Source organism: Methylomicrobium album BG8 (assembly GCF_000214275.2).
Taxonomy (GTDB): domain Bacteria; phylum Pseudomonadota; class Gammaproteobacteria; order Methylococcales; family Methylomonadaceae; genus Methylomicrobium; species Methylomicrobium agile.
This window is the reverse complement of sequence record NZ_CM001475.1, coordinates 3,226,879-3,282,780: the sequence shown is the minus strand read 5'-3', so window position 1 is coordinate 3,282,780 and position 55,902 is coordinate 3,226,879. Positions and strand designations below refer to the sequence as shown.

At 57.0% G+C, this 55,902-nt stretch carries 60 protein-coding genes, 2 tRNA genes and 4 pseudogenes (2 of these 66 cut by a window edge); 49 read left to right on the top strand and 17 right to left on the bottom strand.

All coding sequences use genetic code 11. The features are described from left to right. From hflC to galU, 4 genes are all read left to right on the top strand, one after another. Window positions 1-595, top strand: partial view of a protease modulator HflC gene (gene hflC, locus METAL_RS14110; RefSeq protein ID WP_005373292.1) — the 3' portion only. The gene continues 266 nt to the left of window position 1, outside the view; only the last 595 of its 861 coding nucleotides appear in the window; its start codon lies beyond the left edge, outside the window; the stop codon is at window positions 593-595. Between the two features lie 89 nt (window positions 596-684). After that, window positions 685-1,875: an ATP phosphoribosyltransferase regulatory subunit gene (locus tag METAL_RS14105; RefSeq protein WP_005373291.1), complete on the top strand. Its 1,191-nt coding sequence runs from the start codon at window positions 685-687 to the stop codon at window positions 1,873-1,875. A 10-nt stretch (window positions 1,876-1,885) separates the two neighbouring features. Further along, window positions 1,886-3,178, top strand: coding sequence for an adenylosuccinate synthase (locus METAL_RS14100; RefSeq protein ID WP_005373290.1), 1,293 nt, complete (start codon window positions 1,886-1,888; stop codon window positions 3,176-3,178). 147 nt (window positions 3,179-3,325) lie between these two features. Then, window positions 3,326-4,210, top strand: coding sequence for a UTP--glucose-1-phosphate uridylyltransferase GalU (galU, locus tag METAL_RS14095; RefSeq protein ID WP_005373289.1), 885 nt, complete (start codon window positions 3,326-3,328; stop codon window positions 4,208-4,210). Window positions 4,211-4,354: 144 nt separating this feature from the next. Here the strand turns inward: galU and METAL_RS14090 are convergent, their stop codons facing one another. Then, a complete protein-coding gene (locus METAL_RS14090) occupies window positions 4,355-4,603 on the bottom strand; it encodes a ComEA family DNA-binding protein (RefSeq protein WP_005373287.1) in 249 nt (82 codons plus the stop codon). 410 nt (window positions 4,604-5,013) lie between these two features. Between METAL_RS14090 and METAL_RS14085 the strand changes: the two genes are divergently transcribed. Then, on the top strand, window positions 5,014-6,354 hold the full coding sequence (locus tag METAL_RS14085; RefSeq protein ID WP_005373286.1) for an MFS transporter: 1,341 nt from the start codon (window positions 5,014-5,016) through the stop codon (window positions 6,352-6,354). On the opposite strand, the gene lplT is transcribed toward METAL_RS14085, so the two are convergent. From lplT to METAL_RS22005, 4 genes and pseudogenes are all read right to left on the bottom strand, one after another. After that, window positions 6,323-7,516: a lysophospholipid transporter LplT gene (gene lplT, locus METAL_RS14080; RefSeq protein WP_005373284.1), complete on the bottom strand. Its 1,194-nt coding sequence runs from the start codon at window positions 7,514-7,516 to the stop codon at window positions 6,323-6,325. The two genes, METAL_RS14085 and lplT, sit on opposite strands and share 32 nt — an antisense overlap. Window positions 7,517-7,607: 91 nt before the next feature. Then, on the bottom strand, window positions 7,608-7,802 hold the full coding sequence (locus METAL_RS22015; protein WP_342633147.1) for a hypothetical protein: 195 nt from the start codon (window positions 7,800-7,802) through the stop codon (window positions 7,608-7,610). Window positions 7,803-8,108: 306 nt separating this feature from the next. Continuing rightward, window positions 8,109-8,306, bottom strand: a pseudogene (locus tag METAL_RS22010) (AMP-binding protein); the annotation flags it as partial. A 79-nt stretch (window positions 8,307-8,385) separates the two neighbouring features. After that, window positions 8,386-9,708, bottom strand: a pseudogene (locus tag METAL_RS22005) (AMP-binding protein); the annotation flags it as partial. Between the two features lie 351 nt (window positions 9,709-10,059). On the opposite strand from METAL_RS22005, the gene METAL_RS14070 reads away from it, so the two are divergent. The 5 genes from METAL_RS14070 (at window position 10,060) to METAL_RS21075 (ending at window position 15,397) form a co-directional block, all read left to right on the top strand. Continuing rightward, window positions 10,060-11,955, top strand: a complete 1,896-nt coding sequence (locus tag METAL_RS14070) for a transketolase C-terminal domain-containing protein (protein ID WP_031429552.1) — start codon at window positions 10,060-10,062, stop codon at window positions 11,953-11,955. A 501-nt stretch (window positions 11,956-12,456) separates the two neighbouring features. Next, window positions 12,457-12,546, top strand: a tRNA-Ser gene (locus METAL_RS14065). Window positions 12,547-12,566: 20 nt separating this feature from the next. After that, complete coding sequence (locus tag METAL_RS22195; RefSeq protein ID WP_425357672.1) at window positions 12,567-12,722, top strand: DUF6538 domain-containing protein; 156 nt, start codon at window positions 12,567-12,569, stop codon at window positions 12,720-12,722. A 153-nt stretch (window positions 12,723-12,875) separates the two neighbouring features. Beyond that, entirely contained in the window at window positions 12,876-15,248 is a 2,373-nt protein-coding gene (locus METAL_RS20095) for a PBECR3 domain-containing polyvalent protein (protein WP_157203349.1), read from the top strand. Next, window positions 15,245-15,397 carry a hypothetical protein gene (locus tag METAL_RS21075; RefSeq protein WP_005373276.1) on the top strand — a complete coding sequence of 51 codons (153 nt, stop codon included), beginning with the start codon at window positions 15,245-15,247 and terminating at the stop codon, window positions 15,395-15,397. The genes METAL_RS20095 and METAL_RS21075 overlap by 4 nt, the downstream gene beginning before the upstream one ends. Before the next feature lie 202 nt (window positions 15,398-15,599). Here the strand turns inward: METAL_RS21075 and METAL_RS14055 are convergent, their stop codons facing one another. Beyond that, a complete protein-coding gene (locus tag METAL_RS14055) occupies window positions 15,600-15,896 on the bottom strand; it encodes a hypothetical protein (protein WP_005373274.1) in 297 nt (98 codons plus the stop codon). A gap of 193 nt (window positions 15,897-16,089) precedes the next feature. Between METAL_RS14055 and METAL_RS14050 the strand changes: the two are divergent. The 26 genes and pseudogenes from METAL_RS14050 (at window position 16,090) to METAL_RS13930 (ending at window position 31,339) form a co-directional block, all read left to right on the top strand. Beyond that, window positions 16,090-17,229 (top strand): annotated as a pseudogene (locus tag METAL_RS14050) (IS630 family transposase). A 383-nt stretch (window positions 17,230-17,612) separates the two neighbouring features. Next, complete coding sequence (locus METAL_RS21650) at window positions 17,613-17,765, top strand: hypothetical protein (RefSeq protein WP_245549383.1); 153 nt, start codon at window positions 17,613-17,615, stop codon at window positions 17,763-17,765. 238 nt (window positions 17,766-18,003) lie between these two features. Beyond that, window positions 18,004-18,147, top strand: a complete 144-nt coding sequence (locus tag METAL_RS21645) for a hypothetical protein (protein WP_245549382.1) — start codon at window positions 18,004-18,006, stop codon at window positions 18,145-18,147. Beyond that, window positions 18,144-18,374: a DUF433 domain-containing protein gene (locus METAL_RS14040; RefSeq protein WP_005373269.1), complete on the top strand. Its 231-nt coding sequence runs from the start codon at window positions 18,144-18,146 to the stop codon at window positions 18,372-18,374. The genes METAL_RS21645 and METAL_RS14040 overlap by 4 nt, the downstream gene beginning before the upstream one ends. Further along, window positions 18,371-18,617: pseudogene (locus METAL_RS14035) on the top strand (DUF5615 family PIN-like protein). Before METAL_RS14040 ends, METAL_RS14035 begins: the two are co-directional and overlap by 4 nt. Window positions 18,618-18,864: 247 nt before the next feature. Next, on the top strand, window positions 18,865-20,076 hold the full coding sequence (locus METAL_RS14030; protein ID WP_005373268.1) for a tyrosine-type recombinase/integrase: 1,212 nt from the start codon (window positions 18,865-18,867) through the stop codon (window positions 20,074-20,076). After that, entirely contained in the window at window positions 20,076-20,303 is a 228-nt protein-coding gene (locus METAL_RS14025; protein ID WP_245549380.1) for a hypothetical protein, read from the top strand. Before METAL_RS14030 ends, METAL_RS14025 begins: the two co-directional genes overlap by 1 nt. Further along, window positions 20,290-20,643, top strand: a complete 354-nt coding sequence (locus METAL_RS14020) for a type II toxin-antitoxin system VapC family toxin (RefSeq protein WP_005373263.1) — start codon at window positions 20,290-20,292, stop codon at window positions 20,641-20,643. The genes METAL_RS14025 and METAL_RS14020 overlap by 14 nt, the downstream gene beginning before the upstream one ends. A 103-nt stretch (window positions 20,644-20,746) precedes the next feature. Continuing rightward, complete coding sequence (locus tag METAL_RS14015; protein ID WP_005373262.1) at window positions 20,747-21,346, top strand: hypothetical protein; 600 nt, start codon at window positions 20,747-20,749, stop codon at window positions 21,344-21,346. 9 nt (window positions 21,347-21,355) lie between these two features. Continuing rightward, window positions 21,356-22,312, top strand: coding sequence for an IS5 family transposase (locus METAL_RS14010; protein WP_005369238.1), 957 nt, complete (start codon window positions 21,356-21,358; stop codon window positions 22,310-22,312). Window positions 22,313-22,471: 159 nt separating this feature from the next. Beyond that, window positions 22,472-22,711, top strand: a complete 240-nt coding sequence (locus tag METAL_RS14005; RefSeq protein ID WP_040578359.1) for a hypothetical protein — start codon at window positions 22,472-22,474, stop codon at window positions 22,709-22,711. A gap of 36 nt (window positions 22,712-22,747) precedes the next feature. Then, a complete protein-coding gene (locus METAL_RS14000) occupies window positions 22,748-22,945 on the top strand; it encodes a helix-turn-helix domain-containing protein (protein ID WP_005373260.1) in 198 nt (65 codons plus the stop codon). 4 nt (window positions 22,946-22,949) lie between these two features. Continuing rightward, window positions 22,950-23,357, top strand: coding sequence for a hypothetical protein (locus METAL_RS13995; protein ID WP_005373257.1), 408 nt, complete (start codon window positions 22,950-22,952; stop codon window positions 23,355-23,357). Beyond that, on the top strand, window positions 23,354-24,382 hold the full coding sequence (locus METAL_RS13990) for an AAA family ATPase (protein ID WP_005373255.1): 1,029 nt from the start codon (window positions 23,354-23,356) through the stop codon (window positions 24,380-24,382). The genes METAL_RS13995 and METAL_RS13990 overlap by 4 nt, the downstream gene beginning before the upstream one ends. Continuing rightward, window positions 24,372-25,031, top strand: a complete 660-nt coding sequence (locus METAL_RS13985) for a hypothetical protein (RefSeq protein ID WP_157203347.1) — start codon at window positions 24,372-24,374, stop codon at window positions 25,029-25,031. The genes METAL_RS13990 and METAL_RS13985 overlap by 11 nt, the downstream gene beginning before the upstream one ends. Beyond that, window positions 25,024-25,419, top strand: a complete 396-nt coding sequence (locus METAL_RS13980; RefSeq protein WP_005373252.1) for a single-stranded DNA-binding protein — start codon at window positions 25,024-25,026, stop codon at window positions 25,417-25,419. Before METAL_RS13985 ends, METAL_RS13980 begins: the two co-directional genes overlap by 8 nt. Window positions 25,420-25,936: 517 nt before the next feature. Beyond that, the gene (locus METAL_RS13975) at window positions 25,937-26,491 is read left to right on the top strand and encodes a hypothetical protein (RefSeq protein ID WP_005373250.1); all 555 of its coding nucleotides are present in this window, start codon (window positions 25,937-25,939) and stop codon (window positions 26,489-26,491) included. An 11-nt stretch (window positions 26,492-26,502) separates the two neighbouring features. Continuing rightward, complete coding sequence (locus tag METAL_RS13970) at window positions 26,503-27,060, top strand: helix-turn-helix domain-containing protein (RefSeq protein WP_005373248.1); 558 nt, start codon at window positions 26,503-26,505, stop codon at window positions 27,058-27,060. After that, window positions 27,051-27,809: a helix-turn-helix domain-containing protein gene (locus METAL_RS13965; protein ID WP_031429543.1), complete on the top strand. Its 759-nt coding sequence runs from the start codon at window positions 27,051-27,053 to the stop codon at window positions 27,807-27,809. The genes METAL_RS13970 and METAL_RS13965 overlap by 10 nt, the downstream gene beginning before the upstream one ends. Next, complete coding sequence (locus METAL_RS20090; protein WP_005373244.1) at window positions 27,806-28,204, top strand: hypothetical protein; 399 nt, start codon at window positions 27,806-27,808, stop codon at window positions 28,202-28,204. The genes METAL_RS13965 and METAL_RS20090 overlap by 4 nt, the downstream gene beginning before the upstream one ends. A 1-nt stretch (window position 28,205) precedes the next feature. Continuing rightward, entirely contained in the window at window positions 28,206-28,502 is a 297-nt protein-coding gene (locus tag METAL_RS20085) for a hypothetical protein (protein ID WP_005373243.1), read from the top strand. Between the two features lie 7 nt (window positions 28,503-28,509). Further along, window positions 28,510-28,896, top strand: a complete 387-nt coding sequence (locus METAL_RS13950) for a hypothetical protein (RefSeq protein WP_005373241.1) — start codon at window positions 28,510-28,512, stop codon at window positions 28,894-28,896. A 12-nt stretch (window positions 28,897-28,908) separates the two neighbouring features. Next, window positions 28,909-29,097: a hypothetical protein gene (locus tag METAL_RS13945; RefSeq protein WP_005373240.1), complete on the top strand. Its 189-nt coding sequence runs from the start codon at window positions 28,909-28,911 to the stop codon at window positions 29,095-29,097. Between the two features lie 229 nt (window positions 29,098-29,326). Beyond that, window positions 29,327-30,514, top strand: a complete 1,188-nt coding sequence (locus tag METAL_RS20080; protein WP_005373239.1) for a VgrG-related protein — start codon at window positions 29,327-29,329, stop codon at window positions 30,512-30,514. A 101-nt stretch (window positions 30,515-30,615) separates the two neighbouring features. Beyond that, window positions 30,616-30,918 (top strand): type II toxin-antitoxin system MqsR family toxin, encoded by a 303-nt coding sequence (locus METAL_RS13935; RefSeq protein ID WP_005373238.1) that lies wholly within the window; start codon window positions 30,616-30,618, stop codon window positions 30,916-30,918. Between the two features lies 1 nt (window position 30,919). Further along, entirely contained in the window at window positions 30,920-31,339 is a 420-nt protein-coding gene (locus METAL_RS13930; RefSeq protein ID WP_005373237.1) for a type II toxin-antitoxin system MqsA family antitoxin, read from the top strand. A 7-nt stretch (window positions 31,340-31,346) separates the two neighbouring features. On the opposite strand, the gene METAL_RS20075 is transcribed toward METAL_RS13930, so the two are convergent. Continuing rightward, on the bottom strand, window positions 31,347-32,072 hold the full coding sequence (locus tag METAL_RS20075) for a hypothetical protein (RefSeq protein ID WP_005373236.1): 726 nt from the start codon (window positions 32,070-32,072) through the stop codon (window positions 31,347-31,349). A gap of 137 nt (window positions 32,073-32,209) precedes the next feature. On the opposite strand from METAL_RS20075, the gene METAL_RS21070 reads away from it, so the two are divergent. The 7 genes from METAL_RS21070 to METAL_RS21065 all read left to right on the top strand — a co-directional run bounded on the left by METAL_RS21070 (window position 32,210) and on the right by METAL_RS21065 (window position 36,087). Further along, window positions 32,210-32,413 carry a helix-turn-helix transcriptional regulator gene (locus METAL_RS21070; RefSeq protein WP_005373235.1) on the top strand — a complete coding sequence of 68 codons (204 nt, stop codon included), beginning with the start codon at window positions 32,210-32,212 and terminating at the stop codon, window positions 32,411-32,413. Next, window positions 32,410-33,162 carry a KilA-N domain-containing protein gene (locus tag METAL_RS20070; RefSeq protein ID WP_005373234.1) on the top strand — a complete coding sequence of 251 codons (753 nt, stop codon included), beginning with the start codon at window positions 32,410-32,412 and terminating at the stop codon, window positions 33,160-33,162. The genes METAL_RS21070 and METAL_RS20070 overlap by 4 nt, the downstream gene beginning before the upstream one ends. Beyond that, complete coding sequence (locus tag METAL_RS13910) at window positions 33,159-33,458, top strand: hypothetical protein (protein WP_005373233.1); 300 nt, start codon at window positions 33,159-33,161, stop codon at window positions 33,456-33,458. Before METAL_RS20070 ends, METAL_RS13910 begins: the two co-directional genes overlap by 4 nt. A 3-nt stretch (window positions 33,459-33,461) precedes the next feature. Next, window positions 33,462-34,481: a hypothetical protein gene (locus tag METAL_RS13905; protein WP_005373231.1), complete on the top strand. Its 1,020-nt coding sequence runs from the start codon at window positions 33,462-33,464 to the stop codon at window positions 34,479-34,481. 29 nt (window positions 34,482-34,510) lie between these two features. Then, complete coding sequence (locus METAL_RS13900) at window positions 34,511-34,879, top strand: hypothetical protein (RefSeq protein WP_005373230.1); 369 nt, start codon at window positions 34,511-34,513, stop codon at window positions 34,877-34,879. 576 nt (window positions 34,880-35,455) lie between these two features. Next, window positions 35,456-35,932: a LexA family transcriptional regulator gene (locus METAL_RS13895; protein WP_005373228.1), complete on the top strand. Its 477-nt coding sequence runs from the start codon at window positions 35,456-35,458 to the stop codon at window positions 35,930-35,932. Next, window positions 35,929-36,087, top strand: coding sequence for a hypothetical protein (locus METAL_RS21065; RefSeq protein WP_005373227.1), 159 nt, complete (start codon window positions 35,929-35,931; stop codon window positions 36,085-36,087). The genes METAL_RS13895 and METAL_RS21065 overlap by 4 nt, the downstream gene beginning before the upstream one ends. A gap of 785 nt (window positions 36,088-36,872) precedes the next feature. On the opposite strand, the gene METAL_RS13890 is transcribed toward METAL_RS21065, so the two are convergent. After that, window positions 36,873-36,948, bottom strand: a tRNA-Thr gene (locus METAL_RS13890). 54 nt (window positions 36,949-37,002) lie between these two features. Further along, a complete protein-coding gene (locus tag METAL_RS13885) occupies window positions 37,003-38,016 on the bottom strand; it encodes a hydrolase (RefSeq protein ID WP_005373225.1) in 1,014 nt (337 codons plus the stop codon). A gap of 149 nt (window positions 38,017-38,165) precedes the next feature. On the opposite strand from METAL_RS13885, the gene METAL_RS13880 reads away from it, so the two are divergent. The 4 genes from METAL_RS13880 to METAL_RS20065 all read left to right on the top strand — a co-directional run bounded on the left by METAL_RS13880 (window position 38,166) and on the right by METAL_RS20065 (window position 43,889). After that, entirely contained in the window at window positions 38,166-38,483 is a 318-nt protein-coding gene (locus tag METAL_RS13880) for a hypothetical protein (protein ID WP_245549379.1), read from the top strand. Further along, on the top strand, window positions 38,480-38,680 hold the full coding sequence (locus tag METAL_RS13875) for a hypothetical protein (protein ID WP_005373221.1): 201 nt from the start codon (window positions 38,480-38,482) through the stop codon (window positions 38,678-38,680). Before METAL_RS13880 ends, METAL_RS13875 begins: the two co-directional genes overlap by 4 nt. A 6-nt stretch (window positions 38,681-38,686) precedes the next feature. Next, window positions 38,687-42,325, top strand: coding sequence for a hydantoinase B/oxoprolinase family protein (locus METAL_RS13870; protein WP_005373219.1), 3,639 nt, complete (start codon window positions 38,687-38,689; stop codon window positions 42,323-42,325). Window positions 42,326-42,644: 319 nt separating this feature from the next. Then, window positions 42,645-43,889: a hypothetical protein gene (locus tag METAL_RS20065; RefSeq protein WP_157203344.1), complete on the top strand. Its 1,245-nt coding sequence runs from the start codon at window positions 42,645-42,647 to the stop codon at window positions 43,887-43,889. 89 nt (window positions 43,890-43,978) lie between these two features. On the opposite strand, the gene gloB is transcribed toward METAL_RS20065, so the two are convergent. Genes gloB through METAL_RS13825 form a run of 8 tightly spaced genes read right to left on the bottom strand, consistent with a single transcriptional unit; the run spans window position 43,979 to window position 53,920 of the window. Next, complete coding sequence (gene gloB, locus METAL_RS13860) at window positions 43,979-44,743, bottom strand: hydroxyacylglutathione hydrolase (protein ID WP_005373216.1); 765 nt, start codon at window positions 44,741-44,743, stop codon at window positions 43,979-43,981. A gap of 9 nt (window positions 44,744-44,752) precedes the next feature. Beyond that, window positions 44,753-46,615 (bottom strand): 1-deoxy-D-xylulose-5-phosphate synthase, encoded by a 1,863-nt coding sequence (gene dxs / locus METAL_RS13855; RefSeq protein WP_005373214.1) that lies wholly within the window; start codon window positions 46,613-46,615, stop codon window positions 44,753-44,755. A gap of 1 nt (window position 46,616) precedes the next feature. Next, window positions 46,617-48,272 carry a copper resistance D family protein gene (locus METAL_RS13850; RefSeq protein ID WP_005373212.1) on the bottom strand — a complete coding sequence of 552 codons (1,656 nt, stop codon included), beginning with the start codon at window positions 48,270-48,272 and terminating at the stop codon, window positions 46,617-46,619. A gap of 12 nt (window positions 48,273-48,284) precedes the next feature. Then, entirely contained in the window at window positions 48,285-48,641 is a 357-nt protein-coding gene (locus tag METAL_RS13845) for a copper resistance CopC family protein (RefSeq protein WP_005373210.1), read from the bottom strand. 13 nt (window positions 48,642-48,654) lie between these two features. Further along, entirely contained in the window at window positions 48,655-50,046 is a 1,392-nt protein-coding gene (locus tag METAL_RS13840) for an aspartate aminotransferase family protein (protein ID WP_005373208.1), read from the bottom strand. Between the two features lie 56 nt (window positions 50,047-50,102). Continuing rightward, a complete protein-coding gene (locus METAL_RS13835) occupies window positions 50,103-50,858 on the bottom strand; it encodes a phosphorylase family protein (protein ID WP_005373206.1) in 756 nt (251 codons plus the stop codon). Next, the gene (shc, locus tag METAL_RS13830; RefSeq protein ID WP_005373204.1) at window positions 50,855-52,810 is read right to left on the bottom strand and encodes a squalene--hopene cyclase; all 1,956 of its coding nucleotides are present in this window, start codon (window positions 52,808-52,810) and stop codon (window positions 50,855-50,857) included. Before shc ends, METAL_RS13835 begins: the two co-directional genes overlap by 4 nt. 9 nt (window positions 52,811-52,819) lie before the next feature. After that, window positions 52,820-53,920, bottom strand: coding sequence for a phytoene/squalene synthase family protein (locus tag METAL_RS13825; RefSeq protein ID WP_005373203.1), 1,101 nt, complete (start codon window positions 53,918-53,920; stop codon window positions 52,820-52,822). A 464-nt stretch (window positions 53,921-54,384) separates the two neighbouring features. Between METAL_RS13825 and hpnH the strand changes: the two genes are divergently transcribed. Both hpnH and METAL_RS13815 read left to right on the top strand, forming a co-directional pair. Next, window positions 54,385-55,491 (top strand): adenosyl-hopene transferase HpnH, encoded by a 1,107-nt coding sequence (hpnH, locus tag METAL_RS13820; RefSeq protein ID WP_005373201.1) that lies wholly within the window; start codon window positions 54,385-54,387, stop codon window positions 55,489-55,491. A gap of 176 nt (window positions 55,492-55,667) precedes the next feature. After that, window positions 55,668-55,902, top strand: the beginning of a protein-coding gene (locus METAL_RS13815; RefSeq protein WP_005373199.1) for an ABC transporter substrate-binding protein. It continues 383 nt past the right edge of the window; 235 of the gene's 618 nt are visible here — the first part of the coding sequence; the start codon lies at window positions 55,668-55,670; its stop codon lies off the right edge, out of view.

Here is a 55,902-nt window from a genome sequence, read left to right as displayed (position 1 = left end):
CGTCAAATGGAAGGTGGATGACGTCAGCAGTTTTTATCAGCGGGTGGGCGGCAACATCTTTCAGGCCAATTCGCGGCTGGATCCGATCATCAAGGACGCGTTTCGCGGCGAGTTCGCAAGACGTGATATCCGCCAGTTGGTTTCGACCGACCGGAAGGTGATCCGCGATATCCTGATCAACAACTCGAAGCAGGCGGCCAAAAGCCTGGGACTGAGAATTATCGACATCCAGGTCATGCGCATCGACTTGCCGCCGGAAGTCAGCAGTTCGGTATTCCGGCGCATGGAAGCCGAACGTGACCGGATTGCGCGCGAATTCCGCTCGCAGGGCTCGGAAGCAGCGGAAAGGATTCGTGCGGATGCGGACCGGCAAAGTGTGGTCACGAAGGCGAATGCGTTCAAGGAAGCCGAAAAGCTGCGCGGCGAAGGCGATGCGAAATCGGCCGAAGTCTATGCGAAAGCGTTTGGTGCGGATCCCGAGTTTTTCACTTTTTACCGCAGCCTGAATGCGTACAAGAAGACCTTCAACAAATCTTCAACGCTGGTGCTGGATGCGGATTCCGATTTCTTCCGGTATTTTTCGCAACAGAAATAGCGGGTCGGATTCTCGAATTACAGCGCCGACAATTGTGACGAACGCCTCGCCCGTGCGGGGCGTTTTGTTTGAGTGGACTTAGAAAATACATGCAACAAAAAGACTCCTGGCTATTGCCGGACGGGATCGAAGAGATTCTGCCGGCCGATGCCAAACATCTGGAAAGCCTGAGACGCAGACTGCTCGACATGTTCGCCTGTTGGGGTTACGAGCTGGTCATCCCGCCGTTTATCGACTTTCTCGACTCGTTATTGACCGGTTCCGGGCACGACCTCGACCCGCAAACCTTCAAGCTGACCGACCAGCTCAGCGGCGAAATGCTCGGCGTCCGGGCCGACATGACGCCGCAAGTGGCCCGGATCGATGCGCACCATTTGAAGCACGAATGGCCGACCCGGTTGTGTTATTACGGCACGGTATTGCATACTCGCGGCGATCCGCTGGAAAAGACTCGCAGTCCGCTGCAGATCGGCGCCGAGTTGTACGGCCACGCGGGGATCGACAGCGACATCGAAGTGATCCGGCTGATGCTGGAAATGCTCGCGTTGACAGGGGTTCTGAACGTGCATCTCGACCTGGGGCATGTCGGCATTTACCGTTCCTTGTCCCGCCAGGCCGGCTTGAGTCCGGCGCAGGAAGGCGAACTGTTCGACGTGCTGCAGCGCAAGGCCCGGCCGGAGCTGGCCGAATGGATCGCCAGCTATGCGCTCGACAGCGATCTGCAAGCGATGTTCCTGGCGTTGCCGCTGTTGAACGGCGGTGCGGAGGTCATCGGCAAGGCCCGCCAGGTGTTTGCCCAGGCGGATGCCGACCTGAAACAGGCGTTGGCCGATCTCGAGACGATTGCCGGAAGGCTTGCCCGGCTGTTTCCGTCGCTGCCGGTCAGTTTCGATTTGGCGGAATTACGCGGTTATCATTACCATACCGGCGTCGTTTTCGCTGCCTTTACGCCTTCCGTGGGCCGCGAGATTGCGCGCGGCGGCCGTTACGACAATATCGGCGGCGTCTTCGGGCGGGCCCGGCCGGCGACCGGTTTCAGCGCCGATCTGAAATTACTGGCGGGGCTCGACAGCGTAAAAGGGCATGGCGAGCCGGAAAACAAAATCTTCGCGCCCTGCCTCGACGATACTGCGCTGGCGGAAAAAATTCGCGACTTGCGCGCGGTCGGGAATACGGTAATTCAGCAATTGCCGGGGCAGGCCGGCGACGGCGCGGCAATGGGTTGTACCGCGGTGCTTGTACAAGAGAATCAAAACTGGTTCATTAAAAATTTAGCTTAGTGGAATAGAAATGGGAAAAAATGTCGTAGTCATCGGCACGCAATGGGGCGATGAAGGTAAAGGCAAGCTGGTCGATCTCTTGACCGAACAAGCGGAAGCCGTGGTGCGTTTTCAAGGCGGCCACAATGCGGGGCATACGCTGGTCATCCGGGGTGAAAAGACCGTCCTGCACCTGATTCCCTCGGGCATCCTCAGAGAGAATGTGCAATGCATGATCGGCAATGGCGTGGTGTTGTCGCTGAACGCGCTGATCGAGGAAATCGAATTGCTCGAAAAAGTCGCTATTCCGGTGCGCAGCCGCCTCCTGATCAGCGAATCCTGTGCCCTGATTCTGCCGGTGCATGTGGCGATCGACCAGGCGCGCGAGAAAGCGCGCGGCGCCAAAGCGATCGGCACGACCGGGCGCGGCATCGGTCCCGCTTACGAAGACAAGGCCGGCCGCCGGGGACTGCGCGCGGGCGACTTGTTGAGTCCGGCCGATTTTGCGGACAAGTTGAGGGAATTGCTGGATTACCATAACTTCATGCTGGCCAATTATTATCATGCCGACACGGTCGATTTCCAAAAGACCCTGGATGAAGCACTGGCGCTCGGCGAACAGATCAAGCCGATGCTGACCGACGTCAGCGAAGTGTTGTACCATTACCAGGACCAGGGCAAGAACCTGCTGTTCGAAGGCGCGCAGGGCGCGCTGCTCGACCTCGATCACGGCACCTTCCCGTATGTGACCTCGTCCAGTACGACCGCCGGGGGCGCCGCGACCGGTTCGGGCGTCGGCCCGCTCGATCTGGATTATGTGCTCGGGATTACCAAGGCCTATGCGACCCGGGTCGGCAACGGCCCGTTCCCGACCGAACTCAACGACAGCTACGGTGAGCACTTGGGCACGGTCGGCCGCGAATTCGGCGCCACCACCGGCCGCAAGCGGCGCACCGGTTGGTTCGATGCGGTCGCGATGCGGAAGTCGGTCCGGCTGAACAGCATCAGCGGCATCTGTCTGACCAAACTGGACGTGCTCGACGGGCTGGATAAGGTCGGTATTTGCACGGCCTACCGCCTGAACGGCAAGGTCACCGAGACGGCTCCGCTGGGTGCGGATCAGTACCAGCAGTGCGAAGCGGTGATCGAGGAAATGCCGGGCTGGTCCGAAACGACGGCCGGCGTGACCGACTATGCGAAACTGCCGGAAAACGTGAAGACCTATATTAAACGTCTGGAAGAACTGGTCGGCGTGAAGGTCACTATCCTTTCGACCGGTCCCGATCGCGACGAAACGATCGTTCTGGAACATCCGTTCTCTTGATAGTCCAGGGCCATACCTTTGTGAAAATCGGGATGGCCCCGATAGGAAAACTGCCAGAGCGACGATATCGTGCGTCTCGGTGATTTGTACGGGCGCAGCCGAGTGATGCCATAATCCTTTCCGTTTATTCTACCTGTAAGGAATATCATGAATCAAAAGATCACCAAAGCCGTATTTCCCGTAGCCGGATTGGGTACGCGTTTCCTGCCGGCGACCAAGTCGACCGCGAAGGAAATGCTGCCGGTCGTGGACAAGCCGCTCGTGCAGTATGCCGTGGAGGAAGCGGTTGCGGCCGGTATCGATACGATGATCTTCGTGACCGGACGCACCAAGAATTCGATCATGGATCACTTCGACAAGGCTTACGAACTCGAAAAAGAACTCGAAGCCAGAAACAAGACCGAAATCCTGAAGTCTCTGCGCGGCATGCTGCCGTCCCATGTGTCCTGTGTATTCATTCGCCAGTCCGAAGCCTTGGGGCTCGGCCATGCGGTGCATTGCGCCAAGCCGGTGATCGGCGACGAGCCGTTCGCGGTGATTCTGCCGGACGATCTGATCGAAGACGGCAGGCGCGGATGCATGACGCAGATGGTCGAACTGTTCAACCAAAAACAGACTTCGATTCTGGGCGTCGAGCGCGTGCATCCTTCGGAAACCGGCAGTTACGGGATCGTTAAGACCGGGGAGGCGTCCGGTACGTCCAGCCCGATCGAACTGATCGTCGAAAAACCGAAGCCGGAAGATGCGCCGTCCAATCTGGCCGTGGTCGGCCGCTATATCCTGACGTCGGCGATTTTCCGTAAACTCGAAACGATCGGCCGCGGCGCGGGCGGCGAAATTCAGTTGACCGACGGCATCGCGGCCCTGATGGCCGACGAGCAGGTTTTGGCTTACGAGTTTGAAGGCAAGCGTTACGATTGCGGCTCCAAGCTCGGTTTTTTGATTGCGACGGTCGAATACGGCTTGTTGCACCCGGAGTTGAAAGGCGGATTTCTGGAATATTTGAAGGATCTTTCGAGAAATTTGCAATGAATGCGCAGAGAGACGGTTCTTCGGCTTAAAGAGACGCCCGGCTACAGCGAGACCGGATCCTGAAAGAACGGTGCCATTCTGCATCTAAACTCAGCCGCTGAATGGCGCCGTTTAAGGCCGAAAGGGATTTGTCCGGAATTAAAGCTATTGCAGCAAAATATCCTTTTTGTTTTTTTCGACCGTCTTGTTGCCGATGCCGGCTACATTGGTTAACTCTTCGACCGTTTTAAAAGGTCCTTTTTCCGTCCGGTATTTCACGATCGCTTCCGCCTTTTTAAGGCCGATATGGGTCAATGACTCTGATATGGTCTTTGCGTCGGCCGTATTGATATTCACGGGCGCTGCCATCACATTGAAGGATACGGCGGCCATCAAAACGAGTATTTTTTTCATAACAATCTCCATTACAGTGAAAAAATAAGTGAGAGTGGCTAAACGACTCCAAACCCATTTTGTAAAGCCACTCATAGGAAAGTGTAGAAATGAATTCTGGAATTGCAAATGAGTTGTTTTTATAAACTAGAACTGCATCACATTTTTTATAATTTTCCAGGGTGCGGCTAAAGAAGGTCGTTGCGGAATTCGGCCAATTTTTTCTACTGGCAATGGGCATTCGGTATGGTTACGACGCTGTCGCATCACATCCGCCAATTTTGCTGGCCGCTGACGGTCACACAGGGTAGGAACAGTCGGTCAGCCGCCTGCCGGAGCCACAGGACGGCGAAGACAGGTATTTTTTAAAATCGAGATATATAAGCGGATAATATCCCGGTCAAAACTTTATTTATCGGAGGATCGGCGCCATGCCTGAACAATTCATAGCAGAAGAGAGTCGCTCGATCGGGCATGCGGGTCGCAGGGAATTGATCGCCTGGGCGTTTTACGATTTTGCCAACTCGGGTTATACGACGGTCGTGCAGACGACCCTCTTCAATACCTATTTCGTCGGCGTGGTGGCCGGCGGCGTCGGGGGCGTTTCGCCCGGTCTGGCGACGTTGCTCTGGTCGCTGTCGGTCGGTTTCGCAAACTTTGTCGTGATGTTCAGCGCGCCGGTGATCGGCGCGATTGCGGATATCAAAGCCTGCAAGAAACGCTTTTTGCTGTGGTCTTCGATAGGCTGCATCGTCTCGACCGCGCTTCTGGCACAGGTCGGCCCTGGCGATTACAAACTCGGTATGGTGCTGGTCACCGTGTCGGTCATCATGTTCGCGTACGGAGAAAACCTCATCGCGGCGTTCTTGCCAGAACTGGTACCCGAGGAGCAGATGGGCCGGTTGTCCGGTTACGGTTGGGGACTCGGGTATGTGGGCGGACTTTTGACTCTGCTGCTCTGTCTCGGCTATCTTCATTGGGCAATGCAGCAGGGTATGGGCGAAGCCGAGGCGGTGCCTGTCACGTTACTGATTACGGCTGTTACCTTTGCGTTAACCGCCGCACCCACTTTTATCTGGCTGCGGGAGCGCGCCAGGCCGCTGCCGGAGGTTTCGGGAGAGCGTATCCTCGCGGCCAGTTTCGGACGCCTGCGGCATACCTTTCGGGAAGCCCGCCGCTTCCGGGATTTGATCCGGTTTCTGATGACGTTGGCCGTCTACCAATCCGGCGTGAGTACCGTGATCGTGCTGGCGGCGGTCTATGCGCAGCAGGTGATGGGATTCGACACGCAATCGCTGATCGTGCTGATCATGGTGATCAATGTGACCGCCGCGGTCGGCGCGCTGATTTGTGGCCACTTGCAGGACCGCATCGGTTCGGTGCCGACGCTGGCGATTACGCTGGCGATCTGGATTGCCGCGCTGCTTGCGGCTTATTTCGCCGAAGAACGGAGTCAGATGTGGATCGTCGGAAATATGATCGGAATCGCGATGGGCGCGAGCCAGGCAGTCGGTCGCGCGCTGGTCAGCAAGTTTTCGCCGGCCGAGCGGGCCGGCGAGTTTCTGGGCTTGTGGGGACTGGTCAACCGTCTGTCGGTGATCGTCGGTCCGCTCAGCTACGGTCTGATCAATTACTGGAGCGGCGGCAATCACCGTTTGTCGCTGTTGTCGACGCTGGCCTTTTTCGCGCTCGGTCTGCTGCTGTTGTCCAAAGTGGATGAAGCGCGGGGCAGGGCGGCGGCTAATAATTTTTTAGCTTGCGGCGATTCCTGAATGGATTGAGCTGATTATCGGGCAGATGCCACGAGACCAGGAAGGCCGCTACAAAGACCAGGCCTCCGAGCGTCAGCATCGTTAGGATCGGGTCGGCATTTTGCGAAGCGGCGACGGTATAGCCGCCGACCGCGAGCAGCATTGCCAGATTCTGAAAAAATCCCTGCAAGGCGACCGCCGCGCCGCTGCCGATGCTGAGTTGCCCAAGCTCCTGCAGCGCCGCATTGACCGGCACGATGAACATGCCTCCCATCATTCCGACAAAAAACAGCATGCCGCGCGCCGGCCACAGGCTGCCGGTGCAACCGAGGCCGATAATGAACAATCCCATCAAGTAAGCCGGCAGGCGGGCCCGGCGCAGATGTTCGAGCGGAATCAGGCGCGGCACCAGCGCAGACCCTGCGATGATCCCGACCGCGAGAAACAGCGTCAGTTCCGCGATCTCGGTCGCGCTGTCGAGCGCCAGCACAACCGGCGCCCAGGCTACGATCAATACGCGCAGGGTGGCCGCTGTCGCCCAGAACAAAGAAGCGCCGAGCATCGAAAAACGCGACCGCGGCGTCGAGAAAAATTGCCGCATTTGCCGGCCGAATTCGAGTATTTTCGAGCCGGCTTCAGGTGGCGTTGACGTCTTGGCCGGCAGCAGCAGCGTAACCAGCGCCGAGACGATGAACAACGCGATCGTGCCCGCCAGCGCGATGTCGATCGAATGGTCGGCCACCTTCGCGCCGATCTGCATGCCCATCAATATGGCCAGAATCGTCGAGCCTTCGACCAAACTGTTCGCCTTGACCAGAAACTGGTGTCCGGCCAGTTCGGGCAGAATTCCATATTTGGCGGGACCGTAAATCGCCGCGCCGGCGGCGCCGATGCAATAGGCCAACAGCGGTTCGACATGCATGAACAACAGCGCGGCGCCCAGGGCCTTGATCAGGTTCGCGGCGATCAACACCCGCGACTTGGCATGATGGTCGGCGAAGCCGCCGGCCCAGGGCGCCAGCAACACGAACGCAACCAGAAACGAGCTCTGCAGCGCCGGAACGTACCATTTTGCCGCTTGGCCGTCATGCATCACGATCGCAATCACGGTAAACAGGATCGCGTTATCGGCGAACGCGGACAAGAACTGCGCGATCAGTAGCGGATAGATTTGTTTGTTCATGGCGGAAATGCGGGTTGAAGAGTGAAGGAGGGGAGACGGGGCGTTGCCCGCGCGGCCATTACGGCGTGGCGGGTGACAAGCCCTTAATCCCTCAGGCCTGCTCGGCCTCCTCGATCCGTTTCGCCGCAAGCGAAGTGGCCTCGATATAATTGGTCTTGCCGGTCGCCAGCACGGGGAGTACATCAACCACGAAAATCTTTCTTGGCAGGCTGATCTGGGCGACGCCGACCGCCGACCGGGTCAAATCGTGCAGCGTGGCACCCTTATGCGTGGTGAGCAGAATCACCTGTTCGCCTTTTTTCGGGTCGGGCAGGCTGACCGCGGCATGGTGCCCTTCCGGCCAGGCTTCGATCGCGTACTGTTCGACCGCGGTCAGCGACACCATTTCGCCGCTGACCTTGGCAAAGCGCTTGCTCCGGCCCTTGATCGTAATATAGCCTTCCCCGTCGACCGAGACGATGTCGCCGGTGTCGTACCAGCCTTTGCCGTATTTCGACTCGGGCGGCACCCGTTTGCCGGGGTTCGCCGCCAGCAGATAGCCCTGCATGATGTTCGGCCCGCTGACGTGCAACTGGCCGCCGTCGTGAATGCCGGGGACCGGCTCCAGTTGATATTTCATGCCCGGCATGAAGCGGCCGACCGTGCCGGCCTTGTAGTTCATCGGGGTGTTGACCGAGGTGATCGGCGTGGTTTCGGTGGCGCCGTAGCCTTCGAGGATCCGGATACCGAATTTGTCGGCCCAGAGCGCGCGGGTATTTTCCTGCAGTTTTTCCGCACCGGCGACCAACATAGCGCATCCGGAAAAAATCGTAAGGATTGGCCTTCTTGCCGTAGGCCGCCAGGAAGGTGTTCGTGCCGAACATCACCGTCGCCTTGATTTCGTAGGCGATTTCGGGGATTACCGCATAATGCAGCGGCGTCGGGTAAAAGAACGCCTGCATGCCGTTCAGTACCGGCAGCATGGAGCCGACCGTGAAGCCGAACGAGTGGAACATCGGCAGGAAGTTCAGCACCACGTCCTGCGGATTGAAATTGATCACCGATTCGAGTTGTTTCAGGTTGCCCAGGATATTCGCATACGATAGCACCACGCCCTTCGGCGTGCCTTCGGAGCCGGACGTGAACAGCACGACGGCCGGATGCTCGGGGTCGATGTGATCGGATTTGTACCAGAGGCCGGTGGTATGGCTGAGCAGCAGGGCCTTCAGTTTGGCGGCCAGGTTCACTTGGGCGGCCAGGTCTTCCAGATAGATCAGGTTGGCGTGTTCGGCAAGGTGCGCCGCTTCCTCGTCCAGTTTGGCTTTGTCAATGAATTGGCGTGAAGTGAGTACTGTTTTGACCTCGGCCGTTTTGCAGGCCGATATCATGCTGGCTGAGCCCGTCGAAAAGTTCAGCATCGCCGGAATGCGCTGATGCAATTGTAGGCCCAGCACCACGCAGAGCGTATTGACCGAGTTCGGCAGCATCACGCCGACATGTTCGCCCGCTTCGGTGACCGAAGCGAAAAGATTTCCCAGCGCAATCGTACGGGCGATCAGCGTATTGTAGGAAACCGGTTTGCGGGCCAGATCGTCGGCGATCGCAAACTTGCCGCCGTGAATCCGCCGCGCCTCCAGCAGCGCGGAAAAAATCGTGCGCCGATAATGGCTGGTTTTAAACATCATGTCGGTCATGATATCCGTCAGGATATGACCGCAGTATTGCCGGCGGGCCTTGCCCCGCAAATGCTCGGGCGCGCGCATTTGAGTCGGCGGCAAAATGCTGATTGTGATTTTGGGAAACCAGCGCAGTCGCACCACGTTTTGCAGGCGCGAGAAATGCGTATATTTGGCGCCTTCGATCCGGACCGGCAGCACCACGGCATGTGATTTGTCGGCCACCATCCCGGTGCCGTCGTAAATCTTCATCAGCGTGCCGGTCACCGTAATCCGGCCTTCCGGAAAAATCACCGTTTTGGTGTCGTGCTGCAAATGGTGGGTCAGGTCTTTCAATGATAAAGGATGGGTCGGGTCCATCCGGAATACTTTGGACAAGCCAAGAAACGGCTTCAGCCACCAGCGCTCGGAGATATGGGTATTGATCGCGAAAGTGATATCGTCCGGCAGAAAGATCCAGAGCAGCATCGGATCGAGGAATGAGGTGTGGTTGGCGACGATCAGTACCCGTTTGCCGGCGGCATCGTAATTTTCCATGCCGTGAATCTCGACCCGGAACAGCAGTTTAAGAATCAGTTTTACCGTAAAGCGCAACAGTGGTCTCAGCATATCCATCCTCCTTATTTCATCTTATCAAACTATCGAAATGGTCGTGATGAAGAATACTATAGCCTTTAATTAAACAATGTTCAATTAACTGCGTCATACCCCGTCCGAAAGCGGCGGGCCTACGTTTCGGAAAGGCAAATCAACCGCGTCTATTTCGGGCGAAATTAAGCTGCGGCATGATTTTTTTTTAGGTTAAAATAGCCCGAGGCACACGAAATGCGCAGGGATTGGCGCTTAAAAGTTAATAACAAAAACACTGTAATTTTGGAGAAAACCACTATGGCACAATTCCCCATCGATCTAGGCGCCTACCGCCGCGTCTCGCTGGCTGCCGGCAACCCGACCTTGTCGCCGGACCAAAAAGCCGCGCTCAAGGCGAACATTCAGCTCTGCCGCGACGCGATCGTCTTCTTTACTGCCACCGGCGCGGCGCGCGGCGTCGGCGGCCATACCGGCGGTCCGTACGACACCGTTCCGGAAGTGATGATTCTGGACGCATTGTTTCGCGGCTCGAACGGCTTCGTACCGATCTTTTTCGACGAAGCGGGACACCGCGTGGCGACCCAATACCTGATGTCGGTATTGAACGGCGACATGCCGGCCGAAAAACTGATGCTGTACCGCGAAGCCCATTCGCATCTGCCGGGCCACCCCGAACTGGGCTTCACTCCCGGCGTCAAATTCAGTTCCGGCCGTCTCGGCCACATGTGGCCGTATGTGAACGGCGTGGCGATGGCGAATCCAGGCAAGACCGTCTTCTGTCTGGGTTCCGACGGCTCGCAGCAGGAAGGCGACGACGCCGAAGCGGCACGTTTATCCGTGGCGCAGGGACTGAATGTCAAACTGCTGATCGACGACAATGATGTCACCATCGCGGGCCATCCGTCGCATTACCTGAAAGGCTGTTCGACCGCGCAAACTTTGCGCGGTCACGGCGTGACCGTGTTCGAAGGCGACGGTGAAGACCTCGACGGGCTGTATGAGCGGATCATTCAGGCGATCAATACCGAAGGTCCGGTCGCGGTGATCAACCACCGGAAGATGTGCCCCGGCATTCCGGGTATCGAAGGCTCGAACCACGGCCACGACGTGATTTCGGTCAAACACGCGATCGAATACCTCGAAGCGCGCGGCTACACCGACGCCATCGAGTTACTGAAAAGCGCGTCGCCGGCCAAGCAGAACTATACCTTCAAGGGCTCCAGCGACAAGTGGGACGCGAATCGCAACGTGTTCGGCGACGCCTGTGTTTCGGTGCTCGGCAAAATGAGCGAAGCCGACCGCATCGCGAAAGTCCGCGTGATCGACAGCGACCTGGAAGGCTCCTGCGGCCTGAAGAAAATCCACGACGCGCATCCGGAAGTCTTCATCGCGTCCGGCATCATGGAGCGCGGCAACTTCTCCGCGGCGGCCGGTTTCGGGATGGAAAAAGGCAAGCAGGGCATTTTCGGCACGTTCAGCGCATTCCTCGAAATGAACATTTCCGAAATCACGATGGCGCGCCTGAACCACTCGAACGTGCTCAGCCATTACTCGCATTCCGGCATCGACGACATGGCCGACAACACCTGCCATTTCGGTCTGAACAACCTATTCGCGGACAACGGCCTGGACGATGCGTATCCGACCAACCTGTATTTCCCGGCCGATCCGAACCAGATGCGCGCCTGCGTCGAAAGCGTATTCCACGATGAGGGATTGCGCTTCATCTTCTCGACCCGTTCGAAAGTGCCTTTGATCCTGGACGAGAACGGCAACGAACGTTTCGGCGGCGATTACAAATTCGTTTCCGGCAAGGACGAAGTGATCCGCGAAGGCACGCAAGGCTATATCGTCGCTTTCGGCGAAGCGTTGTACCGGGCGCTGGATGCGGTCGAGCGTCTGAAGGAAGAGGGCATCGACATCGGCCTGATCAACAAGCCGACCTTGAACGCGATCGACGAAGACATGCTGGCCAAAGTCGGCAAGTCGCCGCTGGTGCTGGTCGTCGAATCGTTCAACCGCAAGACCGGCCTCGGCAGCCGCTACGGCACTTGGTTGCTGGAGCGCGGCTTCACGCCGAAATTCGCGCATCTCGGCACCCACCAGGAAGGCTGCGGCGGTCTGTGGGAACAATTCCCGCACCAGGGCCTCGATCCGGTCGGCATCATCGCGAAAGTCAAATCGATGCGGTAAAAGTCGTCGAGCGACAAAAAAAGGGCGCGGCATGCGCCCTTTTTTTGCCCGGTATTTCAATGTGGGTCGTTCAAAAAGGTATGGAGGATGGGGTGAAGGAAGAGGCTGTCGAAAAATCCAAGGTATGTTCAACAACCGAACGGATGCGCCGGGTTTATCGGCTTACGATGAATTATGCGATTTGGACGCGCGCGGAATGAGCTTGCGTCGATCGATCTAAACAGCCCGAGTTGGTGAACGAAGCGGGTCTTAGTGAGTATGTCGCCAGGTTTGAAGAAACAAAAAATATCAAGGAGCGGCATTGCAGGCGATCAATGATTGGCTGCAATGCCTGACTTTAAGTAACGAAGCGAGGGCCGTGGGTTAGTTTGGCTTTCGGTATAGGGTTAAGAGAGGTAAATTGCGTCCGGTGTATTGATCGTTGAAGAAGTAAAAAAAGAATTCTGCGATTTTTCCCTGCTGTCGAGCGGCTGAGGGTATGTTATAATAGTTGTTCATTGCGGAGAGGTGGCAGAGTGGTCGAATGCGCCGGACTCGAAATCCGGTTGACTCTTAGGAGTCACGAGGGTTCAAATCCCTCCCTCTTCGCCATAAATTAAGTTGTTGATTTAATAGATAAAATCCCTCAAGCCCAATTAGTAAGGCGAAAAAACGTCTTTTATTTTCGTCTTGTCGTCCCAGCCGAACTTTGCGAATCGGCTCAAGTTTGCGAGTTTACCCAAAGCCTTAAAACCGATGCCGGAAAGAGGCAACTCTTCACGCGTTAAAACTTGCCGCGCATTCGCGCATTACAAAGCGGCTTCGCACGATCTGAAGGCCGGCAACCCGTAAGGCGAAACCGGCTCTGCCGGGTTCCACCGAAGGATAACGGATCGCTGAATGTGATGGAGGATTGCTTCCTCCCGCATCCATGTAGAGTCGTGCCGGCTCCGCCCCACGCGCTTGGCGGCCTGGCGCTCTCCCATGTGCCGCGCACGCTCGACAGGCTACTCGACTCCGGCGATACGTTTTCGGATTTGTGGATGGGCAATGTCGTCGAACCGGCCGTCCAGCGGCGCCGGGATGCCGTTCCCAATCCCTACACGGTCGGCGCGGCAGGACAAATCGCGCACGGCTTCGCCACTATTCTGCCGGAAGTCATGGCGCTCGGACCGGTCGGCGCCGGCGTGCTGGAAGGGGTGGCGGAAACGGCCGGCCGGATCGACGAAGGCAAGCCGCTCGGCACGGCGGCCGCGCTCGGCGCGATTCACGCCGCCGGGGTCGGCCTGGGCGCCGCGATGCCCGCCGCCGCGCCGGTGCTGGAGTCCATCCCGTTATCGCCGCTGGCGCAGCGGATCGCCTCCGGCGCGGCCGGCAATCTCTGGCTGGGCGCCGCCGATCGCGCCTTGCGCGGCCAAGCCTTGGAGGCTGCCGGCTACCACGAAGAAGCCGCGCAATGGCGGGCATTCGACCCGACCTATGCGCTGACGGACCTGATTATGGGAGCAGGCTTCGGCGGGCTGGCGCACCTCCAGGCGAAACCGTCCGATGTCGATGCGGCGCTGACGCTGAACGCGCAGCGCAACCTCGACAACCAGGCGCCCGGACTGCCGAAAGACGCGCTCGCCGCGCAGGCGCACCAAAACGCGATGCGCTCCGCCTTGAATGCGCTCGATAACGGCGAAGAGGTCGCGGCGCGGGTGGAGGCGGACCGGTTCATTCCCGATCCCGTGCGCGAACAGCAGCCGGGCGATGATGCCGTGGCCCGCGAGATGTTTGGGGAATTGGACCGCATGGCCCAACAGGAACCCCGGGATGTCTCGCGGCAGGAGGAAAACGTCGCACCGGGGGAAACGGTCGATCCTTACTTGAGAGCGCGGCAAGAAGCGGCCGACGCCACCGGGGAGCTGATCTATCGCGACGTGGCGCGTCAGCTCGAAGCCGCCGGCGTTCGCGATGCGGATCAAACATCAGCCTTTGCCCGGTTGATGCAGCAAGTCATGGTGACCCAGGCAAAAAATGCCAGCATGGGTCCGCATGCGTTTTACCGGCAATTTGGCCCTCGGATCATGGCGGGCGCCCGTGAGGGAGGCGATGGCCAGTTTGCTCAAATATTGCCGGACTTTCTACCCAGCAATATGGAAATTGGCGATGGCGCCAGAGCGGCCGCCATATATCGCGGGGATGATTCCGCACAGGCCATTCTGTTCGGTCAGGCTGGGCCAAAACTCGCATCGGATGCTCCGCGTTATGCGAATTTCTCACATTCGATTGATCGGTCTGGCATTAACCATATCAAGAAGAAGCACGGCAGTTCAGCGACTGAGACCCCAAGAGGACAAATTGCAATTACCGATTCCGACATTGCCCGTATTCCCGACATTGTCTCAAGCTATGATGGGCTGAGAACCGATCTTCTCGATTCTTACGGTAGACCGACGGTAGCTTATGCGAAAGCTTTCGATGATGGCGTGCTGTTGTATATCGAGAGCGTTAGGAATAAACGCAAGGATTTGGCGGCACTCTCGATGCGGAAGTATCCCGCCACGACCGATGCTCAGCGCGTTCTTGAGCGCGCTGCCGACGGCCTCAACGTCCGAAACGATGGCGGGCATGCCGATACTATAGACAATGCGCCGGAGCGATTCAACCCATTAGAGCAAAGCGGCAGAGGTTTTTACGATCCTGATAGCCGTACCGTATCTTTATTCCAGGCAGCCGACGCCTCGACATTCCTGCACGAATCCGGGCATTACTTCCTGGATTTGTACGGCCGCATGCTCGACGCCGGCGTCGCGCCGGAAGGCGTGCGCCGGGACATGCAAGCCTTGATGGATTGGTTTGGCGTCAAATCGTTCGACGACTGGCGGCGGATGTCGATCGACGAACAGCGCCCTTATCACGAACAGTTTGCCCAAGGTTTTGAAACGTATCTGGCCGAAGGCAAAGCCCCCAGCGAACCCTTGCGCGGGATCTTCGAGCAGTTCAAGGCTTGGTTGAAGCAGGTTTACAATGACGTGCAGGGGGCGCTCGGCGCGCGGCTGAGCGATGACGTGCGCGGGGTTATGGCGCGCATCATCGACGCGCCGGAAGTGCGGCCGGACGACACCTCCGAACTCGCCGCCGCGCGGCAATTGCTGGACGCCCGCGGCGACGAGACGTTTTCCTTTTATGATGACGACGGCAACGAGGTCTCGGGCACGCTGCGCCAGTTGCTCGACGAGGTCGATCAGGACGCCGCCGATCTGAAAAACATCGATGCCGCCACCCAGGCGGCGATTACCTGCTTTTTGCGGTTTGGAGATAACCCATGAGACAAGACTGCATCAACGCCGTATCGCGGGCGCTGGGCCGGGCGCTGAAAACCGGCGAGGCCCAACGCATCGAGCAGCGTATCCGCGAGCAGAAGATCCTGCTGGCCAACCGGAACCGCGCCAAATACCTGCAAATGTCCGAACCCTGAGCGGGATGGGGTTTATAACCTCGTTACCCACGATTGAAGACCTACCGCCAACATAAAATCATTGTTTGTGTGCGCGCGATTCCAAACGTTACGGACAGGATCAATATCCCGTGCGGCCCCGGTATCTTACGGGTTGTAGGGTACGCTGTGCGTACCTTGCGACATTGAGGGTACGCACAGCGTACCCTATGGGGCTGCTCAGTCAACACTTAACGTCCAGCTTGAGGGCTTGTGCAATTCTAATCCAAATACTCTTGCTGAACAGTTTGATGTTCTGATCCAGCATATTTAAAGTGGCGTCATCGAAGGCAGCGTTGGGTAGCTTTTTCTTGGTTACCGCTTTAATCGCGCGCTCCAATACCGGATTTCCGGGCGTATCGGCGCCCAATCCCGCATCCACGAATCGCTGCCCGAAATAACGCAACGGATCGGCGTTATCCGTGCCCGGATAAACAGTATCGCCCTTTGCGCTTAATAGGTGAATACGGGCCTTTTTCATCCCGGCTGTTGACCAGCGCCATCAGCTTGGTGTTGAAGCGGCGGCTCAGCTCGGTGCCTTGTCGAGCCAAGCTGGGATCTTTCTTTACGAACTGGGCATAGGTCAAGCTTTCTATTAGATCGTTCCATCAATAAATTTACAGATTGGTCTAAAATACCCCTGATACTTATCCCCCTAATTGCCGGAGGAGAAGATGGCGGGAAAGACGAAACGTGCAGCACTGATATTGACGGAAAACCAAAAGGCAATGCTCAATGAGCTCTGCCGATCACGAACGGCGCCGATGAGGGAGGTTGAGCGGGCCAAGGTTTTGATAGGTTATGCCGATGGCATCACGATTACCGAACTCAATCGGCAGCTTGGCGTCAGTCGGCCCATGATCTACAAATGCATCGATAAAGCCTTGGCTGCGGGCGCACCGATGAGGTTAAAGGACAGGTATCCCCGTCCGCACGAACCGGAAATTAGTGATGAAGCTCGTGCTTAGGTGGCAAGCATCGCTTGCACAAAGCCTACGGAACATAACTTGGCAGCAGAATTGTGGACTCTCTCCGGTCTGGCAAAATTTGTATCCCAAAGCGCCGAAACGGTGGGATTTTCCCGTCTAGCGCACGCGGGTAAAAGTACTATATGGCGTATCCTCAACGAAAACGACATCAAGCCTCATAAGATACGATACGACTTGGAGAAAAGGGATCCGGAATTTGATCGTAACATGCAGGAAGTGCTGCTGGTTTATCAGGAGGTGTCGATTTACACCGACGGAGCCGCTCATCATGGACAACCCCATGCTATCTATACGGTTAGCATTGATGAAAAACCGGGGGTTCAGGCCATTGGCCTCACGGCGCCCGATTGACCGCCAGTTCCGGGCAAGCGGCCTACTATTGGGCGAGACTATGAATATAGTCGGCTCGGCACCGTGTCAATGCTGGCTGGAATCGATCTACACTCGGGGCATATCATGGCTAATGTAGAGGATCGGCATCGTAGTTGGGAGTTTATTGCGTTACTCAAGCGATTCGATGAGTACTATCCGCCAGAGGCTGTTATCCGGGTAGTTCTGGACAATCACTCGGCCCACATTTCAAAAGAGACCCTGGCCTATCTTGCAAGCCGACCAGGGCGCTTTGAGTATGTGCATACGCCAAAACACGGCTCTTGGCTCAACCTGACCGAGTGTGCATTCTCTAAAATGGCTAGAACGTTCTTGCGGCACATGAGAGTGAAATCGGTCGACGAACTGAAGGCGCGAATCCTAAAAGGGATCGACGAATTTAATGCTTCACCTGTCGTATTCCGCTGGAATAAATTCGACCTTGGGGTGGCTTAATTTGTAATTGTTTTACTGGAACTCACTACTAGAGCATCATTTTGAGTCGGATCCAGCTACCGAATTTAAAGTTGAACCGTAGACGCATCGTTAAGCCGACGCGTATCCCGGACTTTCAGTCCGTAACCCAAACCCACCGGCTTTTAGCCGGTGGTTGTTTAGAGTAATCATGGCAGCGGTTGTAATATTATCGGCTCATCGAAAGAACTGGCGTTTGAAGTTGAAAAGCTGCATCTGATCATTGAGCATAAAGATGCGATCATTCAGCAGTTGGAACAACAAATCGCCGATTTGAAAGAGATTAATGAATTGCTTAAGAACCTATCGCGATAAAAACTTCCGAGTTGTAGGGCGGATTCGCCGCCAGGCAATCCGCCGTTATTTTGAAGCCTTGGCGTTTTGCTGATGGCGTTGCTGATCGGGGTGCGGCGGTCGATGTTCTGGAAATGGCGTGGAGCCAGATCAATCTGGACCGGGCCGAATGGCGAATCCCGACCACCAAGAACGGCGAACCGCAGACTGTCATATCACCCTGACTCCGGAGGCCGTCGAAATCCTACGCAATCGGCAAGGCTATCATGCTATCTGGGTTTTCCCCGGCAGCGGTGCAACCGGCCACATCGTCGAACCGAAGAAGGCATGGGCGCGGGTCCTGGCTCGGGCTGGGCTTGATAGCCTACGGATCCACGACTTACGCCGTACGGCTGGGATCGTGGCAGGCCAAACTGGCGCCTCTCTGGCGATTGTTGGTAAGCGCCTGAATCCAAATCGCCATTGACGACGGCCATCTATGTCCGGCTGGACCTCGATCCGGTTCGGGAATCGGTCGAACGGGTTATCGGCGCGATGTTGGCGGCCGGCGGCTTGAAAGCGACGGGCGAAATCATCTCCATGACCCAAAGGAAACAAGCAAAATGAGCATCGACTATCACGACATTATCACCATCGAACCGGGAAAGCGCAGTGGCAAGCCTTGCATCCGTGGCTTACGGATTACCGTTGACGACATCCTCGATTGTTTTGCGGCCGGCATGACCGAAGAGGAAGTGCTGGACGATTACGACTATTTGACCTGCGACGACATTCGGGCTTGTTTCGCGTATGCGGCCGACCGCGAACGCCATACGCGGGTAATCAAGGGATGAGGCTGCTTTTTGACGAAAACCTGTCCTTCAGGATGGTGGCCGGATTAAGCGACGTTTTTCCCGGTTCCGTTCATGTGGATCGGCTTGGGTGGCGGTTCCGATGATGAAGTATGGCGCCATGCCAAAGAAAATGATTTTGTGATTATCAGCAAAGACGCCGACTTTTACGAACGAAGCATGTTGCACGGGCATCCGCCCAAGGGGATATGGATACGCCGCGGCAACTGCACCAACCGACAATAAAACTAAATAAGGGCTTGGGTTGTTGGATAACTTATTGTTATGGAGCCAATGGCGGGATTCGAACCCGCGACCTACTGATTACGAATTCTAAAGCCCGCTATTTTCTACTGATTGCTTAACCTTAATAAACCTTTACAAGCCAATATGTTCGGCCTATCATAGCCTTAACGGTGCTACACCAAATTTACCGAAATTTGACCAAGAGCGTAGCACCAGCGTAGCACCAGAAATCGACGCAAAGGCAGCCATGACAACGCATTTCGACTTCACCAAGCCAAAACTCGAAGCACTGAGAGAGCCAAAACCCGGCGAACGGATCATTTATCACGATACCCACAAGAACGCAGCCGGGTTACAGCTTCGGCATTCAGGCAATACGAAGACGTTCTTCATTCAAAAGCGCGTAGACGGTAAACCGGAGCGCGTCACTATCGGCAAGTTCCCCGATATGTCCATCGAGAACGCCAGAAAGGAAGCGGCGCGGCTGAGTGCGTTAATCGCGCAGAAGATCAACCCCAATACCGACGCCAGAGCCTTAAAGACCGAGACCACCCTGCAAGAGCTGTTTGACGAATTCCTGAAGCATCGGCGCAATAAGCGCGGCGCGTTCCTGTCCGAAGTAACCAAGCGCAGCTACCGTTACGACTTCGGCTTGTACCTGGAAAAATGGGGCAAGCGCAAACTGTCGCAATTCAAGGACACCGACTTCAGCAAACTGCACGCTGAGATCGGCAAGGAGCACCCCACGACGGCGAACCGCGTGATTGCGATGGCGTCGAGCCTGTTCGGCTATGCCGCCGAGCGCAAGTTGTTCAAAGGCGCGAATCCGGCGCACGGAATCAAGAAGTTTCCCGAAACCAAGCGCGACCGCTTCCTGCAATCGGACGAGCTGCCCGCGTTTTTCAAGGCCCTGGCCGAGGAACCGAACGACATCTTGCGCGATTACTTTTTGATGGCGCTGCTGACCGGAGCGCGGCGCTCCAATGTTCTGGAAATGGAGTGGACCCAGATCAATCTGGCGCGGGCCGAATGGCGCATCCCGACCACTAAGAACGGCGAGCCTCAGACCGTCACCCTATCCCCGGAAGCCGTGGAAATCCTGCGTAATCGGCAAGGCTGTCATGCAGTTTGGGTGTTCCCCGGCACCGGCGCAACCGGGCATATCGTCGAACCCAAGAAGGCATGGCGGCGCGTGCTGGATCGGGCGGGCATTGATAATCTACGGATCCACGACTTGCGGCGCACGCTGGGGAGTTGGCAAGCTAAAACCGGCGCATCCCTGGCGATTGTCGGCAAGAGTCTTAACCACAAGTCGCCATCGACCACGGCCATTTATGCGCGGCTGGACCTTGATCCGGTCCGGGAGTCGGTCGAACGAGCTACCGGCGCAATGCTGGCGGCTGGCGGCTTGAAAGAATCGGGCGAGATCATTCCCATTAATAAAAGGAAACAAGCATGATGACTTTAGAGTTAGACGACGAAACCGCCACACTCTTGGCGCGACTGGCCGAGCAGGAACATATCGGCGCGGTGCAATTGGTTAAGAAAGCCTTGGTAGAGCATGCAAACGTCATGCGTGACAAGGGCGAGCTGATAACTGATTTTGCCGGCGTATTGGCGAATTCCCCTTCATTTCAAGGCGACCCGCTCGAAATTCAAAAGGCGATACGCGATGAGTGGGATTAAGTATTTGCCGGATACGAATGTTGTTATCGGTCTGTTGAAAGGCAGGGAGCCGGCCGTCAATGCGCTCAAGGGAATCAACATAACCGATTGCGGGTACAGCGCCGTAACCCGAATGGAATTACTGGGCTTTCCCGGCATTACGCCCGAGGAAGAACGCGCCATTCACAATATGCTAGAGCGGATGACCTATTTGAGCCTGACGCCAATGATCGAGGATTTGACGATTCAAATTAGACGGCAACACCGCTTAAAGCTGCCCGACGCGATTATTGCCGCGACCGCTAAAGCGCATAGCCTGGCATTGCTGACGCTGGACAAGGAACTGGCGGCCAAGGCGTAACCCTTATTAACCGGATAGGCCGACGGGCCGACAAGGCGGATTCATCACCCGCTTTCCGGTTAATCCCTTCGTGATGATTGCGCTTTGATGGAGTGTGTACACAATGAAAAAACCTGTCGCGCGCGGCGGTATTCCAAGCGTCGTGGTGGCACATTACAAGCTGCTCATGGAAGGGACGCGGCGCGAGCAGAACGGCGCGACAATCCGGGAAGGTGGGCGGGAAGGCTTCACAAAGCACGTTCTTGACACCATGGATAGGCTGCTTGCCATGCAGCAAGCGAACGCTTGGATAAAGCTTGAGAATGACGTGGGCAGTGAATGGCTGCCGCATGTCTTTGACGCCCTATGGATGGCTAACCTGGATTGGGAAAAAATCCGAAGCCGCCGGTCTTTGGTCAAGGACAAGGCTGCGCAAATAGTCTCGACATCTGAAAAGTTGATCGGCCTGCTAGATGAATTCCATAGCCTGACCGCCCATGCTGGCGGCGGTCCGAGCGTTACGCAGTGGATTCACGACGAACATGGCGAGAGTCTGTGCGTGGAATACCCGGAAAGGATACAGCTTCGGCTAACGTTGCTTGAGCTGATCGAAAACGCCCGCCTTTACGACGAAACCCAGCAATCGGCGGAAAGTTACGTTAAGGAAACTCTGAATAAGTCCTACGCCTGGGATAAAATATCCGCAGCTTGCCATTTTCGATAGGTGCCCGCCATGAAGCAACTCGGACTCAGTGCCCCACTGTTTGTGAAGAAACCGAAACAGACTCGGCGGCAGCAATTTCTCCAAGAGATGGAGCAGGTAGTGCCTTGGAGTTTGTGGACGAGCCGGATAGCGCCGCACTACCCGACAGCGGGCCGAGGCCGCCGCCCCTTTCCCTTGGCGACGATGTTGCGCATTCACCTGATGCAGCAGTGGTTCGGCTATTCCGATCCGGCGATGGAGGAAGTATTGCACGACATGCCGCTGCTGCGCGAGTTTGCCGGGCTCGATGCGGGCGAGGACGCCCTGCCGGATGAAACCACGATCCTCAAGTTCCGGCATCTGCTGGAACGCCATCAGTTGGCACAAACCCTATTTGATGAAACGGCGGCGCTGTTGGCCGAAAAAGGCCTGTTGCTACGGCAAGGCACGATCGTCGATGCGACATTAATCGCTGCCCCGCCGTCCACCAAGAACCGGGCGCGCAAACGGGATGCCGAGATGAGTTCGACCAAGAAAGGGAACAATTACCACTTTGGGATGAAGGCGCACATTGGGGTCGATGCCGAGTCGGGGTTAGTGCATACTGTGGAGATGACCACCGCCAAGGTGGCGGATGGGGTCATGACGGAGGCGTTGCTGCACGGCGAGGAACGGGTCGTGCTGGGCGATCGGGCCTATACCCGCAAGGACCGGAATCTGGCGGCGGATCGCCTGGAAGGTGAGCCGGTTTGGGCCTTTCCGTTCAAGCGGGGGAAGGGTGAGGAGTTGCCGGTAGAGCAAGCCCTTCACAACCACATGCTGGCGCCGTTACGCGCCATGGTCGAACATCCGTTCCGGATCGTCAAGCGCCAGTTCGGCTATACCAAAGTGCGTTACCGGGGGCTGTTCAAGAATGCCCAACAACTCTACTTGCTGTTTGCCCTGGGCAATCTTTATCACGTTCGGCAGGCGCTGCAGCCGACCTAGGGAGACCTTTGTCCTTCGCCCTGGAAAACCGAGAACACTGAGTGAAATCACCCCGATAGCGGGCGCTGCCGGGAAGGATTTGCCCATTTTCGGCGAGGTGCCACGGATGTCGCACGGTGTCGCTTATAAAAACCACTTATTCAGAGCTTCCTTAATGCCGTGCTTACGCTGCGCCAAAAAGGACGCGAGTACCTGCACGCACTGGCGGAATTGTTGGACAAAAGGGGCTTTCCGCTTAACGGTAAAGGGATGCTGTCCGACGCGCTAATCGGTTTGGCCGATGCGGCTGCCGGCGGTAATGGCGCAGTGGACTACAAAGCTTTTTATGATGTTTTCCTACTCGCAAGAAAAAAAATCTTCCGAGTAGGAATTACAGGAGCTCCAAAATATAAAAAATAGCAACATGTTTAGTGGAGCCATACGGAGGCTTATTACATGCTGCAACCCAACACAGACCTTTTGAACACGCAACAGGCCGCCGAATATCTCGGCGTCACCGTCTCGACGCTTGAAGTTTGGCGCTGCACAAAGCGCTACAACATCCCCTTCATCAAAGTTGGCCGTCTGGTCAAGTACCGAAAAGCCGCGCTTGATGCCTTCCTGGAGTCGCGTACTGTCGGCGGGGAGTTATAAGCCGATGACCCCAAACGCAAAAAAGCCACCAGAGCGGGGCGGCGCTGGCGGCTTTCGAAATAATTCCGAGCAGCGCCATTTTATCAAAACGCCGCCTTACGGCAAACAGCTTAATCTGAACGGGCAAAACTTGATTGTTTGCACCGGCTCCGGAGCCTGGGAACGGGCAAAGTCACCAACGTGGTTTCCTGGCTGCAAGGTCGCGCTGCCGTTCGGCGACGACCCGACCGCCTACGCCTGGAGCGTAGCGGCTGGGCATGATGTGCTGATTGTCGGCTTCGGAGACCTGGAGCCGGTCGCGGTCATTGCGAAGCTTGCCGGGCTGTTGCTGGCGGCTGGCGCGGGGCTGGTGCTCTATGCCCCGAAGCGCGGCCCCATGATGCGGATCGACCGGCGCAAGGGGGCGGCATGAATTACGAAGTAATCGAGCCGGGCAGGATGGCGGTTGATGTGCCGAATTTGCCAAGCGTCACGCGAAAGCGGCCGATAGAGCCGGTCAGCCTGGAAACATTGCTGGCCCATACGTTTCCAACTCGGGAATTGATTCTGGCGCCCGTGTTTACCTTGGGCAGCCTGAACATGATCTTTGCCCGCCGGGGCATCGGCAAGACGCACGCCAGCCTTGGCATTGCCTATGCCGCAGCGTCTGGCGGGTCGCTTTGGGGATGGACGGCGGCGCGGCCCTACAAGGTCTTGTTGATCGACGGCGAAATGCCCGGAGAATCGTTACAGGCACGGCTTGCCGCGATCGTGGCGGCATCCAATACCGCGCCTGATCCCGAGTTTCTGCAAATTATCACCATCGACCTGCAAGGCGGCATCATGCCGGACCTGTCAACGGTCGAAGGTCAGGACGCAATCGATAGCGCTTGCCAAGCGGCGGAACTCGTCATCGTCGATAACCTGTCCTGCTTGTGCCGCTCCGGCCGCGAAAACGAGGCTGAATCGTGGGTAACACTCTCTGAATGGGCGCTAAGGATGCGCAGCGCGGGCAAGTGCGTTATTTTCGTTCACCATGCGGGCAAGGACGGCCAGCAGCGCGGCACCTCGAAGCGGGAGGATATTCTGGATGTGGTCGTCGAACTCAAGCGGCCGGCCGATTACAACCCCGAGCAAGGCGCGCGCTTTATCGTCAATTTCACCAAGGCCCGGCACTTGGCCGGATCGGACGCGCAGCCGTTCGAGGCGTGGTTACAGGCGGACGAATCCGGGCGGCAGGCATGGACCACGAAGACCGCGACCGAATCCACGTTTGAGCAGGTCGTCGAACTGGCGAACCTGGGCTTGTCTCAGGGCGACATTGCGGTGGAACTGGGCATCAATAAATCGAGCGTTTGCCGCCATATTCAGAAAGCAAAAGGGGACGGTTTGATTGTCGAGCGGCCGAAAAAACCCGCCAATTCCACCCGAGCGCGGAGGGCCGATATTGATGATTAACCCGCCAAAAAACGAAAAAGTTGCATGTTGCACCCCTATAGCGGTGCAACGCGCAACTTTTGACGATTCCGGCGCAACAAACAGCGCAACGGCAAACGCAACGAACAGCCTAAAAGCCTTGGCTGGCGCGGTTTTGGAGCGCAACGCCCAACGCAACGCCACTGCAACGGTAGCCGAAAAACAGTGCAACTTTTGCAACGAAAAAACGGGCGAAAAGTTGCGTTCATTTTCACCCGAGTTGCGGCCAGAAATTGGCGAGTTGCACCACTGCCGCGAGCGCCGTCATTTGAGCAGTTCGGGCTATTGCATCCAGCAACGCTTCCGACCGGTTGACGACATCCCGAGGCGCTGCGAAGACTTCAGCGGCTACCCGGCATCGATGTCGGCAAGGGTTGCAGCACCCGGCGGTCAACCGATCGAGCGGAACGCCAGCACCAAGCCCCATACTGGGCTCAGTGTCGAGCGTAGCACAAGCGAAGCCGCCCACAACGCCCACGGCCGGTTCTTCAAATTCCTGGCGACCCGGCCGGACGGCAGACAGTGTTACCTGTGCCAGATGCCGAGACAGACCCTTGAGGAAATGCAAACCCAATACCCAGACGCAACCCATATTCAGCCCGTAGAGGGCGAGGACTACCCCCATGATTGACGCCCTGATTACCGGCAAGCTGCTTCGCGACCCCGTCTTGAAGACCGGGCCGAGCGGCAAGCCGTACTGCAGTTTCCTGTTATCGGTTCCGACCGGCGACGGCGAACCCGTGATTGTGTCCGGCATTGCCTTTGCCGACGTGGCCGAGCGGATCGGCAAGCTTGCCAAAGGCGACGCCGCGAGCGTGGCCGGCAGCCTGAAGCCGTCCGAGTGGACCGACAAGACCACCGGCGAACTGAAGCACGGCCTGAATGTCACCGTATCGGCGGCGCTGACCGCTTACGACATCAAGAAACGGCGCGGCAATGGCGAGAGCGGTTCGAACAGCTCGGCACCGCCGCATCGAGGTACGTATGACGACCGGGCACGCTCAAAGCCCTGGCGCTGATCGGCGAAGCGGCGCAATGTCTGTATGCGGCTTGCATCAATCTGGAGTTGATCGAGCCGCGACCCGACCCCGAAGACCACTGATGAACCACCCAGCCCGGCACGTCCGGGCTTTTTTGTGCCTGGCGTTTTCGTGACTGCCACCGCGCCGACGCCCGCAGCCCGCGCCCGCACTGGGCTTGCCCAGATCGAGGGCAAACGGTATCAGCTACTATTAGGAAACAACGCCTATATCAAGAATCGTGCCGATCTGTAATACACGGATGACGTGTATTTCAAAGAGTTGGCACGGAATCCTGCTAGGGGTTTCATTGTTTCCCAATAAGAAACACTACCGCATGCCGTCAAAGCCGCCAACGCCAGTTCCGGCGTGGGTTTCGGCCCGCTTGTGTGCGCCAGCAAGAAAACGCGCCTAAAAGGTGTTTCTAAAAGGCAAACGAAAAGCCGGAAAACGGCGCAAAAAACCCGGTTAATCGCGGTTAGGCTATACCCGAACTTAACTTTGAGGCATAGCCATCATGCAAACATCCGTTTCCCCCTTCGAATTCCAAGCCGCCCATCACGCAATCGCCAAAATCACCCCGGCATTCAGCGCCCTGAAGTCCATTGACAAGCAAGCACTGGGCAACGATGAGGCGGCTTGGGCGGAAACCCAAGAATTCATGGCGTTGCTCGACCAGATCCAAGCGAAACACCAGCGTGTGATCGATTGCGGCAATGCCCAATATCAGAACCGGCCGGTCGATTTGATCAACCGGGCAGCCAGACGCCAGCCCGAGATTCCCTCCTTGATCGAACGCGAACAAAAAGCCCTGCAGCACAAGCATTCGGCACGAGACTTTCAAGTTGCCGAACTGCAAAAAAAGAATTTCACGGCGGCCCAGATTGATCACATCGCCCCGCCGGTTCCGCAAAGCGAAATTGACGCCTCGCAGGCAGTCGTGGCCGGCTTGAAAGCCGAAGCGGTGGCAATCCAGAAGTTTTTGGCGGATGCCCCGCGGTACGATGTGGCGCTTCTTCTCGAAACCACCCTGTACCCGGACCATGATCCGATAGCGGAGGCCGCGGCTTAATCGAGGCAGCGATGGTCGACAAAAACGAGGTGGCAATCGTTAAACTCGTCGGCGGCCGGATGCGCGAGGCGCGCGAGCTTTGCAAGCTCACCGTCTACGAGGCTGCCGACCGGCTAGGCATTCCCAAACCGCTGCTCGAAAAGCTCGAAGTCGGCTTCGACGTGCCGAGCCTGCCGCTGAAATGGGTCCGGCAGGCTTCGCGGGTGTATGACGTGAGCCTCGATTACCTGTTCGGCTATTCCGATGATTGGGAGGTGGCCGAAGAAACCAAGCAGGGCCGTGAGATCGGTGCCTGGATTCATCAGCAGCAATCCAACTTGTTCAGCCGGTGGGCGGTCCGACAACTTCAGCTTGAACGCCAGGTGGAAGCGATGACGAAGGCAGTCGGCGTGCTGCCGGACGAGATCGAAGCCATTGTCGAGGCCTTGAATACCTTCAGGGGGATGAACCCCGATTTCGACAAGCTGCCGGCCGGGTCCATGCTGCAGCATCGAATCAAGCGGGCCAACGAAAAGGCCCAAGCGGCGCGCCGTGCGCTGATTCGTCATCCGGTGCCTGCATGCAAATGAGGTCCCGGCGTAGCGAGTATGAACAGGTGGTCAAAACCCTGGGCGAGCGGATGAAGGTCGCACGCGAGCTTTGCGGATTCTCGCAGCTAAAGGCCGCCAAATTACTCGGCTATGCCAATTCGTCCAAGCTGGCCAAGATCGAAGGGGCGACTGATACCAATTCAGTGCCGTTATGGCTGATCCCCAAGGCGGCCGATGTGTACGAAGTGTCCGTCGACTTTCTGTTTGGGGTTTCTGATGACTGGGAGCGCGATCCGGTAGCCGCTCAGCAACAGCAGGTCGGCCAATGGTTGGAAGACCGCTGGCAAGAGGTCCGAGACGCGCAAGACCAGGCGTTTAAGACGCTGCATGCCAAACAAGTCGAACTGTCAGAGTCGATTGACCGCACGCTGCGCCGCTCGAAAGAAAACTTCGAATGCCTCGAACAGGTACGCCGGAACAACAGAGCCTTCGACGACCTGCGCGGCGGTGCCAAGCTGCTCAGGCTGTTGGCCGAGACGGCCGAAGACGCGATGGGCTTGGGATTCGAATTGGAAAAACTGCGGACGCTGAACGAAGCCGAGCGGTTGATGGGCGACATCTTAGAAAGTCCGCGCCATCCGGTCAATGATTGGAAACACCCGGCGCATGAACAGGCGAAACAGGCCTTTGATGAACTGAAATCAAACATCGACGAAAGACGCGTCCGGCTTAGCGTTGAGCAGGTTATTGCGTTTGAAAAAATAGAGAAAAATATCAAATCGGCATGAAATCAAACCCCCTCAAAAAACCGGGTCAGCGCGGCGGCAAGCGGCCGGGCAGTGGACGAAAAAAGGGCACGCCGAACAAAGCCACCTTTGAGCTGAAACAGGCCGCTGCCGAACACGGACAAGAGGTTTTGGACGCCCTCATTCGGATTATCCGCGATCAAGAGACGCCTGCCAATACGATTGTTGCCGCCTGCCGGGAATTGCTTGATCGAGGCTACGGCAAACCCACTCAGCATGTAGTGGAAGAAAACGTCACCGCCGGTATGACGCCGGACATGCTGAAGCGGCTGGAAACCGACATGATTGAGCGTATGACCAAGGCCCGTGAGCAGCAGCGGTTAGTTTTGATTGAGCGCGGCTTTATTGATGAGGATGGCAACAAATTGAGAGATTGAAATGACCCAAGAACAACGCGAAGCAATTCTGAAAGATGCCGAGGTGGCCGAGGCTTTGTACAAGCTGGCGACCGAAGGCTTCAACTTCACCGAAACCAAGGAACTGAAGGACGAAAACGGCAACGTTTTTCAAGTCGAGACACTGACCAGGCATGTACCGCCCAGCGTCGAGGCCCAGATTTTTTGGCTGTGCAACCGCTGCCCGGACCAATGGAAAGTGGACGAGTCGCTGCTGGCCTTCCTGTTTGGACAGGTGCAGGAACAGGTCGATGACTTTCTGTGGCGCAAACCGCACTGATTGAATCATGCGAAAACCATCGAAACCCACGCGCGGCGGCAAACGGCCGGGCAGCGGCCGCAAGCCGGGCGCCAAGAATAAATCGACCTTGGCGTTGAAGGAGTATGCCGGGCAATACAGCGAAGAAGCCGTACAGGTGCTGGTCGAGGCGATGCGCGATAGCGAAGCCCCGCCAGCGGTCCGGATTCAAGCCGCCGATAAGTTGCTCGATCGCAGCCACGGCAAGCCGGCCGTCCACCTGGAACCGGTCGAGGTGAATATCAGCCCGATCCCGTGGGAGGAACTGCGGGAAATCAGCCGGAAATCCATCGAAGCATCGCAGAGACGGCATCAAGAATTCATCGAAGGCCGCTATGAACGGCTCGGCATTCCGCGCGACTATCACTCGGATTAACAGGTAAACAGTATGCAAACAGTAATCAAGAAAAACCCACCGCCGGCACCGGGACCCGGCCGCCAAAAGGGCTATAAAACCCCGGCCACCGTTCGCAAGCTGGCCGTTAAACTGCTGCAGGAAACGCTGCTGGATGAAGGCGCACCGCTGCGGCTGCGCGTGCAGGCCGCCTGCAAACTGGTTGATGAGGTCAAGCCATGAGCGCCGATATCCAATCGGATTGGGGCGGTCTGTCTCCGCCCCTGGCCGACGCCGCGCTTGAAACCAGTCCGACGCTCAGGCAGCTCAGTGTGTTGTCGCGGGTGAACCCGTTCGATGTCGACGATCCCGTCCAGGTGGAGCGGGCGCTGGCGGCGGCATTACTGCGCTTGATCGAAGCGCTTGACCGGAACGGCATTCAATTCGAAGACCGCGAAGACCAGCACGCCTTGTGGCAGTTGCTGTTCGTCAGTTACCAGCTTTTAACCCAACCGCGGCCAGCCTCGCCGGTTTCTTCACGGATCTGTGGGAGCCGATCAGCAAGTTCTTGGAGGATAAGTTCGGCATTGTCAAAGAGGCGGCGAACCAGGCCAATGATTTCGTCAAGGAGAAGACCGGCATCGACGTGAAGGCCGGCGTGACGACAACCGCCCAAAAAGCGGCGGAATTGGCGGAGAAAGGCATTGAAGAAGCCAAAAAACTTCCCGAAAAGGCGAAGGAAAAGCTAAACCAAGGCGTTGAATGGGCTAAAGAGAATACTACGGTTGGCAAAGGACTATCCAAATTTAAAGACTGGACATTAGGGCAAACCAGCAAGTTTTTCGAATCCGGAAAAGGTGGGGCCGGCACCGTCTCCAGTGGTAAAGGCGACTTAGGCGGCGCTTCCTATGGCACCTATCAGCTTTCCTCGAAGCAAGGCACGCTACAGAAGTTTTTGAAATCAAGCAGCTACGGCGCCCAATTTGAAGGACTAACGCCAGGCACGAAAGAGTTTAATCAGCGCTGGAAGGAAGTTGCCCAACAAGATCCGACTTTCGGTTCCGCGCAGCACGATTTCATCAAACAAACCCACTATGACCCCGCTCTGGCCGGCCTGAAAAAAGCCGGCATCGATCTGTCAGGACGGGGTGCGGCCGTGCAGGATTCGCTGTGGTCGACATCGGTGCAATTTGGTGCCGGTAATGAGAAAAAGGGCGCTGTCCGCCTCTTCCAGAAGGCGCTCGCTGGCAAAGACGTTGCCAAGATGGCCGATCAGGAGATTGTCTCGGCAGTGCAGGACTACAAAATTGCGAACAATGAACGGTTATTTTCGCGCTCTTCCGATCAAGTCAGGGCTGGCACGCTGAACCGCGCTCAACACGAAAAAGACCAATTGCTGAACCTGGCATCAACGGAAAGCCTAAGCCCAGCCCTGCAAATGCAGGCGACGCCGGTGGTGGCCATGCCTCCCGCGCCACCCAGTATTCCGCCGCTCCAGGCCGCCCCCACGGTGAGCGATGCACCGCCGCAGCAAATCACGCCTTACCCGGTCGAATCGGCCCGGAAAAACCTGAACGTCAGCATCGACCGCGGCGACGTGGGGCGGGATTTGTCGGAACGGCGACTGGCGCATATTGTGACCGGCGGGCTGAGCAGTTAAGAGATTCGAGGCTCTGGGGACGAAGTATCAATACTCAACAGTTCTTACGGATTCCACAAATGATTATTGACTTTTATTTATGGAATCCGTAAAATTTTGACATGGAAAAACGTACACCTCACTACTCGCTCGATAGCATTAAGACTCAGGTTGCCGCCCTAGGCATTCGCGCCTTTACCCGTACGGCTCAAGTCGGACTGACGCAAATGGGCTTATCCGAAGCGGAAGCGGTGGGTGTCGTGCTTGGCTTAACGCGGGGCATGCTGTACAAAAGCATGACTACCCATGCCGACCATCGGGTATGGCAGGATGTGTATCACGCGCCCTGTCCCAACGGGAAAACGGCTTACATCAAATTTACGCTGCGCGAAGGCGCGGTCGTTATCCAGTTTAAGGAGAAGTGAAATGAGCGAACCACGGTACTGTTTGCAGTGCGATGATGGCACTGTGTTGGTTTATGAGACAAAAGACATCAGCGGACTCATCGACGGTGCGTCGTATGAGGTTCCTGCCGTAGCAGGATGGCATTGTCCGGTATGCGGCGAGGTCGAGTTCGACGCGGCGACAGATTCGGCTGAGCGCCATAGCGCCGCGCTCGCCGCTGCCCGTAAGTCTGCTATCACCCGCCGCAGCGCTGAATTGCGCGCCATCCGCAAGCGCCTTGGTCTGAACCAGGCAGAAGCGGGGCGTTTGTTCGGCGGCGGCGTTTCAGCGTTTTCCGAGTATGAGTGCGGTAAAACGCAGCCGCATAAATCTACCCTGCTGCTGCTGCGCCTGCTTAATAAGCATCCAGAATTGCTGAATGAAGTGCGGCGCGAGACGTAAAAAAGTCTTACTTGCCTAATAACGCCCCGACATTGAGCATGCTTGGAATGATTCGATTGCTGTTCTTTTTTAAATTATCACGGGCCGTCTGTTTTTCTTCTTCAGATATTTTGGCTTTATCCATGTTGTCGTTTATACGCTTAAAGGCGGCATCCGATTGATAATTTGGAACAGGTAAGCGACCTTTCTTCATCGCCCATGCTCTCTCGATATACACGCCGGTAATTGTCATCGCCATGCACCGCTCCGCATCGGTGGCGTTACTAATTGATTCCCAGCATTCATTTTCCGCCTTGAGCATAGCGTAGGCGCCGTTGCCATACGCAAGGTAAGGGGCGTTCATGGCGTTCACGGCTTCATCATAGTCAACCTTAGAGTTTTCGTTCTTCTGAACGGATGTATATGTTCCGTCCATTGACCCAACGGCGGAAATTCCACAGTATCCCTCGCAAGACTTCGTGGTTACTTTAATTGCGGTTTCCGATTGGAAATCAAATAGAACAACACAAAGATCGCTTTTATCGATAGGCGTAAATGCAGCTCTGTGGTCATCCACTATTTCTGCGGTTCCCTCTATGCCGCACACATCTTGCTCGACAGATGAATTTATGGAGAATCCAATGCCTCGTGGTGCGTTTTTTATCTCTAGTGTGCCGTTGTCTTTTTCAAGACTTGCATCTGCATAAGCCGGCAAAGTTATAAGAGAAATGATTAATGCAGCATATTTTTTCATAAAACCTCTCCGTTAATAAACGCCCGGCATTGTAGCACCAATCCCACGCCGCACTATGCGTGCAAACCCGGAAAACAGCGTAAAAACGCACTTTTCACGGCTTTATAGTGACCTCTCCTAAAAAACAAGAGGTCCAGATGAGACGAATTATCAAGCGCAAAGACGCCGCCGCAATGGTCGGCGTATCCATCAAAACGATCCCATTGCTCATCAAAGAAAACGGCTTTCCCAAGCCGGTGTCGGTTGGAAAATCCGACGGGTGGATCGATACCGAAATTCAGGAATGGATTGAGAAGAAAATTGCCGAACGGGATACATCTCTGGCCGGAGGTGCACAATGAGTGATTTGATTATTTCAGAAGTTTTGGTGCGTATTGATGGGGACGGTAGATATTGCCTGAATGATCTGCATAAGGCCGCTGGCGGCGAATCCAGGCATCAGCCGGCAAAATGGCTGATAACTCAACAAGCTATTGATTTGATAGAGCTTCTCAAATCTGAGAAGCGCGATACCGGAATTCTGGTATCGAAACAAAATCAACCACTTAAAGTTTATAAGGGCGGGAGTAGTTGGCAAGGAACTTTCGTTGCAAAAGATTTAGTTTACGCATACGCCATGTGGATTAGCGCAGCATTTCATCTGAAGGTGATTCGAGCCTATGACGCCTTGGTCACTGGTTCCATTCGACCCATGACGCAATTGGAGTTTGCCAGAGCTCAAGTCAGATTGCTTGAACAGCTTGAAGAAACCCAAAATCAACTTCAGATAGCAATTGACACTAAAGCCGAAATCGGCAGTCGGCGTGAAGCGACCGCGATGAACACCGCCTCGCAGGAAAGGAAGCGGGCCAATCGACTTGAAGCCGAGCTGGATCGCTCGAAGCAGTATTGCACGGTCAAGCGCATGGAAATGTTGCAGCACGGACAAAAATTCAATTGGCGTTTGCTCAAGTCAACGGGGATTGCGATGGGCATCGAGCCGATCGACGTATTTGACGCTAATTACGGGACCGTCAAAGCCTACCGTGCCGACGTGTGGCTGGAAGCCTACGCGATCAATCTGGCGGACCTCGTGGAAGGTGCCGCATGAGTATTGACACGAATAACCGCTACGCCGCGCTGGCGCTCGCCGGTATTTGCTCATCTTGCAGTCAGCCCATGCCGCCCCTTTCGCAAGAGGAAATCCAGGAACGGCTGGAAGAATGCGAAGACGATCAGTTCGAGTGCGATCGCTGCACCATTGATACACTTATCATGGCCGGGTGGGAGGTCGAAACCTTCGAAGAGTGCCTGTCTGATTATCTGCAGAGCCCTCTGAAGGATTACCTTCTCGCCGCCTTCGAACGCCGTAGCGCCAAAACCGAAACTCAACCGGTGGAGGCGTAACCCATGTTGCCCCAAAAACCGAAATTCAGCATCTACGGCGCCAAGAAAGAGCTCAAGGCGAACCGGGAATTCGATCAGAACCGCCGCGACCATGCCAACAACATCCTCAATCCGGACCAGATTCAAGGGAAGGCCTGGCGGGTGACCAAGGCTTTAAAGACAACGCTGGGCCTTGAGTCCGGAGAAGCCGCACGGCCCATCACCAAGCAGGACCTGCTGGTATTTAACCGCAATATCCAAGCCCTGCAAGGCAAGGTCGAGAAAGGCGTGACGGCCGTGGAAGTCATCAGTATGAGCACCGAAGCCGATAAGAAGCGGTGCAAGGAGCAAATCCATATGGCGGTGCCGGGCTTTATGAAAGCGGGCGACGTGCACTTCATCACTAACGCCGGTCCAAAATCCAAGGCAGATCGGAAGCGTCACAATGTTCACATCATCCTATCTGACTACGAAAAAGGGTTAGCCAAAGGAACGCCATTACAAGCGGCCAAGGAAATCGCCCGCGGCAATATCAAGCTCGATTGCGACTGCGAGCATCATACCTTCACTTTTCGGTATATCGCCACCTTGATGGGCGCCAACGCCGGCCGGGCCGAGACCGGTTTCCCCAAGCAGCGGAATCCTTCCCTGGAAGGCATTGCCTGCAAGCACGTGTTGCGGGTGATGATTGAATTGAGCACCTCGATCTTCATCTGGAAGAAAATCGCCGCGATGATCGAGGCCGACCGCCAGAAAAACGCTTCCAAAGCGACGAGATCCCGCCAGAAATCGGTCCAGTTGACGCCATCCGAAGTCACCGAACTAGCCGGCAAGCAAGACAAGAATCGCCGCGCCATCAAGCCTATAGAGGATCGCGCGGCGGCCAAGGCACGGGCGGAAATGACCGAAAAGATAAAGAACGCGCCGCCGCCGAAGAAGATTAAACCGGCTTCCAAATCCATCGAGAAAGCAGCGCAATTGCTGGCGCGTGAGTTCAACATGACGCCAGAGCAAGTGCTTGCTGGGCTCAAAGACAGACAATAACCCAACTTTTCACCTCAGGAGTCAATCCCATGAAACAACCGTACCCCGATTTTAAACATCGCGCCATGCCAGACGGCGGCGACTACGCAGACTTTTTGCCGTTCGACCTCTTCGCCTACGTGAGCGACAAGACGGCCGTCATTACCGATGAGCTTTATACGGTGATCGACCAATTCAAGTTCCCGGACGACCCGCGCCGGTTAGACGAGAGCAATATCAATACGCTGGAGTCGGCTCGACATAACGTGCTCGACGTGCTGACGATGGTCGAGTGGTTCCTGGCGAATTTCGAGATGGTCAGGCATGAAGGCGAGCCGCACCCGGAAGAGGGCTTGCCGTTGCCGACGGATCCCTTGAACGACACAAAGCCGATCCTGGAATTGGTGAAAAGCGAATAGAGGAGATCGGCACAGATTTGAGCCAATCATTTACGGTTTAAAAGATGGTGGAAATTTCCACCATGAGAGAATTCAAGGGTTTATCTCAGCTACAAACCGGCTGAGCACGGTTAAGGCAGCGCTGGATTCCAGCGCCGCCCTGCTGCCAGCATCGATCCCGGATCACAAATCCGGGGTTGCTGGCGGTGAAAATAATGCCACGCTCGATGCGGCAGGTCAAGAAGGCGGCACGCGCATGGTCAACTAGACAAATTGCCCACAGTGCGGCTCGACCGATAAATTTCTGTGCCTTCCGGCTTGACATCCATCCGCTGACGGCGTTATTCTTTTGCCGCGGTCGACATTGACCGCCGGGATTACCACCCCGCTTTAACCACAAAGATGCCGGCGCATCTAGCGCCTTTTTTATGCCTATCAGTTTTACGGTACGGGAACCCTGTATCGTTTGCGTTATGACGGGCTGGCTTGGGCCGCCTTCGGGCGGGCCGCTTCTTTGTGGGCGGTTGTGGTAACCCGAGTCAGTCCGTCACCTATACCACAGGGCGGCGGTCTCTTCATCACACAAAGGAGACTCTCATGTCCGAAAACACCCGCGACTTAGCCAATACTCACCAGCATCACAAAGATAACCCCCGGAACGATGTCATTCGGGTTCCAAAATCGCTGAATCCCGGAATCAATTCCTACGCCGCAAAGATACACGATGATTGTTTAGCCCCATTTTTCCATGATGGAGACATTCTAGTTTTCGATCCCGATCAAGAGCCCCAAGTAGATGAGTTTGCCGCCATCTGGTGGAAAGACGGCGATCGGCCGCCGAGCGTCTTTCGTCTTGTTCTTGGGCTTTTGCCCGCTGAACTTCAGTCGCTGAAGGCATGCAATGCAGAGTTCGCAATTCTGTGCGAGCAACTGAATCCGCATAAACAATTCTCCATTCCCTGGTCGGCAGTCGAAGCCGTGCATAAGGTGCTTGGCAAAGTATCAGCATCTCCCGCGCAATGTAATGGCGATGAAAGCCTCCCAGAGGAAGAAGCTAACGAGGCAGGCGCATGAGTCCCGAAACCCCAAGACTGGCGGCGTGGCTTAAGGCGCTGGACCCTGAAAACCTGCTGAAGTGGTTTGCCCAAACCGCTGAAGAGTCGATGGGAATCGATTATGAGCTGAGCCAGCTTCGTTCGCAGGACACAACAACGGAAGATATTGAATGAACGCAAAAACCCGTAAGCCCGGCCGTCGTTGACGGGCGATCCTGAAGAAACCGGCTTGCCGCAGGGCAGCCGGTTTTTTTGTGCCTGCTGACGGGTAGCAAACCGAAACTGCGAGTTTCGGTTTAAGAAGCCCGCAGCCCGCGCCAGCGCTGACCTTGCGGAGTTCAAAAGCGCCATAGATGGCGTATTTGTCGTCCAGCAAAGTCCTTAAATCGGAATTCTCACTTCCGACTTCACCACCGCCACCGCGACGATGCCCGCACACCGCGCCCGCGCTGACCTTGCCGCATCATTAAATTGTTCATCCTGCATTGCAGGCCGCAGCCCGCGGCCGCGCTGACCTTGCCCGGATCCGAGGGCAAACGGCATCCGCTACTCTTGGGAAACAATACCTATATCAAAAATCGTGCCTATCTGTAACGCACGGTTGACGTGTATTTCCAAGAGTTGGCACGGAATCATGCTAGGGAATTTATTATGCTCAATCTGGGAAACAATCAATCGGACCACCACGCCGCCACCCGAAGCCGCGTTGCCCGTGCACGCGTGGGGTTGACGCGGCATAGTGGGGTTTTGGCTAGGGTTGAGCCGCGTTGCCCATGTTTTGCCAAGGGTTACACGCTGGCAATGGCAAGGTTTAGACAAGGGTATTCGTTCTGGCGGATTAGGATCGGGGGAGGCTGAATCCGGATCAGTCAAAAGGCTTTGCTTGACCAAGACCGTAGCACCAGCGTAGCACGAACAAGTCTTTATGAATTTTGTTTGTCTATAACTTATTGATTTTATGGAGCCAATGGCGGGATTCGAACCCGCGACCTACTGATTACGAATCAGTTGCTCTACCGACTGAGCTACATCGGCCTGGTGAAGGGGCTTTTGAAGAGCTGCATATTAAACCATAGATAGCGCTTTATTTTAAGCCCTTCCTGCAAGATTTTTATCGAGATGCAGCGCCAAAAATTCCGGGATCCTTTGTTCCAGCCAGTAGCGTGGCCGGAAAGGGTAGGCGCCGGTGACGAAGCCGACATGGCCGCCGTTTCGGGCGATTTCCAGGTGGACGCTGGGTGACAGTTCACGTTCCTCAGGCAGCACTTCGAGGGTCATGAAGGGATCGTCGGCGGCCTGGATGACTAAGGTCGGCACTACGATCGACTTGAGAAACTGGCGGGAGCTGGACCGCTGGTAGTAGTCGTGAACGTCGCGGTAGCCGTGCAGTCTTGCGACGACGATATCGTCGTATTGCCAGAACGAGTCGATTTCGGCGAGGTTGCCGAGCTGTCTGATTTTTTCGGCTTCCGCCTCGATCCCGAGCGTTTCCAGATGTTGCAGTTTCAAGCGGACGTACCGCTTTAGTTCGCCCAGCAGATTTCCACGGTAGATTTTCGAAAACCCGCGGTCGAGTTTGCTTGCGCAGACGCTCAGCACCAGCGGCACCGAAACCGCAACCGCGGCGAACAGGTCGAGACGGTTGCCTTGTTCGCCGAGCCATTTCAGCAGCACATTCCCGCCTAGCGAAAACCCAATTGCGGCCATCGGCGTTTCCGGCTCGCGCTCGCGCAGGATCCGGTAAAGAAAATGGATGTCTTCGGTTTCGCCGGAGTGATAGCAGCGCGCCAGCCGGTTCGATTCGCCGCTGCAGCCGCGGAAGTTCAGCGCGACGGTGCGCAGGCCCATTTTCGCCAGCGCGTGCTGCAAGCCTTTGATGTAGCCGGACTCCGAGCTGCCGGTCAGCCCGTGCAGCAGGATCACGATCGGCTGGCCGGTTTCGCCGCAGTGGTCGATATCGAGAAAATCGTTATCCGGCGTGGTTAAGCGTTCCCGGCGCAGCGCGCGGGGCGGTTTGGTCGTCCGGAAAAAAGCCGGGAAGATTGTCTGCAGATGGGCATTTTTCAGCCACCAGGCCGGTTTGAAGGAACTGTGAATGATCATTCGAGGGAGTTATAAAGCTGATGGGATAGTTGGACAGGCCGATGCGGAAACCGGGAGGATTTGAACGGTAGGCCTTTACACATTTTTTTGCGCCAAGCCCGCTTTAGACCTCTTTCCAAACCTGCCGCCAATTTCCGCATCCTATCGGCTTGACTTGGCGGCAGCCGTTTCGTTTCTTTGCAAAATTGTCGCACGGCCTTTGCATTGAGGATAAACTTTGCCGACAACATGCCCTCAAGCCGATAAGGAGGCGATATATGATGATGAATATGCCCAATATTTTCCAGGTTTTTATTCTGGGGCTCTTTCTTTTCCTGCCGGTTTGCCTGATCTATCGCAAGGCCGGTTTTCATCCTGCCTGGGCCGCGTTGGTGTTTTTGCCGGTTTTCGGCATGCTGCTGGTTTTTCTCCAGCTGGCGTTTTTGCCGTGGCCCAATCGCCGCAGCGAGCTGGAGCGTAAATTATGACCTTGCTATTTTATATTCTGTTGCCGGTCTATGTTGGATTTTGTCTGTGGCTGGGTTTCCGGATCATCCGGAAAGCCGGTTTCGACGGTTGGTGGACTTTGGTGTTGTTGCTTCCGGTCGTCAATATCGTAATGATCTGGGTCTTCGCCTTCATGCGCTGGCCGACTTTAAGAGAAGATGTCAAACAGGACTTGTAAAGCGGGATGAGACGCTGGCAATTCTGGATAGACCGGGGCGGCACGTTTACCGATCTGGTTGCCTTGAGTCCGGAAGGGCATATCGTGACCCGCAAACTGCTGTCGGAAAATCCCGAACGTTACCGGGATGCGGCGTTGCAGGGCATCCGGGAGATCTTGCGGTTGTCTGCAGGGGCGTCTCTGGCGGCGTTCGTCGACTGCGTCAAAATAGGCACCACGGTCGGCACCAATGCCTTGCTCGAACGCAAAGGGGCGAGGGCGGCTTTGGCGATCACGCGCGGCTTGAAGGATTGTTTGAGAATCGGCTATCAGAACCGGCCGGATCTTTTCGCGCTGAACATCCGGCTGCCGGAGCAGTTGTATGAAACGGCTATCGAGATCGATGCGCGGGTGACCGGGCGTGGCGAAGTTTTGCAGGCGCTGGATACCGAGCAGGCTGTCCGGCAGCTGCAGGCCTTGTACGGTCAGGGTTACCGTGCGCTGGCGATCGTGTTGATGCACGCCTGGCGCTATCCCGAACACGAACGGCAACTCGCCGATATCGCCCGCCGGATCGGTTTTGCGCAGGTATCGGTTTCGCATGAAGTCAGCCCGTTGATGAAGATCGTCAGCCGGGGCGATACGACGGTGGTCGACGCGTATCTGTCGCCGTTGCTCGGGCATTATGTCGCGCAGGTCGCCGAAGGCCTGGGCAATCCGAAGTCTGTGGAGAGAGATAGGGAGTCTGTTGCAAATTCGCCGGCGGAGAGAGGCGGCCAGCCGCGGCTGATGTTCATGCAGTCGAACGGCGGTCTGACCGAGGCACATGCGTTTCAAGGCAAGGACTGCATTCTCTCGGGGCCGGCCGGCGGGATCGTCGGAGCGTCGGCGGTGGCCGAACGGGCCGGTTTCGGCAAGATCATCGCCTTCGACATGGGCGGTACCTCGACCGATGTTGCGCATTATGCCGGTGAGCTGGAACGCAGTTTTGAAACCGAGGTGGCCGGGGTCCGTATGCGCGCGCCGATGATGGCGATCCATACCGTCGCGGCGGGAGGCGGTTCGATTCTGCATTTCGACGGGATACGCTATCGCGTCGGGCCGGAATCGGCGGGCGCGAACCCCGGCCCGGCCTGTTACCGGCGGGGCGGGCCGTTGACGGTAACCGACGCGAATCTGCTGCTCGGCAAGCTGCCTTTGTTCCCGAACGTGTTCGGCCCGAACGGCGATTTGCCGCCGGATGCCGAAAGGGTCCGGGAACTGTTCGGCGATCTGACCGGACGTATCAAGGCACAAACCGGCGATACGCGAAGCCCCGAGCAAGTCGCCGAAGGCTTTCTGGACATCGCGGTCGAGAATATGGCGACAGCCATCAAAAAAATCTCGGTGCAGAGAGGCTACAATGTCGCCGAATACACCCTGTGCTGCTACGGCGCGGCGGGCGGACAACATGCCTGCAAGATTGCGGATCGCCTCGGCATGCGCACCGTGCTGCTGCACCCTCTGGCCGGAGTATTGTCGGCTTACGGAATGGGGCTGGCCGATTTTCGGGTACTGAAGGAGCAGGCGCTGGAATTGCCCTGGGATGAGGCTTCGGGGGCTATTTTGCATGCCCGGCTGCAGGGGCTTGAAGAACAGGGCAGACAGGCGCTGAACGCGCAGGGCGTGGGCAGCCTGCAGGTGCGAACCGTACGGCGTCTGCTGCTGCGTTTCCAGGGCACCGATACGAGTTTGCCGGTCGATGTTGCCGATAAGGCGGTGATGCTTGAGGATTTCAAACGGCAATACCGCCAGCGTTTCGGGTTCTGTTATGAAGACCGCCCCTTGCTGGTCGAAACTGCGTTGGTCGAGTGTATCGGCAGCGAGGCATATGCGCTTGGCGCCGATGCCGTTCAGGCCGGAGGCAGTGGCCTCCCCGAGTTATTTACTTCGATGTTCAGCCACGGTCAATGGCATCGGACGCCGGTTTTTCACAGGGATAGTCTGCGGATTTCCGAATCTATCGACGGTCCTGCGATCATCGTCGAGCCGACCTCGACGATCGTAATTGAACCAGGCTGGCGAGGTGAACTGCGGCAAGACGGCAACCTTCTGCTGAGCCGCGTGCAGCCGATTACGCGAGCCTATGCGGCAGGTACGCGCGCCGACCCGGTGCTGCTCGAAATCTTCAATAAACTGTTCATGTCGATCGCCGAGCAGATGGGGTTCGTGCTGCAAAACACCGCGCATTCGGTCAATATCAAGGAACGCCTGGATTTTTCCTGCGCGCTGTTCGACGTGGAGGGGCAGTTGATCGCGAACGCGCCGCACATTCCGGTGCATCTGGGCTCGATGGGCGAAAGCGTGCGGGCGCTGCTTCGGCGGCATCGGGACGACTGGAAGCGCGGCGATGTGTATCTGCTCAACTCCCCGTACGCGGGCGGAACCCATTTGCCGGACATTACGGTGGTGACGCCGGTGTTTGCGCCGGGCGGCGAAGAATTGCTGTTCTTCACCGCCTCGCGCGGCCATCATGCCGACATCGGCGGCATCTCGCCGGGATCGATGCCCGCGCACAGCTGCCGCATCGAGGAGGAAGGCGTTTGCAGCGAAGGGCTCAAAATCGTCGAGCAGGGCCGTTTCCGGGAAGCCGAGCTGCGTGCCTGGCTGACTTCCGGCCCCTATCCGGCGCGCAATCCGGAACAGAATCTTGCCGATCTGCAGGCGCAGATTGCGGCGAACGAAAAGGGCGCGCGCGAACTGCTGCAGATGGTCGAACATTATTCGCTGCCGGTCGTGCAGGCCTATATGCGCTATGTGCAGGACAATGCCGAAGCTTGCGTGCGCGCAGTGCTGGAAAAACTGCCGGGCGGCTCGTTTGAACAGGTCATGGACGACGGCGCGAAGATCCGCGTAGAAGTCAGCATCGATCGCGAGCAACGCCGGGCGCGAATCGATTTTTCCGGCACATCCGAACAGCTCGCGAGCAATTTCAATGCGCCGGCGGCGGTGTGCAAGGCGGCCGTCCTGTACGTGTTCAGGACCCTGGTGCGGGACGATATCCCGTTGAATGCGGGCTGCCTGAAGCCGCTCGACATCGTGATACCGGAAGGATCGCTATTGAATCCGAGTTATCCGGCTGCGGTGGTCGCGGGGAATGTCGAAACTTCGCAGATGATCGTCGACACGTTGTACGGCGCGTTGGGCCTTTTGGCCGCGTCGCAGGGCACGATGAACAATTTCACGTTCGGCAACGGCCGTTACCAGTATTACGAAACGATCTGCGGCGGCGCCGGTGCGGGCCGGGGCTTCGACGGTTGTTCGGCGGTGCACACCCACATGACCAACTCGCGCATCACCGATCCGGAAGTGCTGGAATGGCGTTTCCCGGTGCTGCTGAATCAGTTTTCGATTCGCGAACACAGCGGCGGCGAGGGGCGTTGGCGGGGCGGGGACGGCGCGGTGCGCCGGATCCAGTTCCTGGAGCCGATGATCGCAGGGATTCTATCCGGCCGCCGAATGGCGGCGCCTTTCGGCCTCGACGGCGGCAAGGCCGGAATGCCTGGCATCAATCGCGTGATCCGCCGCGATGGGACGATTGAAGTCGTTCCGGGCTGTGCCCAAATCGAAATGGCTTCGGGAGATCAGTTTCAAATCGAAACACCGGGCGGAGGCGGATGCGGTTAGCGAAGAGCCGGGCGGTGGAGTGGAGAAGGGAGGGCTGTATCGAAGAATCGGCTTGAGCCTTATGAAAATGGCTGTTCGGCTTCAACCCCAGAACCCTGGGACTTGTGATTGCCGAACGAATCCGTCGGCCGCGCAAGGCAGGCTTTACCCGTGAATGGGTTTGGCATATGATTACACCGATTTACTCTTTAATTATTAAAATAAAAGAAAGGTAACCTTAAACATGGCAAAAAATTTACTAGAACGGTTTCTTGATATTGCGACAAGTAAACTGACCGGGCCGATAGGCAATGACATTTATATAAAGGAAGAAACAGAAGTGAATACTGGATTAACCGGCGTAGCGAGATATCTGGCTAAACAAGAGCAGGCGGCGCAAGCTGCGGCGGCGATGACCGGCGTGGAGAAATATCTCGCTCGACAAGCCGCAGCCGCCAAACCGGCCGCAGCAGAGACGGTTTCGGCGCCCGTCGCCGAAGCGGCTGCCACTCCGGCTCCGGAACCTGCCGCGCCCATGTCGCGCGTAGCGCGTTATCTGGCCAGCCAGGAAGCGGCTGCCAAACCGGCGGAGGCGGCTGCCGAGCCCGAGGCGGTAGCCGCCGAGCCCGAAGCTCCGGTTCAAGAGGCGGCACCCGTGTCGCGGGTGGCGAAATACCTGGCCAGCCAAGCGGCTGTGGCCGAAGTGGCCGTTACCGAAGCAGCTGCCGCTCCGGCAGCACCGGCTCCGGAACCTGCCGCGCCCATGTCGCGCGTAGCGCGCTATCTGGCCAGCCAGGAAGCGGCCGCCAAGCCGGCGGAGGCGGCTGCCGAGCCCGAGGCGGTAGCCGCCGAGCCCGAAGCTCCGGTTCAAGAGGCGCCGCCCGTGTCGCGGGTGGCGAAATACCTGGCCAGCCAGACGGCCGCGGCCAAAGCGGCCGTTACCGAAGCGGAAACGGCTGTCGCTCCGGCAGCACCGGCTCCGGAACCTGCTGCGCCCATGTCGCGCGTAGCGCGTTATCTGGCCAGCCAGCAAGCGGCCGCCAAGCCCGAGGCAATAGCCGTCGAGCCTGCGGCTGCCGAGACAGCTCCTCAATCCGAGGCCCTTGCCGAGGAAAAAGCCGAGCAAGAAACCGGCGCCCCGTTGTCCCGTGTCGCCAAATACCTCGCGGCGGTCGGCAAAGAGTTCAAACCGGCTGCCGCCAAAAAACCCGAAGTCGCTCCGGAACCCGAAGCGGAACCGGCAAAGCGCACCGGCGTAAGCAAATATCTGGCTGGTCAAAACAAGTCGGTGGCGGAGTCCTCGGGCATCGCCTCGGCGGCGCAAGTGATCCAGAACCTCGGAAAAATTGAAGAACCGTCGGAAGCAATCGAAGTCGCCGGGTCGGCCGGCGATTCGGATAGCGTTATACGGCGGGATGACGACAAACAATGTCAGGCGAGCACGGCGAAGGGAACGCAGTGCAAAAACAAATCGAACCTGGGCCATATTCAGGTATCGGTGAACGATCAGGACTATCGGTTCAGCGTGTGTACCCAACATAACAACGAAAACTTCAAACCTTTCGCGGAATTGTTGGAATCCTGAAACAGCTTTGCCCGGCCTTTCGCAGTGAAACGCGAGAGGCCGTGCTTTCCTCTCCGTAAATTTACGGGTTGCTACCTGTAACTCCCCACTTAAAACCTGTCTTTCAAACGCCGGATTTCGGCAAATACCCGAACGGGCGCCGCATCTCTCAAGCGGATGGTCTCTTGGATCGAGAGGCTGTTTTCTCTGAAAAACGGATTGGTGGCGAGTTCTTCGCCGATCGTCGAGGGTACGGTCGGCAAACCTCGGGTCCGCAGTTCATCCACTTGTCGCATTTTCTCGATCAATGCCGGATTGTCCGGTTCCACCGTCAGCGCGAAGCGGCCGTTGTTTTGGGTGTATTCGTGCGTGCAATAAATCTGAGTATCGGCCGGCAGCGCTTTCAATCGCTGCAAAGACTCCCACATCTGCTCGGCGGAGCCTTCGAACAGGCGGCCGCAGCCCATCACGAACAAGGTATCGCCGCAGAATAAAAGTCGGTCTTCGGCAAAATGATAGACGACGTGGCCGAGCGTATGGCCAGGCGTGGACATCACGCGGGCGGTATGATTGCCGAGGGATATCGTGTCGCCTTCGGATACGCCCAGGTCGATGCCGGGAATTCGGTGGCGGTCGGCCGAAGGCGCAATTATGCGGCAGCCGGTCTGCTGTTGCAGTTCCAGATTGCCGCCGACGTGATCCCCGTGGTGGTGGGTGTTCAAAATGTAGGTCAACTGCCAGCCTTTGCTCGCCAACACGTCCAGCACCGGCCGCGCTTCGGCCGGATCGACCACCGCGGTATTCCGGGACACAGGATCGTGGATCAGGTAAATGTAGTTGTCGGCCAGGACCGGTATCTGGACGATTTCAAGCATAGGTTAATGTCAGCCGATAAACGCTTCGATGCGGTCGGCGATGCCCAGGGCATCGAGGCCGCAGAGGGCAAGCAGTTCTTCACGGGTGCCCTGCTCGACGAAAGCGTCGGGGAGGCCCAGGTTCAAGACCGGCATCAGGATGCGCTGGGCCTGCAGGCACTGGTTCACCGCACTGCCGGCCCCGCCCGCGAGCACGTTCTCCTCGACCGTGACCAGGATTTCATGGCTGTCGGCGAGCTCGCGGATCAAGGCGGCATCGAGCGGCTTCACGAAGCGCATGTTGGCGACCGTGGCGCCGAAGCGTTCGGCCGCCTGCAGCGCCGGGGCGACCAGACTGCCCCAGGCCAGGATCGCGATCTTGCTGCCCTGGCGGCGGATCTCGCCCTGGCCGATCGGCAGGGCGGTCATCGTCTGCTCGACCGCCACTCCCGGCCCTTTGCCGCGCGGGTAGCGGACCGCCGCCGGGCCGTCATGGCGAAAGCCGGTATAGAGCATCTGCCGGCACTCGTTCTCGTCGGCCGGGGCCATCACCACCAGGTTCGGCACGCAGCTCAAGTAGCTGAAATCGAAGCTGCCGGCATGGGTCGGGCCGTCGGGGCCGACCAGCCCGGCCCGGTCCAGCGCAAACAGCACATCCAGGTTCTGGATCGCGACATCATGAATCAGCTGGTCGTAGGCCCGCTGCAGGAAGGTCGAATAGATCGCCACCACCGGCTTGGCGCCCTGGCAGGCCTGGCCCGCGGCCAGGGTCACCGCATGCTGCTCGGCGATGGCGACATCGAAATAACGGTCCGGGAAGCGTTCGGAGAACTTGACTAACCCGGAGCCCTCGCGCATCGCCGGGGTGATGCCGAGCAAGCGCTCGTCCTGTTCGGCCATGTCGCAGAGCCAGCGGCCGAACACTTCGGTGTAGGTGGGGTGCGGGGAGGGGGCCGACTTCGGCAACGAGTCCTGGCGGGGATCGAAGGCGGGCACGCCGTGGTAGGCCAAAGGATCTTTCTCGGCCGGGGCATAGCCCTTGCCCTTCTTGGTGACGATGTGCAAGAGGCGGGGGCCGGGCATCGCCTTCAGGTTTTCCAGGGTCGGCACCAGCACGTCCAGGTCATGGCCGTCGATCGGGCCGATGTAGTTGAAGCCGAGTTCCTCGAACAGCGTCCCCGGCACCACCATGCCTTTGATGTGCGATTCGGTGCGGCGCGCGAGTTCCCAAACGGTCGGCATGCTGCTCAGTACTTTTTTGCTCTCTTCCCAGGCCGACACGTAAAGCCGGCTGGAGAGGATTTTGGCTAAATAATTATTCATCGCGCCGACGTTCGGCGAGATCGACATCTCGTTGTCGTTCAGAATCACCAACACATTCGCATCCAGGGCCCCGGCATGGTTCATCGCCTCGTAGGCCATCCCGCCGGTGATGCTGCCGTCGCCGATGATCGCCACCATCTGCTTGTGTTCGCCTTTCCGGGCGGCCGCGATGGCCATGCCCAGGGCGGCGCTGATCGAGGTGCTGGAATGGCCGACCCCGAAGGCGTCGTACTCGCTCTCGCTGCGGGACGGGAACGCGGCGATGCCGCCGAAGGTGCGGATCGTGGTCATGCGGCCTTTGCGGCCGGTCAGGATCTTGTGCGGGTAGGCCTGGTGGCCGACGTCCCAGACCAGTTGGTCCTCGGGGGTGTTGAACACGTAGTGCAGCGCCACGGTCAGCTCGACCGTGCCGAGCCCGGCCGCGAAGTGGCCGCCGGAGACGCTGACCGTGTGGGTCAGGTAGTCGCGCAGTTCCTTGGCGAGCGGCTTGAGTTGATCCTTGTTCAGCTTGCGCAGATCCGCAGGCAGATTGATCTGGTCGAGTAGCGGAAATTCGGTCGTGAGTTTCATATTAGTACAGGGGTTCGCGATAGAACATCAGAATAAGCCCCATCTGGAACAGAGCTGCAACGGAGACGAAGCCGGCAATATCCTTGCCAGGCTTGTCGAGCTTTAGTTCGAGCCAGCGGCCGGTGGCGAGGATCAGCGCAAACACGCCCATCGCGGTATGGCCGACCTGGATCAGAAAAGCGCTTTTGGCCTGAAAGCCGACATGCGAGTGGGTCAACAGCATCAGTCCTCCGAAGGCGGCCAGCACCGGAAACACCAGCGGCAGGCGCGGGTTTTGATTGCTCTGCATGCGCGCCCGGATTTCGATCACGCCGAGCACGAAGACCAGCAGGGTCGCGATCCGGTGCTGCAGGACTTCGCCGTTGTTGAACGTGCTTTCCCAGAAGCCGATCGGGCCGAGCGGCCAGGTTTCCGCATCGCTGCGGAAGAACAGAAAGATGCCGAGCAGCACGAAGCCGAACGGCCAGAATTTGATCGATTCGAAAAAGCGGTCGAGGAAAGGGGCCGGCGATTTCAGATAGGACAGCATCGCGAAAAAGCTCATTACGGTCAGGAAGATGCCGGCGATATTGTGGTTGTAATTCGACCATTCGGTCGCGGCAATCGAAGGCACTTGGCCGATGATCGCAACCCGGCCCGCCTCGCCCGCAATCAGCGCGGTATGGGTCGGCGACGTGGTGCGCGGGATGGCCGGCTTGAAGGTTCCCAGAACTTCCTGCCAGTTGGCGGTCAGGCTCGGGATGTCGATCGCCGGCGGCTGCGAGGCCAGACTGGCGGCGGTAAACAGCAGGGTGATCAGGATAAAGGTTTCGGCTTCGATGTAGTAGGGTACGCTGCGGTTCAGGTGGCTGGGATCACCGCTGATCCCGTAAGCGAGCACCGCATTGCGGTTCAGCCAGGCCAATCCCAATGCGAGCGACAGCAGTGCGATTTTGACCATCAGCAGATTGCCGTAACCGGTGCCGACCAGGCCGTTCCAGGTCGTGATGTATTGCAGCGCGATCGGCGCCCCTGAAATCAGCAACAGGCTGACCGAAGCCATCCCGAAAATCGAAAAGCGTTTGAGTAGGAACGGCCATAAATCGGCTTGAATCTGTCCGCGGTATCTCAGCAGCCAGACGTTGACCAATTGGAATACGCCGCCGATCCAGGCTGCGGCTGCCAACTGGTGCGCGACGGTCAGCGACATTAGCATCACTCGGTTGTCGAAGCGGCCTGCCGCATGGACCAGCCAGGCGCCGGAAATGATCACCGGCAACGTAACCAGGCTGGCGGCGATCCAGTGCGCTTTCGATTCGGCATGCGCGCGCAATATGTGCTGGCAATAAAAAGCCGCCGCCAAAGCCAAGACGGTGCGAATCGCGCCGCCGATGAATTGGGTGGTCGAAGCGAACTCGGGAAAAGGCCAGCGTTCGAGTACCGCCGTCATCAGCCAGACTTTCAGAACGATCTTGAAAAGCTGGGCTCCCGCCAGATAAAAGCCGCCTTTGTACAACAAGGTGATTGTCGTATCCAAATGCACGGCATTGTATCCGTGTTGCCGTTCCCAGGGACGCAACACGAAAAGCCCCCAGAACAAGCTGCCCACCATGAGACAAAAACAAATGAGGTCGAGTCCGCCGATCAGCGAGTCGAGAAAGTCCGCTATGCCTGCCATAAACTAAAAAATTTATTGTGCTACAGAAAAATGGATGACGTCTTCGGTCAAATGGCCGTCGGCGGCAAAGACCTTGAACTTGATCGCGTAATCGCCGGGTTCAAGCGCCGGCACTTCGACGATGAGCTGGCCCTGTTTTTCGCCGTTGCCGATCTTCAGCAGTTCGTGCGTATCGCCTTTACGGACCAGAAACACTTGCGACAGGCCCAGCTCGATCCGCGAATTGAAGGTTATCACCACCTTGTCCGGCCGATTGGCGCGGATAGGCTGCATTTTCAGCGAATAGTCGGTTACCACCGCATGCGCGGCCGCCGGATTGGCTTGGCATAGAGCCAATACCATCAAACACAATTTCAGTAACGCTTTCATCTCGCGATTCTCCTTATTTGCCGGTTTTGCCTTTCAGCGCATGGCTGGCCAGATTCTTGCCCAAGTCCCAGATTGCACCGGAGATCTGATGGGTATCGTAGATCGTTTTGTCGAACGCCGCGATGATGTGGTCGCGGTCTTTCTGGGTCAGGTTCAACGGCGGCAGCAGCTTGACCACGTTCATGCCGTGGCCGGCCACTTGCGACAGAATCCGGTGTTCCTTGAACAGCGGAATCGTGATCATCTGGCAGAACAGGCCCTTGTTCGCCGCTTCGAGCATCGCCCAGGCCGCTTTCAGGGTCAGGCTTTTCGGTGCATGGAACTCGATCGCGATCATCATGCCCTTGCCGCGCGCTTCCTTCAGGAATTCGTATTTCGACGTCATGGCATTTAGCGTTGCGATGATGTCGTCGCCGACTTTGGCGCTGTTTTCGACCAGGTTTTCTTCCTGCATGACATGCAAGGTCGCGAGGCCGGCGGACATCGCCATGTTGTTCTTCGAGAACGTCGAGCCGTGCACCACCGCGCGGTCCATCCGGTTATAGACGCTGTCCATGATCTTGGTGGTCATCGCGACGCCGCCGACCGGCACGAAGCCGCCCGACAGTGCTTTCGCCATGCAGATCATGTCCGGTTTCACGTTCCAGTGCTCGATCGCCCAGAACTTGCCGGTGCGGCCGAGGCCGGTCTGCACTTCGTCGGCGACGAACAGCGTGCCGTATTTCTTGCAGAGTTTTTCGACTTCGGACAGGTAATTGTCGTCCGGGAGATTGACGCCTTTGCCTTGTATCGGTTCGACGATGAAGGCGGCGATATCTTTGCCGCTCAAGGCTTGTTCGAGCGCGGCCGGATCGTTGAACGGGACCGCGCTGCAGCCCGGCAGCAGCGGGCCGAAGCCTTCCCGGAAGATCGGCTCGCCGTTCAGCGATAAAGAACCCATCGTCAGGCCGTGGTAGGCATGTTCGCAGAACACGATTTTCTCGCGTTTGGTCGTGTAGCGGGCGAATTTGATCGCCGCTTCGACCGCTTCGGTGCCGGAGTTGCAGAAGAACATCTTGGTCAGGTTGTCCGGCGTGGTCTTCAGGATTTCCTGCGCCAACAGCCCGCTCAGCACCGAAACGTCCAATTGCACCAGATTCGGCAACTCCAGGGTCAGGGTTTCATGCAGCGCGCTGATTACGGTCGGATGGTTGCGGCCGATCGCGAACACGCCGAAGCCGCTTAAAAGGTCCAGGTATTCGTTATCATGCTGGTCATATAGATATTGGCCGACCGCGCGTTTGTAGTGGCGGTCGTAGCCGATCGTTTTCAAAACCCGAACCATCTGGTTGTTCAGAAACTGTTCGTGCAGGTCGAATTTATCGGTGCTGTGTTGAGCGAAAAGCTCGGCGATGCTGAATGACATAATGAGCGGTCTTTTGTTAATGATTATTTGATGGGCAAAAGCTTTAAAAAAGCCGGTCAAGAGGTTTGCCGGTCGGCAGAAAGGCTGTTGAATTCGGCGATCGATTCAAGCCGGCCGGCGGCCTGTTTCAAGGTCTGTTTAGCCTTGCTGAAATAAAGGCCGAGTTTAATCAGGCTCGGCAATTGTGCAGGGTGGAGAAGCAGGTAGCCTAACAATTTGCCGATTGCGATTTCGCCGTCGGCATCGGTCGCATACACGACCGCTTCCGGCAAACCCATGCCGGCAGGATCGGCGATCGCACGAATCGCCAGGAAAGGCAAACCGCGCTGGTGCGCGACTTTTGCGATTGTGCCGCTTTCCATGTCCAGGGCCAGGGCGCCTGTGAAGGAATGCAGCTGTTTTTTGGCTTTGCCGGAAGTCACGACCGTATGGCTTTCGGCCAAAAGGCCGGTATGCAGAGCGGCCTGTTTGTGCCGGCCGATAAAGGCTTCGGCAAATACCGTTTGGGTATGGCTCAGCCAGTCCGGATTGACCGTGATCTCTTCATTTTCGGAGTCGAGCAGGCGGTCCGCAAGCGTCAGGTCGCCTGCCCGCAGAGACGGTTCGAGCGCCGCGGCGCAGCCCCAACTGATCAGCCGGGAGGCGCCTTTCGAGATTAATAGCTCGGCCGCCGCCGCCGCATTCTTCGGGCCCATGCCGGCGCAGGCGACCAGAATCTTGTCGCCGATGAACACGCAATGGCCCTTGTCGATGCGCTTGGCGGTCAGCGTGACGATCTCTTCGGGCAGGGCGACAACGATACCGGTAATCACGGCCTGGCTAACTCGTTGCGGTAACGCGCCAGAGCCCACAGCGGGAAGAACTTGTCGTAACCGTGATATTTCAGATAGAACACGCGCGGGAAGCCGGGTGCGGTAAAGCATTTGTCGTTCCAGAAGCCGTCGGCCTGCTGTTTGCGCAGCAGAAAGTCGATGCCGGCCTTGACTTCCGGGCTTTTCGTTTCGCCGGCCGCGATCAGGCCGAGCACGGCCCAGGCGGTCTGGAACGCGGTGCTGAACCGGTATTTGCCGCTGAAGCCGGTGTCGTGGTAGCTGAAATTGTCTTCGCCCCAGCCGCCGTCTTCGCGCTGGATGCTCTTCAGCCACGAGGCGGCTTTGGTATACATCGGATCGTCTTTCGGCAGGCCGGTCTGTTCGAGGCCCAACAGCACCGACCAGGTGCCGTAAACGTAGTTGGTGCCCCAGCGGCCGAACCAGGAGCCGTCGGCTTCCTGTTCGCGGCGTAGGTATTCGACCGTGCGTTCGAGCGTCGGCAGATATTCCTTCCGCTCTTCCGCGACCTTCGCCATCAGCATCGCGCAGCGCGCGCTGACGTCGGCGGTTGGCGGATCGAGCAAGGCGCCGTGATCGGCAAACGGAATCTCGTTCAGATAATAATAGGTATTATCCGCATCGAAAGCCCCGTAGCCGCCGTTTTTCGACTGCATGCCTTCGATCCAGCGAGTCGCGCGTTGAACCGGTTCTTCCATGCCGGGCAGGCCGGAATCCGCCATCGCGAAGGCGACGACCGCGGTATCGTCGACGTCGGGATAATGCGGATTGTTGAACTGGAACGCCCAACCACCGCCCGGCAGGTCCGGTTTCGCGACCTGCCAGTCGCCCGGCTCGTCCTTCAACTGCTTGGTTTTGAGCCAGTCGTAGGCTTTCGTCAGGCTGGCCTTGTTGCCGTTCCGATTCGCTTCCTGCAGCGCTAACGCGGCCAGACCGGTATCCCAGACAGGCGACAGGCAGGGCTGGCAATAGGCATCGTTTTCGTTGATTACCAGCAGTTTGTCGATCGATTGGCGCGCGATCACCACATTCGGATGATCCTCCGGCATGCCGAGCAGCAGCATCGATTCGTAGGCATTGACCATGGCCGGAAAAATACCGCCGAGTCCGTCCTCGCCGTTCAAACGCTCGGTGAACCAGTCCAGCGCCTTCTGAATGGCACGCTCGTGCATGGTTTTCGGGATCAGCGGCGCGGTTAGCCGGCCCAGTTTGTCCAGCCCCAGGAAGATCTTGTTCAGCAGCGTTCCTTCCGGGAAATAATGCTTTTCTTCGTCGGGATGGACGGTGAACAGTTCGAGTATGTCGACCTTGTGCGGGTTCTTGGCCTTCGCCTGCATGCTGCACAGGATGAACAGCGGCACCATCACGGTTCGGGACCAGTACGAGACCTTGTCCAGATGGAACGGGAACCATTTCGGGAACAACATGATTTCGACCGGAATATACGGCACGCCGCGCCACGGCAGTTGCTCGAAGGTCGCCAGAGCGATCCGGGTGAATACATTCGCTTTCGCGGCGCCGCCCTGGCTCAAAATCCATTCACGCAGACGTTTCATGTGTGGTGCGTCGATATCGTCGCCGGCCATTTTCAGTGCGTAATAGACCTTCACACTGCCGCTGATGTCGCCAGGTCCTCCGGTAAACAGCGGAAAGCTGCCGTCTTCGGATTGGCGCGAACGCAGATAGTTGGCGATTTTGTTCTGCAGGCCCACATCGATATCGTCGACGAAGTGCATCATCATGATGTACTCGGACGGAATCGTGCAGTCCGCTTCCAGTTCGAAAACCCAAAAGCCGGCCGGATCCTGCAGCTTGATCAGGCTGTCCTGGGCCTTTTTGATCGCCCGGTCGAGATCGTAAGCATGCGATTGGATCGGTGTCGATGAGCTAGGAGCAGAGCCGGTATTTATCTGTGTGTTAGCATCGGTAAACATGGGGTGTCCTTAATGGTTTAATTGAGCTAATAAATTGGGTGCGGTGTATTGCCATTCGGGGGTTTTGAGCTCCCGTCCCGCCATATCGAAAAGCAATTCGAGCAGCCGGTTGCTGCGCACGGTCAGCCGGGTCGCGAAAATCGTCGCCTTCACGCTTTTCCTTGAAATCTTGACCTGCTCGGAGCGGTTGAAGTCGAGGTGCCGTTTGATTTTCTTCAACGTCAGCACCGCCATCCCCAATGCCCACAGGCAGAAATTGCGCAGTCCCGTTTCATGCGCCGGCAACAACTGCGTATAACGCAATGCATTGCGGAGATGGCCGTGCGCTATGCCGATCAGGTGCGTCAAGCCTTTCTTGTAATTTGGATCGTTGGCATCCGGCGTCTGTTTTTTCAAATCGAAACCGGTTTCGCGAAAAATGTCCTGCGGCAGCCAGCAGACGCCGCGTTCCGCATCGTCCCAGATGTCTTTCAGGATATTGGTCATTTGCAGACCCTGGCCAAAAGAGACCGACAAGCGCAGAAGCTCGTCCTTGTGCTCGGCGATTGTCGGCGAGTAATGGCAAAACAGTTTGGCCAGCATTTCACCGACGCAGCCCGCAACGTAGTAGCAATATTTATCGAGATCGGCCAGCGTGGGCAGCCCGTGCTGCAGATTTTGCGACTGGAACGCGGACATGCCTTCCGCCATCGTAGCGACGCACTCGGCGAGCGCATCGATCTGCTCCGGATCAAGCGAGTGGGTGATCTCGATCACGCGCGGCATCACATGGATCAGCGTATGTTCGGCGGGCAGGGTTTTATCCGACAGCAAAGGCGCCAGTTCGGCCGCAAACGGTTCGGAATTGAGGCCGGTTTTAACGACATCGATGAAGTCGGAACAAAAATAACTTTTCTGTTCCGGCGTCAACGAGACTTCGTCTTCGATCGTATCGACGATCCGGCAGAGCAGATAGGCATTGGCGACCGGTCCGTACAGCGGCTGGGGCAACTGAGGAATGGTCAATGCAAAGGTTCTGGACACGCCTTTCAGCAGTTCCGTCTGAAAGGCATCGTCAGGAAGTTTGCTCAGTGATTTAGGGTCGTTCAAAAAATTTCGATCTTCATTCATAAGCGAGAGTCCTTCGGTCTATTGAAGGAGTGGTTCTTTTTCATTGACCGCAATGATAGCTTGTTTGTTGGCAATTTGCAAAGTAATGTTGTTTTGTTGCCAATATGATTGCTGCAGTATTGGAGTGTATATAGAAAACAAAGAAAAAACAAAAAGATACAAGGACTATTTAAGTTAGGGAGAGAGGAAAGGGTAAAGGCGAGTTCGTCGTGTAATTCAGATATTTTGTTGTTAAAACTGGAGTCGTGTGAAAAAAAAGAGTATTCTAGTCACCAAAATGAAACAGACGCTCGTTCAAAGCGTTTGCTTTTGAGGCCATTTTACTCGAAAACGGCCGTATTGGCAGTAAAATGGCAGGATTGTTGTTGATATGCAACAGGCGGCGACGTCCGTATCGGTTTAGGAATCGCGGGTCCGAAAACGGAGTCCGCAATTTTTTTGAATTTCTTTTGGAGGGTTTTCGCGTGGGAGTTCCAATACGTCAACAGTTAACAGTAGGCACTTATCTGCTCAAGCAAAAAATCAAAGGCGTGAAGAAATATCCCCTGGTGTTGATGCTGGAACCGCTGTTCCGCTGTAATTTGGCTTGCGCGGGGTGCGGCAAGATCGATTATTCCAACGAAATTCTCGATAAGCGCCTCTCTTATGAAGAGTGCATGCAGGCGGTCGACGAATGCAATGCGCCGATGGTGTCGATTCCGGGTGGCGAGCCTTTGATTCACAAGGAAATGCCGAGGATCGTCGAAGGCATCATCGCGCGCAAGAAATATGTGTATCTGTGTACGAACGCGCTGCTGCTGAAGAAGCGGATCGACGATTACAAGCCGTCCCCTTATTTGACTTTCTCGGTGCATTTGGATGGCCTGCGCGAGCGCCATGATGCGTCGGTATGCCAGGAAGGGGTATTCGACCGGGCGGTCGAGGCGATCAAGCTGGCGCTCGGCAAGGGGTTCCGGGTTACCGTGAACTGCACGCTGTTTCAGGGCGAGAAAGATCACGAGGTGGCCGAGTTTCTCGATTATGTGACGGAGTTAGGTGTCGAAGGCGTTACGATTGCGCCGGGTTTCAGCTACGAGCGCGCGCCGAGACAGGATGTTTTCATCAAGGGCAGGGACGTCAAGGAATTGTTCCGGGGTATTTTCCGGATCGGCAAAGAAAAGAAACGCAAATGGAAATTGAATCATTCGGCATTGTACCTGGATTATCTGGCCGGTAACCAACGCTATAACTGCACGCCTTGGGGCAATCCGACCCGCAACGTGTTCGGCTGGCAGAAGCCTTGCTACCTGTTGGCGGATGAAGGCTACACCTCCAGTTTCAAGGAGTTGATCGAAACCACGCCATGGGAGAAATACGGTACGGTAAATAACCCGAAATGCGCCAATTGCATGGCCCATTGCGGTTATGAGGCGACCGCGGTGGAAGATATGCTGCAGAATCCGTTAAAGGGAATTTTGACCGCAATCAAAGGTCCTAAAACCAGCGGGGAAATGGTGCCGGAGCCGGCTCCGGTCTATGCGGAAGTCAAACCGCAGGCGACTTTTTCCGGTATTCCGATCAGAGTGGAATAGCGGCAAGCCTGTCCGATACAGTTCGGCTGCCGAAGAGGGTAAAAGGCTTCATCGAATTAAATATAAAAGGCTTGCTCCTTCAATCGATCGTTCGACGGCCAACGGGCGGTGCAGTTTTGCCCCGCCCGTTGGCCGTTGTTACAGTTTTAATTTGTTTAAATCGGGATTTTAAAATGATGACAGCGAAACAATCAAAATGGATGGCTGTGCTCGTGCTCTTGCTGGTGGCGCCGATTGGCGCATTTGCCGGAGCGGCAGGTGGAATGAGTGCCAGAGCGGTCGTGGAAAAGTTTCAGGCCGAGTTGATCGATGTAATGAAAAACGGCAAAACGCTCGGCTATGCAGGGCGATATGATAAACTGGCCGAACCGGTATCCGAAAGCCATGATCTGGTCAAGATTGCCCGCGTCG

Excerpts from the sequence above, each read along its gene's own strand:
- METAL_RS14105 (WP_005373291.1), top strand. The coding sequence starts at position 685 with ATGCAACAAAAAGACTCCTGGCTATTGCCGGACGGGATCGAAGAGATT.
- METAL_RS14100 (WP_005373290.1), top strand. The coding sequence starts at position 1,886 with ATGGGAAAAAATGTCGTAGTCATCGGCACGCAATGGGGCGATGAAGGT.
- galU (WP_005373289.1), top strand. The coding sequence starts at position 3,326 with ATGAATCAAAAGATCACCAAAGCCGTATTTCCCGTAGCCGGATTGGGT.
- METAL_RS14090 (WP_005373287.1), bottom strand. The coding sequence starts at position 4,603 with ATGAAAAAAATACTCGTTTTGATGGCCGCCGTATCCTTCAATGTGATG.
- METAL_RS14085 (WP_005373286.1), top strand. The coding sequence starts at position 5,014 with ATGCCTGAACAATTCATAGCAGAAGAGAGTCGCTCGATCGGGCATGCG.
- lplT (WP_005373284.1), bottom strand. The coding sequence starts at position 7,516 with ATGAACAAACAAATCTATCCGCTACTGATCGCGCAGTTCTTGTCCGCG.
- METAL_RS14070 (WP_031429552.1), top strand. The coding sequence starts at position 10,060 with ATGGCACAATTCCCCATCGATCTAGGCGCCTACCGCCGCGTCTCGCTG.
- METAL_RS21075 (WP_005373276.1), top strand. The coding sequence starts at position 15,245 with ATGAGACAAGACTGCATCAACGCCGTATCGCGGGCGCTGGGCCGGGCG.
- METAL_RS14055 (WP_005373274.1), bottom strand. The coding sequence starts at position 15,896 with ATGAAAAAGGCCCGTATTCACCTATTAAGCGCAAAGGGCGATACTGTT.
- METAL_RS14040 (WP_005373269.1), top strand. The coding sequence starts at position 18,144 with ATGAGCATCGACTATCACGACATTATCACCATCGAACCGGGAAAGCGC.
- METAL_RS14030 (WP_005373268.1), top strand. The coding sequence starts at position 18,865 with ATGACAACGCATTTCGACTTCACCAAGCCAAAACTCGAAGCACTGAGA.
- METAL_RS14025 (WP_245549380.1), top strand. The coding sequence starts at position 20,076 with ATGACTTTAGAGTTAGACGACGAAACCGCCACACTCTTGGCGCGACTG.
- METAL_RS14020 (WP_005373263.1), top strand. The coding sequence starts at position 20,290 with ATGAGTGGGATTAAGTATTTGCCGGATACGAATGTTGTTATCGGTCTG.
- METAL_RS14015 (WP_005373262.1), top strand. The coding sequence starts at position 20,747 with ATGAAAAAACCTGTCGCGCGCGGCGGTATTCCAAGCGTCGTGGTGGCA.
- METAL_RS14010 (WP_005369238.1), top strand. The coding sequence starts at position 21,356 with ATGAAGCAACTCGGACTCAGTGCCCCACTGTTTGTGAAGAAACCGAAA.
- METAL_RS14000 (WP_005373260.1), top strand. The coding sequence starts at position 22,748 with ATGCTGCAACCCAACACAGACCTTTTGAACACGCAACAGGCCGCCGAA.
- METAL_RS13995 (WP_005373257.1), top strand. The coding sequence starts at position 22,950 with ATGACCCCAAACGCAAAAAAGCCACCAGAGCGGGGCGGCGCTGGCGGC.
- METAL_RS13990 (WP_005373255.1), top strand. The coding sequence starts at position 23,354 with ATGAATTACGAAGTAATCGAGCCGGGCAGGATGGCGGTTGATGTGCCG.
- METAL_RS13980 (WP_005373252.1), top strand. The coding sequence starts at position 25,024 with ATGATTGACGCCCTGATTACCGGCAAGCTGCTTCGCGACCCCGTCTTG.
- METAL_RS13975 (WP_005373250.1), top strand. The coding sequence starts at position 25,937 with ATGCAAACATCCGTTTCCCCCTTCGAATTCCAAGCCGCCCATCACGCA.
- METAL_RS13970 (WP_005373248.1), top strand. The coding sequence starts at position 26,503 with ATGGTCGACAAAAACGAGGTGGCAATCGTTAAACTCGTCGGCGGCCGG.
- METAL_RS13965 (WP_031429543.1), top strand. The coding sequence starts at position 27,051 with ATGCAAATGAGGTCCCGGCGTAGCGAGTATGAACAGGTGGTCAAAACC.
- METAL_RS20090 (WP_005373244.1), top strand. The coding sequence starts at position 27,806 with ATGAAATCAAACCCCCTCAAAAAACCGGGTCAGCGCGGCGGCAAGCGG.
- METAL_RS20085 (WP_005373243.1), top strand. The coding sequence starts at position 28,206 with ATGACCCAAGAACAACGCGAAGCAATTCTGAAAGATGCCGAGGTGGCC.
- METAL_RS13950 (WP_005373241.1), top strand. The coding sequence starts at position 28,510 with ATGCGAAAACCATCGAAACCCACGCGCGGCGGCAAACGGCCGGGCAGC.
- METAL_RS13945 (WP_005373240.1), top strand. The coding sequence starts at position 28,909 with ATGCAAACAGTAATCAAGAAAAACCCACCGCCGGCACCGGGACCCGGC.
- METAL_RS13935 (WP_005373238.1), top strand. The coding sequence starts at position 30,616 with ATGGAAAAACGTACACCTCACTACTCGCTCGATAGCATTAAGACTCAG.
- METAL_RS13930 (WP_005373237.1), top strand. The coding sequence starts at position 30,920 with ATGAGCGAACCACGGTACTGTTTGCAGTGCGATGATGGCACTGTGTTG.
- METAL_RS20075 (WP_005373236.1), bottom strand. The coding sequence starts at position 32,072 with ATGAAAAAATATGCTGCATTAATCATTTCTCTTATAACTTTGCCGGCT.
- METAL_RS21070 (WP_005373235.1), top strand. The coding sequence starts at position 32,210 with ATGAGACGAATTATCAAGCGCAAAGACGCCGCCGCAATGGTCGGCGTA.
- METAL_RS20070 (WP_005373234.1), top strand. The coding sequence starts at position 32,410 with ATGAGTGATTTGATTATTTCAGAAGTTTTGGTGCGTATTGATGGGGAC.
- METAL_RS13910 (WP_005373233.1), top strand. The coding sequence starts at position 33,159 with ATGAGTATTGACACGAATAACCGCTACGCCGCGCTGGCGCTCGCCGGT.
- METAL_RS13905 (WP_005373231.1), top strand. The coding sequence starts at position 33,462 with ATGTTGCCCCAAAAACCGAAATTCAGCATCTACGGCGCCAAGAAAGAG.
- METAL_RS13900 (WP_005373230.1), top strand. The coding sequence starts at position 34,511 with ATGAAACAACCGTACCCCGATTTTAAACATCGCGCCATGCCAGACGGC.
- METAL_RS13895 (WP_005373228.1), top strand. The coding sequence starts at position 35,456 with ATGTCCGAAAACACCCGCGACTTAGCCAATACTCACCAGCATCACAAA.
- METAL_RS21065 (WP_005373227.1), top strand. The coding sequence starts at position 35,929 with ATGAGTCCCGAAACCCCAAGACTGGCGGCGTGGCTTAAGGCGCTGGAC.
- METAL_RS13885 (WP_005373225.1), bottom strand. The coding sequence starts at position 38,016 with ATGATCATTCACAGTTCCTTCAAACCGGCCTGGTGGCTGAAAAATGCC.
- METAL_RS13875 (WP_005373221.1), top strand. The coding sequence starts at position 38,480 with ATGACCTTGCTATTTTATATTCTGTTGCCGGTCTATGTTGGATTTTGT.
- METAL_RS13870 (WP_005373219.1), top strand. The coding sequence starts at position 38,687 with ATGAGACGCTGGCAATTCTGGATAGACCGGGGCGGCACGTTTACCGAT.
- gloB (WP_005373216.1), bottom strand. The coding sequence starts at position 44,743 with ATGCTTGAAATCGTCCAGATACCGGTCCTGGCCGACAACTACATTTAC.
- dxs (WP_005373214.1), bottom strand. The coding sequence starts at position 46,615 with ATGAAACTCACGACCGAATTTCCGCTACTCGACCAGATCAATCTGCCT.
- METAL_RS13850 (WP_005373212.1), bottom strand. The coding sequence starts at position 48,272 with ATGGCAGGCATAGCGGACTTTCTCGACTCGCTGATCGGCGGACTCGAC.
- METAL_RS13845 (WP_005373210.1), bottom strand. The coding sequence starts at position 48,641 with ATGAAAGCGTTACTGAAATTGTGTTTGATGGTATTGGCTCTATGCCAA.
- METAL_RS13840 (WP_005373208.1), bottom strand. The coding sequence starts at position 50,046 with ATGTCATTCAGCATCGCCGAGCTTTTCGCTCAACACAGCACCGATAAA.
- shc (WP_005373204.1), bottom strand. The coding sequence starts at position 52,810 with ATGTTTACCGATGCTAACACACAGATAAATACCGGCTCTGCTCCTAGC.
- METAL_RS13825 (WP_005373203.1), bottom strand. The coding sequence starts at position 53,920 with ATGAATGAAGATCGAAATTTTTTGAACGACCCTAAATCACTGAGCAAA.